The sequence below is a fragment of the Jatrophihabitans sp. genome (assembly GCF_035474675.1).
Lineage (GTDB): Bacteria > Actinomycetota > Actinomycetes > Mycobacteriales > Jatrophihabitantaceae > Jatrophihabitans_A.
Genome location: NZ_DATINC010000117.1, coordinates 1 through 43,394, shown reverse-complemented (window position 1 = coordinate 43,394; position 43,394 = coordinate 1). Strand labels below are relative to the sequence as shown.

The window sequence follows — 43,394 nt, the reverse complement described above, 5'->3', positions numbered from 1 at the left end:
GTGAGCTGCGGGTCGTCGGTCAGCACGGTGCCGCTGCCCACCACGATGGCGTCCACCACGTCGCGCAGCGCGTGCGCGTCGGCGCGCGAGTGCACGTTGCTGACCCAGCGCGAGGTGCCGTCCGCGGCGGCGCTGCGGCCGTCCAGGGTGCCGGCGAACTTCCAGGTGACGAACGGCCGGGCCTGCAGCACCGCGTGCCGCCAGGGCCCCAGCGCGCCGCGCAGCACCTCGGCCTGCTCGACGCCGGCCAGCACCCGCAGCCCGGCCTCGCGCAGCCGTTCGGCGCCGCCGGCCGCCACCGGGTTGGGGTCGTCGACGGCATAGACCACCCGGGCGATGCCGGCGGCGATCACCGCCTCGGTGCACGGGCCGGTGCGTCCGGTGTGGTTGCACGGCTCGAGCGTCACCACCAGGGTGCCGCCGCCCGCTCGCGGGCCGGCCTGCCGCAGCGCCATCACCTCGGCGTGCTCCTTGCCGGCCGGCTGGGTGGCGCCTTCGCCGGCGATCCGCCCGTCCGGGTCGAGCACCACCGCGCCGACCGCCGGGTTCGGGCTGGTCCGGCCGGCGACCCGGGCGGCGAGCTCGCCGGCCAGCCGCATCGCGGCGATCTCGGCGTCGGTGGGCTGGGCAGGAGTCATCGCCGGCCGGCCGCGTGCGCGCAGCGCGCCATGCCCGCCCGGGCCTGCTCGCGCAGCCGTTCCACCGCGGCGGCCGGGTCGTCGGCCCCGTACACGGCCGAGCCCGCGACGAAGACGTCCACGCCCGCCTCGGCGGCCTCGGTGATGGTGTCGGCGCTGATGCCGCCGTCGATCTCGATGAACAGCCGCAGGTGCCCGGAGTTGACGTGCCGGCGGGCGGTGCGCACCTTATCCAGCACCTCCGGAATGAACTCCTGGCCGCCGAAGCCCGGCTCCACCGACATCACCAGCAGGGTGTCGAACTCCTTGAGCACTTCCAGGTACGGCTCGAGCGGGGTGCCCGGCTTGACCGACAGGCCGGCCAGCGCGCCGGCGGACCGGATCGCCCGGGCGGTGCCCGCCAAGTCACGGGCCGCCTCGGCGTGGAAGGTGACGTTGGCCGCCCCCGCCTCGGCGTACCCGGGCGCCCACCGGTCCGGGTCCTCGATCATCAGGTGGCAGTCCAGTGGCAGCTCGGTGGCCCGCAGCAGGCTCCGCACGACCGGCAGGCCCAGCGTCAGGTTCGGGACGAAGTGGTTGTCCATCACGTCCACGTGCAGCCAGTCGGCCTGTGACACCGCCTCGGCCGCGGCACCCAGGTTGGCGAAGTCCGCCGAGAGGATGCTGGGCGCGATCATGGGTTCCGGGGCGGATGCAGGCACACCCGGAAGTCTAGGTGCCGCCGGGACTCCCCGGATCGACCCGCGTTGCCCAGAACGGGCCGGCGCCCGGTGCGGTACCGGCCGGGCGCCGCGGCAGGGGTCGGCGTACCCCGGCGCTGCGTAGGCTGGCGGCATGCCCACCGGCGCGGGAGACCCGGGCACCGGACCGGACCGGGCCGGCACCGCCGCGCGGCCGGTACACCTGGCCGCCCGCCTGGGATACGTCGCCCGCGGCCTGTTCTACGCGCTGCTGGCCTACCTGGTGGTGCGGATCGCGACGCTCCGCGGTGCCGCCGCCGAGCAGGCCCGCGACGCTGCGCTGGCCGGCTCCGGCAACGGCCGGGCGACGGGTGGCAGCGGCGGCCGGCAGGTCAACGCCGAGGGCGCGCTGTCGCTGATCTCACAGAGCCTGGCCGGCACCCTGCTGCTCTGGTGCGCCGCGGCGGGCTTCCTGACGCTGGCCGCGGTCCGGCTGACCGCCGCCTGGCGGGACCGCCGGCCGGACACCGCGCGGCGGCTGTCGGTCGCCGGCCAGGGGCTCTGCTACATCGCGGTCGGCCTGGTGCCGATCAACTACCTGCGCGGCAACCGGGCCGCGGGCTCGGAGTCCCAGCAGCACGACACCGCGGCCAGGCTGCTCGGCTTTCCCGGCGGCGGCGTGCTGGTGGTGCTCGCCGGGCTGGTCATGCTGGCGGTGTGCGGCTGGCAGCTGCGCGGCGTGCTGCGGCAGGACTTCACCGACGGCCTGGTGGACGACCTCCCGCAACCGCGGGCCCGCTGGATCCGGCTGGCCGGCAGCATCGGCATCGTGGCCCGGGCCGTGGTGTTCGGCCCGATCGGCATCTTCCTGATCGTCGCCGGGCTGACCTACGACCCGCGCCGGGCCCGCGGGCTGGACGGCGAGCTGTTGCTGCTGGCCGGCTCTGCCTGGGGGTCGGCGGTGCTGCTGCTGGTCGCGGCGGCGCTGGCGGTGTTCGCGCTGTACTCCCTCGTCGAGGCCCGCTATCGCGACATCACCCGCGGGGTGTGAGGGGTTTCCGCCGCTCTGCTGTGTGTGATATCTAGCGGTCGCCGGGACGACCGCTGGGTATTCCGCACCCGAAAGTGGGAGGGGCCCCGGATTCCTAGCGGCGGCGCAGCGCGGCGAAGAACATCGCGTCGGTGCCGTGCCGGTGCGGCCACAGCTGCACCATCGCCGAGTCGCCGAGATCAGGCACGCCGGCGAACGCCGGCCGGGCATCCACCAGTTCGGCCAGGCCGCCGGCCAGCACCCGCTCGACCTGCTGCCGGGTTTCGGCCAGGTGCGGCGAGCAGGTCACGTACGCCACCAGGCCGCCCGGACGGGCCAGCCGGAGCGCGGCGTCCAGCAGCTCGGCCTGCAGCGCGGTCAGCTCGTCGAGATCGGCGGGGCTGCGCCGCCAGCGGGCCTCCGGACGCCGGCGCAGCGCCCCCAGCCCGGTGCACGGGGCGTCCAGCAGCACCCGGTCGAAGCCCCGGTCGTCCGGCTGCCGGCTGCGGGAGTCGCCCACCACGATCTCGACGTCCCAGCCCTCGGTGGCCCGGGCCACCAGCTCGGCCCGGTGCGGGTGCAGCTCGTTGGCGGTCAGCCGGGCACCCCGGTCGGCCGCCAGGGCCGCCAGCAGCGCGGCCTTGCCGCCGGGCCCGGCGGCGAGGTCCAGCCACCGCTCGTCCGGACCGGCCAGCGGCAGCCCGGCCAGCGCCAGCGCGCACAGCTGGCTGCCCTCGTCCTGCACGCCGGCCCGCTGCTCCCGGACGGCGGCCAGCGCGCCCGGCTCGCCGCCCGAGCTCAGCCGTACCGCGTACGGCGAGTACGGCCCCGGTTCTCCGCCGGCCTCGGCAGCCAGCTCGGCCTGGCCGATCCGGCCGGGCCAGCCGACCAGGTGGGTCTCCGGACGCTCGTCGTCGGCCGCCAGGGCCGCCGGCAGCTCGCCGGGCAGCTCCTCAGCCGGCTGGCCGGACTCCGCGCGCTCGACCCGCAAGGCGTCGGCGAAGGCGGCCACGATCCAGCCCGGGTGGCTGTAGCGGATCGCCAGCGCGCCCAGCGGCGAGGCATCCCGGGCGATCTCGTCGCACCAGCCGGCGTAGTCGCGGGCGCTCACCTTGCGCAGCACCGCGTTGACGAAACCGCTGGCCCGGCCCTGGCCGGTGGCCCGGGCCAGGTCGACGGTGGTGGCGACCGCCGCGTGCGTCGGGATCCGGGTGCGCAGCAGCTGGTAGGCGCCCAGCCGCAGCAGGTTCAGCACGGGCATGTCGATGTCGGCGAGGTCGCGGCTGGCGCACCGGCGCAGCACCTCGTCCAGGGTGCCGGTGGCGCGCAGCGTGCCGTAGCCGAGCTCGGTGGCCAGGGCCGCGTCCCGGCCGGTCAACCCCGCCGCGGCCAGCTGCCGGGGCAGCACCAGGTTGGCGTAGGCGTCCTGCTCGCTGACCGCCTGCAGCACCGCGTAGGCCGCGGCACGTGGCTGGTCCAACGCAGCCGCCGCCCGCGGCTGGTCCGGCCCGGCCGGTCGGGACGCCGGCGGCCGGCGGTCCTGGCCGCGGCGGGCATCGGACCGGCTGCCCTGCCGGCGCTCCGGCTGGGCGCGGCCGGGCCGGGAGCGGCTGCCCTGCCGGCGGTCCTCGGAGAACTCAGCCAAGCCGCTCCCCTGACTCCAGCCGCAGGCCACGGGCCCAGTCGGCGGCCGGCATCGGTTTCTTGCCGGCCGGCTGCACACTGCCCAGCCGCACCGGCGTGGTCGCGGTGCCCACCAGCACCGCGTTCTTGCCGACCAGCAGCTCGCCGGCGGGCAGCCGGCCGTCGGGCGACCCGGCCTCGGCCGTCACTGGTCCGAGCTTGAGCCGGCCGTCCCGGAAGTCGGTCCAGGCCCCCGGGTCGGGGGTGCAGGCCCGGATGCGCCGGTCCACCGCCAGCGCCGGCTGGCCGAAGTCGATGCGGGCGTCGGAGACGGTCAGCTTGGGGGCATGCGAGATCCCGTCGGCCGGCTGCGGCTGCGGCTGCAGCGAGCCGTCGGCGATGCCGTCCAGGGTGGCCACCAGCAGCGGGGCGCCCGCCTCGGCCAGCCGGGCCAGCAGGGTGCCGCTGGTGTCGTCCGGACGAACCCGCTCGGTCAGCACTCCGAACACCGGGCCGTCGTCCAGGCCGGGCCTGATCCGGAAGGTGGTGGCGCCGGTGGTGTCGTCGCCGTGCAGCAGCGCGTGCTGCACCGGTGCCGCGCCGCGCCAGGCCGGCAGCAGCGAGAAGTGCAGGTTGACCCAGCCGTGCCGGGGCAGGCTGAGCGCCGGCTCGCGCAGCAGCGCGCCGTAGGCGACCACCGGCGCGCAGTCGACCTCGAGCTCGACCAGCCGCCGGACGAAGTCCGGATCGGACGGCCGGTCCGGGCTGAGTACCTCGACGCCGGCCGCTTCGGCGAGCTCCGCGACCGGGGACGGGGTGAGCCTGCGGCCGCGGCCGGCCGGGGCCTGCGGCCGGGTGAGCACCGCGACCACCTGGTGCGCCGGGTGCTGCAGCAGCGCGCGCAGCGACGGCACCGCCACGGCCGGGGTGCCGGCGAACAGCAACCTCACCGAGGCTGGCCGAACGCGCCGAGCCGCCCGGCGTGCGGGCTGACCTTGACCACCGGCGGGGTCAGGCCCGCCCACTGGGCATTGCGGATCTCGGCCATCGCGGCCCGGCGGGTCTCCGGGTCCAGCCGGTCGACGAACAGCACCCCGTCCAGGTGGTCGGTCTCGTGCTGGATGCAGCGGGACAGCCGGTCGGTGCCGACCACGGTGATCGGGTCGCCGTAGCTGTTCTGACCGTGCGCCACCACGTGCTGCAGCCGCCGGCAGTCCCAGCTGAGCCCGGGGATGGACAGGCACCCCTCCGGGCCGTCCTGGGTCTCCTCCGACGGGAAGTGCAGCACCGGGTTGATCAGGTGGCCCTGCTCCTCCTCCGACACCCGGTAGGTGAAGACCCTCAAGGACACGCCGATCTGCGGCGCGGCCAGGCCCGCACCCGGCGCGTCGTTCATGGTCTCGGTGAGGTCGGCGACCAGCCTGCGCAGCTCCTTGTCGAACACCGTCACCGGGTCCGCCGGGGTGCGCAGCACGGGGTCGCCGAACAGGCGGATCGGCTGAACGGTCACCTGTTCATTCTAGGGACGCCGAGAAAGGCCTCCGCACGCCGCGAAGGTGTGTACCCGAGCCGGTGCCGCCTCAGTGCACGGCGACCGCCTGCTCGGCACCCGCACCGGTGAGCGAGCGGACCTCCATCTCGGCTGCCTTCTCCGGCGTGGAGCTCTTCCGGCTGGTCAGCGTCCCGATGATCGCCAGCAGGAACGACAGCGGGATGGTGACGATGCCCGGGTTGTCGAGCCCGAACCAGTGGAAGTCGACCGACGGGTCGGTGATCATCGACGTGCTCTTGCCGGTGGCCGGGTTGGCGGGCTTGCCCGACACGACCGGCGAGAAGATGATCAGCACCAGGCACGAGATCAGGCCGCCGTAGATGCTGAACAGCGCGCCGCGGGTGTTGAACCGCCGCCAGAACAGCGAGAACAGGATGGTCGGCAGGTTGGCGCTGGCCGCGATCGCGAAGGCGAGCGCCACCAGGAACGCGATGTTCTGCCCGTTGGCCAGGATGCCGCCGACGATGGCGACGATGCCGATCACGACAGCCGTCACCCGCGCCACCCGGACCTCGCCCTCGCTGGTGACCTGCCCGCGCTTGAGCACGTTGTTGTAGACGTCATGCGCGAACGACGCGCTGGCCGTGATGGTCAGGCCGGCCACCACGGCGAGGATGGTCGCGAACGCGACGGCGGCGATGACGCCGAGCAGCACCGTCCCGCCGAGCTCGTAGGCGAGCAGCGGGGCCGCCGAGTTGGCCTTGCCGGGCGCGGCGGCGATCTCCTTCGGGCCGACCAGGGCGCCGGCGCCGAAGCCGAGGACGAGGGTGAACAGGTAGAAGATGCCGATCAGCCAGATCGCCCAGATCACCGAGCGGCGGGCCTCCCTGGCCGAGGGCACCGTGTAGAAGCGCATCAGGACGTGCGGCAGGCCCGCCGTCCCGAGCACCAGCGCGAGGGCGAGGGAGAGGAAGTCCAGCTTGGTCAGGCTGCTCTTGCCGTACTGCGCGCCGGGGTCGAGCAGCTTCGAGCCGCCGGTGCCCGCCTTGTCGACGGACGCGCCGAGCAGGTCGGAGACGTTGAAGCTGTACTTGCCGAGCACCCACACGACCATGACCGCGGCGCCGATGATGAGCAGCCCGGCCTTGATGATCTGCACCCAGGTGGTGCCGCGCATGCCGCCGATCAGGACGTAGGCGATCATCAGGACGCCGACGATCGCGATCACGAAGCCCTGGCCGGTCTTGGAGTCGACGCCGAGCAGCAGCGCGACCAGCCCACCCGCACCGGCCATCTGCGCCAGCAGGTAGAAGAACGTGACGATGAGCGTCGACAGGCCGGCCGCCGCCCGTACCGGCCGCTGCGCGAGCCGGAAGGACAGCACGTCGGCCATCGTGAACCGGCCGGTGTTGCGCAGCAGCTCGGCGACCAGCAGCAGGGCGACCAGCCAGGCGACCAGGAAGCCGATCGAGTAGAGGAACCCGTCGTAGCCGAAGAGCGCGATGGCCCCGGCGATGCCGAGGAAGCTGGCCGCCGACAGGTAGTCACCGGCCAGCGCGACGCCGTTCTGCGGCCCGGTGAAGTTGCGCCCGCCGGCGTAGAACTCGCTCGCACCGGCCTTGCGGCGCGAGACCCGCAGCACGATGACCAGCGTGACCAGGACGAAGCCGGCGAAGATCGCGATGTTTACGGCCGGCTCGCCGATGTCCTCGGCGGCCAGCAGCGCGGGGCTCATCGGGCGTCCTCGGTCGAGTGGACCTCGGTCAGGTGGACGCGGCGGGCGAGCTCGGCGGCGGCCGGGTCGAACGTACGGTCGGCCCACCGGGCGTACATGGTCGTGATGACGAAGGTCGACACGAACTGCAGCAGGCCGATGATCAGGCCGAGGTGGATGTTGCCGGCCACCTCGGTGCTCATGAAGTCCTTGGCGTAGTTGGAGAGCAGCACGTAGACCAGGTACCACGCCAGGAACAGTGCCGACATCGGGAAGACGAAGCGGCGGAAGGTCCGGCGCAGCGCCTCGAACTCGGGCGAGTCGGCTACCTCCAGATAACTGCCGGCGGGGTGCTCGACGCCGCTGGTCGGGGGAACGGGGTCGGGGCCGCGCGTGGACGTGGACATCGGTCTCCTTCGTGTCGCTCCGATGTGATCTGGATCATAGAAGACGACCATAGCGCCGCAAGCAAGCCGAGCCGGCCCCGAGTACGAGGTGTTCGCCGGCGGATCGGCTGCCCCGCCACGCCGCATTCCACGACCGGCAGGAAGTTGCCCGGGTCGTTCTGCGTTAGTTAGTCTGGCTAACGAATGAAAGGACGGCTCGTGTCACTCCCCGCCGCGCACGCCCGCCGGATCGCCCTCTCGGTCACCACCGTCGGGATCCTGGCCGCCACCCTGAACTCCTCCATCCTGCTGATCTCGTTGCCGGCCATCTTCTCCGGCCTCGGGCTGAACCCGCTGGCCCCGGCCAACATCTCCTACCTGCTGTGGATGCTGATGGGCTACCTGCTGGTGACCGCCGTGCTGGTGGTCACCTTCGGCCGGCTCGGCGACCAGTACGGCCGGGCCCGGCTGTTCAACCTCGGCTTCGCGATCTTCACCGTCGCCTCGGTGGCCTGTGCGCTGGTGCCCAACACCGGCTCGGCAGGTGCCCTGGAGCTGATCGCGCTGCGGGTCGTGCAGGGCATCGGCGGTGCCATGCTGACCGCCAACTCGACGGCCATCATCACCGACGCCTTTCCGCCGGACCGGCGCGGCTTCGCCCTCGGCGTCAACCAGGTGGCCGGCATCGGCGGCTCGTTCGCCGGCCTGGTGGTCGGCGGGCTGCTGTCGGAGTGGCACTGGCGCGCGGTGTTCTGGGTGAGCGTGCCGATCGGGGTGTGGGGCACCTGGATGGGCTACCGCACGCTGCGCGACAAGCCGCGGGACCGCCGGACGGCGGTGGCCATCGACTGGTGGGGCAACCTGACCTTCGGGATCGGGCTGATCGCCATCCTGGTCGCCATCACCTACGGCCTGCAGCCCTACGGCGGGCACACCATGGGCTGGACGTCGCCGAACGTGCTGTCCGGGCTGATCGGCGGCGTGGCGCTGCTGGTGGTGTTCTGCTTCGTCGAGATGCGGGTCGCCGACCCGATGATGGACCTCAGGCTGTTCCGGATCCGGGCGTTCGCGGCCGGCCAGACGGTGAACTTCCTGGCCTCGATGGCCCGCGGCGGCCTGCAGTTCATGCTGATCATCTGGTTGCAGGGAATCTGGCTGCCGCTGCACGGCTACGACTTCGCCAGCACCCCGCTGTGGGCCGGCATCTACATGCTGCCGCTGACCATCGGCTTCCTGGTGGCGGGACCGGCCTCCGGGGCGCTGTCCGACCGGTTCGGCGCGCGGGCCTTCGCCACCGGTGGCCTGCTGCTCACCGCGGCCACCTTCGGCGGCCTGATGGCGATCCCGGCCGACTTCAGCTACCCGGTGTTCGCAGCACTGCTGGCGCTCAACGGCATCGGCATGGGGCTGCTGGCGGCACCCAACTCGGCGGCCATCATGAACTCGGTGCCGGCCGCCGAGCGCGGCGCCGCCTCCGGGGTGCGGGCCACCGGCATGAACGCCGGCATGGTGCTGTCGATGGGCGGCTTCTTCACCCTGATGGCGGTAGGGCTGGCCAGCCGGCTGCCGGGCTCGCTGTACGACGGGCTGACCCGGCTGGGCGTCACCCCGGACGCCGCGCACACCATCTCCCAGACCCCGCCGGTCGGCACCCTGTTCGCCGCGTTCCTGGGCGACAACCCGATCCGGGCGCTGATGACCCAGGCCGCTCCCGACCAGCTGCTGCCCGGTTCCGGGGTGGACGTGGCGACCCTGACCGGCCAGTCGTTCTTCCCGCACCTGATCGCCGACCCGTTCCGGCACGGCCTGGCGATCGCATTCGGCGTCTCGATCGGGATGCTGCTGGTCGCGGCGGTGGCCTCGCTGCTGCGCGGCGAGCGGTACGTGCACGCCGAGGCACCGGCCGCGCATTCCGGCCCCGGCACCGAGCTGGCCCGGGAGGCGGCGGCGCTGGACGGCATTCCCGGACAGGACGTGGCGTTCTCCGACGCGCTGCAGCGGCCCGCCACCCAGGCCAGTTAGCCCCGGGGGGCCCGGCCGATGGAGCTCGGGAACGGCTTTTGGTCAGCGATTGTCATAAGGATCGGTTGTCATGGCGACCGATTCTTATGACGATTCGGGAGACTGACCGTGCTGTCAGACCCGGAGTCGGCCCAGGAACTCGATGACTTCCTGGATGGCGGTTTCCAGTTGGTCATGCGCGTCGCCACTGGGGTATTGCGTCGGCGCGACTGTCAGCACCGAGTGCGCGCCTTTCTTGAAAGGCGTCCCCGGACCCGACCGAATGACCCTCTTGGTGACGCCTGTGGTGCCTACCTGCTCCTGCAAGGAGGCGAGCCTGACGGCGGGACTCTTCTTGTCGGAGCTGAACCGGGCGACGTGGATCTCCACCTCCCCGGTCGACAACCGGGCATGCAAGGCCTCGACATCGCCAGGGCTCAGGCCGAGGTCGCGGGCACATCCGGCAGTCACCGCTACGGGCAGGCTCGGCTGGGACGCGACAGCCACCCGGGTCGGGCTTACCGCCGCCAGCGCAAGGGCGAACCCGCCGGTGGCGCACATGCCGATGACTCCGACGTGCGGATCGGCGACCGCGGCTGCGAGCTGCCGCAGCGGCGTCACCACCCGGCTGGTCCTACCCGTCGCGAAGAGGTTATCTCCCGCGAAATGCAACATGCGGCCGCGGCGGCCACCTGCCGGCTCCGGGTGTCGGCCGGCACGGCACCGAAGAGAACCGGCAGGTACACGGTGTGGCCCGCCGCGCGTATCCGGTCGGCAAACGCGATCACCTGGGGAGTGAGCCCTAGCAGTTCGTGGATCAGAATGACCGCGGGACCGCTTCCCTGCCGGTACACCGGCCACGGAAGTTCCACTCCGGGCGCTTGATAGCGGGTATACCCCTGAACCGTGTCAGGAACGTTCATTCCGGCCCACCGCCCCGTTGAGCGAAAAGAAGCAGAACAGTACTACCTCACCTCAGCCCGGAGATCGAATGCCGACGAGCATTGTGGTAGCTGCGTGCGCCGTACCCGCTCGGACCGCTCGCCGGCGGCACGCTCAGCTGAGGTCGCGGCGACGGAACACCGCCAGCGCCGCCCCGGTCACCACCGCCGCGAACAGCAGCATCACCACCGCGCCGTGCAGGTTGGAGATGTGGATCGGCCTGGGCGTGAAGTAGCCCTGCTGCGGATCGTAGGCGAGCTTGCCGTACACCGTGATGCCGTGCTCAGCGACCCAGGCCGCGATGTTGGTGGTGATCAGGTACGGCTGCAGGTTCGGGTTCAGTCCCCGGACGACGTTCTCCACCACCGCGAAGTAGACGAAGGCGACTCCCAGCGCCGCGGCCGAGTTGCGCATCAGGCTGGCCAGGCCGAAGCCGAGCAGGGCGGTGACCAGCGACAGCAGCGCCGCCCGCAGCTGGGCCTGCATCAGGTGCGTCCAGAAGTGCGCGGCCTTCGGGCCCAGCGTGGACACCGGCAGGCCCCGGTAGTGCAGCAGGAGCTTGCCAGTGCCGAGCCACACCGCCTGGGCGAGCAGCGCGAACGCCAGCACGCAGCCGAGCAGCACCACCAGCTTGGCGGCCATCACCCGCAGCCGGCGCGGTTCCCAGAACAGCCAGGCGACCAGGTTCTTGGTCGACCATTCCGCGCCGATGAAGGTGCCGGCCAGCAGGAAGGCGAGCATGGCGGTCGCCACCCCCACCGCCAGGGCGTAGTCGTCCAGCTGGCCCGGGCTCAGCGGGCGGTAGCGGAGGAACTGCTCGATCGGGAACTCCTCCGCGCTGGGCGGCGTGCCGCAGTCCACCGGCCCGGGCTCGGTGCTCGGGGCCTGCTGGCAGTCCTGTTCGATCGACCGGGTGATCTCGGCGATCACCTGGTCGCGTTGCACGGTGGCCTGGGCGAGGTCGTGGGCGCTGACCCGGTGGTGGTTGTGCCAGATCAGGGCGACCGTGATCAGGTAGCCGACCAGCGCGAGGGCCACCGTGACCCGGGTGAACCGGCGGGCCAGCAACCGGCGGGTCTCGGCGCGCAGCAGGCCTCCGAAAGTCGGCGCAGAGGTGTGCGGGCCGTCGACGGAGACCGGCGAGCCGGTGGTGGCGGTCATCGCGGCGGCCCGGCCGGCGCCGGCTGGCCGGCCTGCGGGGTTCGTACGTCTTGTGGCTGGTCGGCGTCGGCGGTCAGTTGCAGGAACACGCTCTCCAGGTCGGCCGAGATCGGGCTCAGCTCGGTGAGGTAGTGCCCGGCGTCGCTGAGCGCCCTGGTGACCGCGGCCGGGTCTGAGACCCCGCTGACCCGCCAGGCGTCCGGCAGCGCGCTGACCGTGAAGCCGGCCCGTTCCAGCACGGCCCGGCCGGCGGGCGGGTCGGCCAGCCGCACCCGGACGTCGCCGGTGGTGCCGGCGGCCAGCAGGGCCGCCACCGACCCGGACCGGATCACCCGGCCGCGGGACATGATGGCAACCCGGTCGCACACCTGCTGCACCTCGCTGAGCTGGTGGGAGGACAGCAGCACCGTCACGCCGCTGGCGCCGAGCCGGACGATGAGCTCGCGGACCTCCTTGATGCCGGCCGCGTCCAGGCCGTTGCCGGGTTCGTCCAGGATCAGCAGTTCCGGGTTCTTCAGCAGCGCGGCGGCGATGCCCAGGCGCTGCTTCATGCCGAGCGAGTAGCCCTTGACCCGGTCGCCGGCCCGGCCGGCCAGCCCGACGAAGTCCAGCAGCTCCTCCACCCGCCGGGACGGGATGGCGCTGGCGTCGGCGAGCAGGGCCAGGTTGCGCCGGCCGGTGAAGTTGGGGAAGAACAGCGGGGTCTCGACCAGGGCGCCGATCCGCCCGATCACCTGCGGCAGCCGGGCCGGCACCGGTTCGCCGAGCAGCCGCATGCTGCCCGCGTCGGCCCGGACCAGGCCCAGCAGCAGCCGGATGGTGGTGGTCTTGCCCGACCCGTTCGGGCCCAGGAAGCCGAACACGCCGCCGGCGTCGACGTCGAGGTCCAGGTCGCGGACGGCATGCTCGGGGGGTTTGCGCCAGCGGCGATAGGTCTTGTGCGCGCCGCGGATCTCGACGATCGGCATGAGTCACCCCCTGTGGAGGGGAACTATGCCTGAGCCGGGTGGGGTTCGGTGGGATCTTGCCAGGCGCTCAGTCGCTGCTCAGCACCGACATCACCAGCTCGTCGTGCCACCGGCCGTCCCAGCGCACCGCCTCGCGCAGCCGGCCCTCCAGCCGGAAGCCGCACTTCTCATAGACCCGGCGGGCCCGCGGGTTGTAGTCGAGCACGCCCAGGCTGATCCGGTGCAGGCCGAGGGTGTCGAGGGCGTAGGCCAGCACCAGCCGGGTGGTTTCGGTGCCGTACCCGTGGCCGTAGGCGTGCGGGCCGGCCAGCCAGATCCGGTAGTTGACCGAGGCGTTGTCCGGGTCGTAGTCGTTGAGCACCACCTCGCCCAGGAAGGCGCCGTCGGTGCCGCGCAGCACCGCCCAGTCGGCGCGGTCGTGCTGGTCCTTGCGGGTGCTCAGCCACTGTTCGATCTGGTCGCGTTCGAAGCTGGCGTGGCTGCCGGTGAGCCGGCTGAGCTCGGGATCGGCCAGGGCCGCCAGGTAGTCCTCGAGCACCGCCTCGGTCAGCGGTTCCAGCCGGACCAGCTCGCCGGTGAGGGTCGGTTGGTTGCGGAACAGGTCGCTACGCACGCCACCCATTCTGATGGACGACAGAGCGACCGTACGGGCTGGTGCGGCGGTGCTAAGCCGGTGGAACGGTGGATGCTGGCGCGGGCTGCTGGACGACAGGCGAACCATCCGCCGCTCCGGCCGCCAGTGGCGAGAGGATGAAGGAGAACCGGGCGGCCAGCCGGCCCCATTTCTGGAAGGCCGCCAGGTCCGGCAGCGTGACCGGTGCGCTCGCCTGCCGGAGCTTGGGCAGCACCTGTTCCCAGCGTCCCGGCTGCTCCCCCAGTTCGCCGAGGTCGTTGCACCAGCCGTTCGCCGGAGATGGTCGCGGAGCGAGGCCGTCGAGCAGCGACGACCAACTGATGCTCGACGGCCGATGGCAGATGCCTCCGGCGAATCCGGCGTCCGGAGGTGCGAAGAGCAGGTCGCCGACCAGCCGCGGCTCGGCGGTGAGCAGTCCGAGCAGCACGATGACGGCTTGGAACTCCCCCGGCGTCTGCTCGTCGCCGAGGAAGGCCGAAGCCGGACTCAGGTTGCCGCTGGCACGCAACGTTCGGTACAGGTTGAAGACCCGCTTGGCCTCCCGCGGGCTCTGCACTAGCGGCGCCAGCGCCTGCAGGTGGGTTATCTCCTGCGCCGACAGTGGGCGCGGTGCCAGCCGTTGGCCGCGGCTGATCTGGTCGACCGCCGAGCCCGCCTCGACCGGTACGTCAGCGGCTACCCCGATAGCAGCGGGGCTCTCAGGTACCGCAGTGGACGTCGCCAGCTCGTTCGGAGTTGTGGGCACAGTGGCCTTCGGCTGGGCGTCCTCGGTCGGCGCTGCGGCATCCGGCAGTGCGACGCCGTCCTCGCTCGGCGACTTGATCTCGCCCACTCCCCGTTGCGCCGATGTGGGGACCGAACCGGCCGACCATCCGCTGATCAGGGCGGCGAAGCTGTCCGTCGTCATGCCAGGAAGCACGAACGGAATGTTGAAGATCTTCTCCAGGTAGTTCAGCGCAGTGGCGTCCCAGCCGCTGGGTTGGCCGTCATCCGTTCGGTCCGCGGCTGCGGTGTCGAGGGCGAAGTTGTCCCGGTAGCGCTGTTCGAGCGAGTGCAGCAACCAGCGCGGATCGACGCCGACCACCACCACGAACAGGTCGAGCGCCAGCAGCAGGTGGACGGCCTGCAGCACCTCGACGACCTGGTCCGGCGAGCACCGGTCTAGGTCGTCGATGTAGAGCACGATCCGATCGATGGGCTGGTGGTTACCGTGCTCCTCGGGATGGTCTCGCCAGTCCTGCATCAGCTCGATCAGCTTCTCAAAGTCCCGCCGGATGATCGAGATCAGCCCCAGTTTGCCTCGGTAGTCCTGGCTGGCGGCCCGGTCGGCGACGAAACCGTAGAAGCGCCGGCCGGGAGCCAGGTCGGCCAACTGGCGTCCGATCTCACCTGCGCGCGCCTGCACCTCGGCCAGTTGGGTGGCGAGGATGTCGGCCTCGGCCTCGGCCTGGTTCAACGCGTCTACCTGGGTCTGCACCTTCTGGGTAACGAGGGCATCCTTCTTCTCCCTGGCTTCAGTGGCCACCTTGGCCAGCAGTTGCGCTCCGGAACTCACCCGGACCATGAAGGTCGTCAGCGCTATGAGCCCACCGGTCAGCCCCAACAACCCGGTGCCGATCAGCCAGTGGTGCACGGTGTCGGAGAACACCGTCGCGATCGTCAACGCCAGGACCGACACGATGGCGAAGGCCGCGAGTATGAAGCCCCGCCGACCGCTCGTCGCTCTGCGGAAGGTGTTCACGTCCTGGGCGACGCCACGGATCTGCCGGGCAAGCAACTCACCCTGCTCCACCTCGTCGTTGACGCCGAGTTGGGTCCAGGCCGTACTGAGCCGCTTGTTGAAGCTGTCCGATGCGGCGACCGAGCGCAGCAGTACCGTCACCGCTTCGCCCTGCTTTTCCCGGGCAGCGTCCAGCTGTGCTCGAAGATCCTTGGCCTGCTGTTGCGCGTTCTCGGTGGCCGCTTCCAGTTCGCGTTGCTGGCTCATGTTCTTGTGCAGGTCCAGCAGCAGTTGTTTACGCCGCTCCTCTGCCTCGGCGTTCTCCTCACCGTCCGGTGGGCGGGCCAGTTGCCGGAAGATCTCGTCGCCGAGGCTGGCCCACAGGTTGGTGTCAGCGTAATGCCAGGCGTTGAAGCCGATCTGCTCGATCCGTGCCAGGTAGCCCTCTTCGGTGCTGAGTTCGGAGATCTGCTGGCGCAATCGGCCCATGAAGAAGCTCTTGCCCGATCCCCACTCGCCGAACAGGCCGATCGACAATGGCAGCGGGGTGTCCTTGTTCGCGATGACGCTGGCGAGCATGCTGACGTAGGTGTTGATGCCGAGCAGGTCCCGGTCAGCCGAGATCTTCTCCTCCGGGTTCACCAGGTCGGTGGAGTAGCCGCCGGCAAGCACGGTGGCGGAGTACTCCTCTGACGCCGGCACATAATCAGCGGGTGATGCCGGAGCAGCACCTCCCAGGAGAATCTCGTCCCACGCCGACGGCGCTTCTGTAGGGACGACCTCGGCGATAGCTGCACGCAGGCACCTACGTAACCCCGCGTCGTCTACGCCGAGAGCTTCGAGAACAGGATCGACGATCGGCCGGGCCAGCACCGCGGCCGCGAGGAGGTGCCGTTGGTGGACATCCTGCTGGCCTATCGTTCGGGCTGCCAGTTGGGCGGCCAGTTCCACCAGCGGCAGTGCATCGGTTGGTTCGTGCGACCATTTTACCGGCGCTGGTGAGTCAATTCGGCTGAGCACGCTTCCAATCCCCGGGAAGGGCTCCGTCGCATCATGAACGAGCCGCGCGGTGGCTAGTTTGTCCAGAAGCGCCGTAGCCACGTCTGGCCGTCGGTGCTCGGCGGGGTATTTGAGCGCTACGTCGAGGAGTTCCTCACCGACCAGCCTGAAGTCGGATTCAGGATAGGGACGGAATTGCATCGGTACCGCCAGAGCATTAGCCAGCACAACGCCTGCGGTCCCAGACAGGAAGACATTCGGCAACGCAGCCGCCACGACAGCCGTCAACTGGGTTAGGGATGGCTCTAGGGACGGCGAGAATGATCGCCACGCATCGGCGATGGCTAGTCTGGCACTCGGTTCTCCGGCGATGAGCACAATTCGTTCGAGCCAGCGGACTTGGCCGGAGACAATGAGATGACGAACTTGCGGCACCGTAGCGGCGATCACCTCGCGTGCATCCAAGCCCAGCATGCCGGTGCCGGGCAGGATGGCCCCCACCCAGGGGGTGCTGTGCTGATCAGCCAGTAGAAAGGCATTCAGCAAGCCGGTGGCCGCCGCTTTGATGGTGGGTGGCGATGACGGCGACACAGTCATCTTGCCGCGAGCGTCGTGCGCCGTCGCAAGGATGACCGATTCCAGCTGGAGCGACGAGCTGGCTTTGAACCTGGCTGGTAGGTCCACCCACAGAGGACGTTCCGGCGTGATGGTGGAGAACGCGATGTCGCCGGGAAGGGCGGCAGGTAGTCGTTGGAACATGGCTTGACCCAGTCCACCAAACCCGTTCGGACCGACCGCCACCACCAGCGCATTGATGGCGAGAGTCCAGGGCTCCATCGATTCGACAAGTTGGACTGTGACGCCGTTGAGCACTTCTAGCGTGATAACCGGTGAGTCCGCCATGGTGCCCCGTTCGTCCTGCCACTGGTGGCTGGGATCATCCACCACCGCAAGCCGGTCGAAAAGAGGCTCAGCCGTCCGTCCCGTCAGGCCGGTTCGAAGCGGGGCGAGAGGGCGTAGCGCAGCAGCACCACGTCCCCGATCTGGCGGACCTCGGCCAGCGTCGCCCGCCGGTCGGGGTTCCACGGGAACTCCCCCGGGCCGACCAGCCGCCGGGCCGCGGGCTCCCCGACGAAGAACGGCGCGATGACCAGCTGCAGCTCGTCGGCGAGGTCGGCGGTCAGGAACTGGGTGAGCACCGTGCCGCCGCCCTCGACCATCAGCCGCTGCACGCCCCGGGCGCCCAGGTCCTCGCTCAGCCACCGCAGGTCCACCGGCTCGCCGGCGTCGATCACGGTCGCGACCGCCCCGAGCCGGCGGCGGGCCCGGGGAACCGCCGGGCTGGCGCAGTACACCAGCTTCTCCCCCGCCCCGCAGGTGAAGAAGTTGCAGCCGGCATCCAGCTCCGCCCCGCCGGTGACGGTCACCTTGACCGGGGACGGGCGCTGGCCGCGGGCGATCCGCTCGGCCTCCCGTTCCGGCGAGCGCACCAGCAGCCGCGGGTTGTCGTTGCGGATGGTGGCCGCCCCCACCAGCACCGCGTCGCAGGTCGCCCGGACGCCGTCCACCCGGTCGAAGTCGGCCGCGTTGGACAGCGCCAGCCTCGTTCTGGTGGCGCTGTCGAGGTAGCCGTCGAGAGAGACGCCGCAGCTCAGCAGGGTGTAGGGACGGTCAGCCACCTGCGGCGCCTCCCCGGGTGGCAGCGGCGCTTCTGCGGGCGGCGGTGCCGGTACCAGGGGCGGGAGTGTTGGCGCGGCGCGCGGGAGTGCCGGCGCGGCGCGCGGAGGCCCAGCCGGCGATCAGTACCAGCGCGCCGGGCAGGCTGGCGACCAGCACCAACACCCCGTACGCCACCGCGGTGGCCAGGCCCTGGGCCGCCCCCAGCCCGGCCGCCCCGAACAGCCAGGCGGTCACCCCTTCGCGCGGGCCCCAGCCGCCGATGTTGGCCGGCACCGCCATGCCGAGCAGGGCCAGCAACGCCAGCGGCAGCAACCGGTCCGGCGGCGCGGTGACGCCGGCGGCCCGGGCGGCGATCAAGAACGTCGCGGCATGGCCGGCCACCACCACGACCGAGGCAGCCACGATGCCGGGCCAGGCCCGCCGCGCGACCAGGCTGCGCAGGTCGGCGCCTACTGCCCGAGCCCATCGGGACCGCCTCCCGGACGGTCGCACCTTGCCGGCCAACACTGCCAGCAGCACGGCGGCGGCCAGGCCGGCCAGCACCGCCGGCATCGCCGCCCGTACCGGGGAAGGCAACGCCAGCAGCACCAGCACCGCCAACCCCGCCTGGACCAGCTGGCCGGCCAGCCGCTCCCAGCCCACCGCGCGCAGCCCGCGGCCCACGTCCCCGGCGCTGCGGCCGTGTGCCACGCCGCGGTGCAGGTCACCCAGCACGCCACCGGGGAGCGCGGTGTTCACGAACTGGGAGCGGTAGTACGCCGCCACCGCCGCCGGCAGCGGCACCGCGACGCCCAGCCCACGCGCCACCAGGCTCCACCGCCAGGCACAGCACACCGTGGTGACCACGGCGATGCCGGCCGCGGCCGCCACCGACCAGCCGTCCAGGGTGCGGACGCCGTCGGCGAACGGGCCGGTTCCCAGCGTCCGCACCAGGGCGATCAGGATCGCGGCACCGCCGGCCAGGCGCGCCCAGGCCCACCATGTCCGACCCATCCCGGTACCCCCTCGAGGGTGTTGTCCGGCCACGGTGGAACTGAGCTGGCCGGCCGGCAGTACCGCTTGACCAGGCATACGGACAGGATCGCCGCTTGGTTCAGCGCGGTCATCTGGCCCAGTGCGCTGTCGCGGTGCGGCGCACCGTTCCGATCCGGTGCCGAGGCCGGCCTCCTGGGTGGCCGTCACGCCGCCACCCGGGTGAGCACTCCGGCGAGCCGGTCGGCGGTCTGCGCCCAGCCGGCCAGCGAGCCGCGCCGCTGCCGGGCGGTGGCGCGGAGCCGGTCACGCAGCCCGGCGTCGCCGAGCCAGCTGCCCAGCGCGTCGGCCAGCGCCGCCGGGCGTTCGGGGGCCACCAGCAGGCCCGGGCGGCTACCGTCCGGGCCTGCCCCGAGCGCCTCGGCGACGCCGCCGACGTCCGGCGCGATCACTGGCAGTCCACGGGCCAGCGCCTCGGTTATCACCATGCCGTACGGCTCGCTGCGGGAGGCCAGCACCAGGACGTCGGCCGCGGCGTAGCAGGCGTCCAGGTCGGCTCCGGTGCGCGGGCCGGCCAGACACACCCGGTCGTCCAGGCCCCGGTCGCGAATCCGGTGGCGCAGGCCGGCGACGAAGTCCGGGTCCCGGGTCAGGCTGCCGACGCAGGTGCAGCGCACCGGCAGCTCGTCGAGCAGTGCCAGCGCGTCGACCAGCAGGTCGTGCCCCTTGACCGCGGACACCGTCGCGACGCAGAGCAGCTCGGCACCGGTTGCCGTGCCGGGTGCCAGGCCGGCGGCGGTCACCCCCGGTTCGGCGACGTGCACGGTGGCCGGGTCGAGCCGGTACCGCTCCAGCACCCGGCGCCGGGTCCAGCCGCTGGTGGTGACCACCGCGGCGGCGGCGGGCAGCACCGCCCGTTCGGCCGGGTCGCCGATCGGCATGTGCAGCAGCAGCACCAGCCGCAACCGCTCGGCGTGCGGCAGCAGCACGTCGGGGACGGTGCAGCCGACCAGGCCGTCCAGCAGCACCACCGAGCCGTTGGGGAGTCCGCCGAGCAGCTCTGCCAGGCGCGCCCTGGCCGCCCGGTCCGGCTGCGGCCAGGGCCCGGGCACCGGGTGCTCGACCACCGTCCAGCCGAGCGCGGCCAGCCCGTCGCAGACCTGCCGGTCGTAGCAGTTGCCGCCGCTCGGCTCGGCCGGGTCGTCGATGTCGTTGGGCAGCACCACGTGCACGGTGGTCATAGCGAGCGCTCGTAACTGGCCCAGGCGATATGCGACTCGTGCAGGGTCACGGCGATGCCGGTCAGCCCGCGCGCCTGCTCGCCGAGGGCGCCGGAGCCGATCCGGTCGGCCAGCCGGTCGGCGACCACTCGGGCCAGCGCCTCGGTGGAGGTGTTGACGCCGGTGAACTCCGGCAGCTCGTCGAGGTTGCGGTAGCTCAGCTCGCCGAGCACCGCGTGCAGCTGCTCGGCCGCCCGGCCGATGTCGACCACCAGGTTGTCGGCGTCCAGTTCCGGGCGGCGGAAGGTGGCGTCCACGACGTAGGTGGCACCGTGCAGCCGCTGCGCCGGGCCGAACACCTCGCCACGGAAGCTGTGGGCGATCATCATGTGGTCGCGGACGGTCACGCTGAACACGGGGCTCACCTCACCGGTCGTACGTCGTCGGGATAGCGGATGGTGTGGCACAGCGCGGGCAGCTCGCCGGACGCCAGCCGGGCCATCACCCCGGGCAGCTCGTCGAAGTCCGACTCGCCGGTCAGCAGCGCGTCGAAGGCCGGATCGCGCAGCAACTGCAAGGCGAGCGCCAGCCGGTCGGCCGCGCTACGCCGGCGCTGCGCCGGGGACACGGTGCCGACCTGACTGGCCCGGACGGCCAGCCGGCGGGAGTGGAACGCACCTCCCAGGGACAGCTCGACGGGGCGGTCGCCGTACCAGCTGAGCTCCAGGACGCTGCCGTCGGCAGCAAGCAGTTCCAGCGACCGCTGCAGCCCGGCCCCGGTCGCGCTGGCATGCACCACCAGGTCCCGGTCCCCTCTTGCCTGGTCCGGGTGCGCGAACCGGACGCCGAGCGCCGCGGCGGTGCGAGCCCGGGCCGGGTCGGTGTCGACGAGCTCGACGTCGGCGCCGGGAAACCGGCCGGCCAGCCGCGCGACGCAGCAGCCGACCATGCCGGCGCCGACCACGGTGATCCGGTCGCCCAGCAGCGGCGCGGCGTCCCACAGCGCGTTGACCGCGGTCTCGACGGTGCCGGCGAGCACCGCCCGGGCCGGTGGCACCCCATCGGGCACCGGGGTCACCGCCGCCGTCGGCACCACGTAGGCGCTCTGGTGCGGGTACAGGCAGAACACGGTCCGGCCGGCCAGCGCGGGCGGCCCCTGTGCCACGACACCGACGTTGAGGTAGCCGTACTTCACCGGGCCCGGGAAGTCGCCGTCCTGGAACGGCGCCCGCATCGCGGCGTACTGGCTGGCTGGCACCTCGCCACGGAACACCAGGGCCTCGGTGCCCCGGCTGATCCCGGAGTACCGGGTACGGACCAGCACCTCGTCCGGGCCGGGCGGGGGCAGCGGCACCGGGCGGATCTCGCCGGTCCCCGGTTCGCGCAGCCAGAACGCGCGGGCGGTCGCCGGGGGCTGGATGACGCTGCCGGCCGGCTCACCCATGCGCCAGTCACCCCCTTCGCCCTTGGAAAGATCGAACCGAACGATCGCAGATGCCGTATCCACCAGTGTTACCCCCTAGTACGGAGGCACCGTGTACCCGGTTCATGCCGGCCCGGCCATCGGGCTGTCGGCCCTGCTGGCGCTGCTCGCGGCGCTGGCCGCGACCACCGGCCTGGGCCCCGTCGGCTGGCTGGCGGGGGCCGGCTGCGCGGTGGCGGGTGGCGCGGTCCTGGTCCGGGCGATGGCCCGGCGCGGCATCGCCCGGTTCGGCCCGGCCGACCGGGTGACGCTGACCCGGGCCGTGCTGACCGGCGGGGTGGCTGCCCTGGTGGCCGACTCGGTGACCCACCCGGTGTCCGCTCCGGTCCTGGTGAGTTTGGCGGCCACGGCGCTGGTGCTGGACTGCATCGACGGCTGGCTGGCCCGCCGCACCGGAACCGCGTCGGAGTTCGGCGCCCGCTTCGACCTGGAGGTGGACGCGTTCCTGATCGGGGTGCTGAGCTGCTTCGTGGCGCGCTCGCTCGGCCCGGAGGTGCTGCTGATCGGGCTGGCCCGCTACGCCTTCGTCGCGGCCGGCTGGTGGCTGGCCTGGTTGCACGAGCCGGTGCCGCCGCGCTACTGGCGCAAGGTGGTGGCCGCGGTCCAGGGCGTGGTGCTGACCGTGGTGGCCTCCGGCATCCCACCGCGGCCGGTGAGCCTGGCTGCCGTCGCGGTCGCCCTGGCCCTGCTGGTCGAGTCGTTCGGTGGCGAGGCGTGGGAGAAGTGGCGGCGCCATTGCGAGCCGGTCGAGGTTCCAGCCGCTCCGCTGGACACCCCGGCCCGGGCGGCCTGACCCGGTGAGCACCGACCAGCTTTCCCCGCCCCGGTCCGGGCGGAGCTACCGGGCGCTTTCGGCGCGGCTGCTCACCGGCCTCGCCGGGCTGCTGGTGTGGCTGGCCCTGGTCCTGCCGGACCGGCCGGAGCAGTTGACGCCGCTGGCCTTCCTCCGGCTGCCGATCGAGGGACTGGCGCTGCTCGGGCTGGGCCTGGTGCTGCGGAGCCGGGCCCGGCAGCTGGCCGCGCTGCTCGCCGGCGTCGTGCTGGGCCTGCTGGTGCTGCTGAAGGCCCTCGACCTGGGCTTCGGCACGGCGCTGGACCGGCCGTTCAACCCGGTGGTCGACTGGGGTTACTTCGATTCCGCGGCAGGCCTGCTCGCCGACTCGGTCGGCCACCGCCAGGCGGTGCTGATCCTGCTCGCCCTCGGCGGGCTGGCGATCGCGGTGCTGGCCGGCGTGCCGCTGGCCATGCTGCGGCTGGCCCGGGTGGCCGATCGGCACCGGATCGGGACGGTCCGGGTCGGCGTGGTGCTGGGACTGGTGTGGCTGAACTGCGCGGCCCTCGGCGTGCAGTTCGTCGCCGGTTCGCCGGTCGCCTCCACCGATGCTGCCCGGCTGGCCTGGGACCGGGCCGACAAGGCCCGTACCGACCTGCGCGACGAGCGGGCGTTCGCCCGGGCGGCCAAGCTCGACCCGCTGCGCGACACCCCGGCGGAGAGGTTGCTGACCGGCCTGCGCGGCAAGGACGTGCTGATCGCCTTCGTGGAGAGCTACGGGCGGGTAGCGGTGCAGGACTCGGCCTTCTCCCCCGGCGTCGACGCGGTGCTGGACTCCGGCACCAGCCGGTTGCGCTCGGCCGGTTTCTGCTCGCGCAGCGCCTTCCTCACCTCGCCGACGTTCGGTGGGATCAGCTGGCTGGCGCATTCGACGCTGCAGTCCGGACTGTGGATCGACAACCAGCTGCGCTACGACCGGCTGATGGCCAGCGACCGCTCGACGCTGAGCGTGGCGTTTCAGCGGGCCGGGTGGCGGACGGTGTCCGACATACCTGCCAACGAGCGGAACTGGCCGGAAGGCACGTCGTTCTACCACTACGAGCAGCGCTACGACGGCACGAACACCGGCTACGCCGGCCCGAAGTTCGGCTACGCCACGATGCCCGACCAGTACACGCTGGCGGCATTGCAGCGCCGTGAGCTGGCACCGGCCGACCGCCGGCCGGTGATGGCCGAGATCGACCTGGTGTCCAGCCACACCCCATGGACACCGCTGCCCCGGATGGTCGACTGGAACGCGGTCGGCGACGGTTCGGTGTTCGACCCGATGCCTGCCGAAGGCCCGTCCGCCGGGCAGGTGTGGCCCAACCCGGCGCGGGTGCGGACCGCGTACGGCGCGTCCATCGAGTACTCGCTGAACGCGCTGGTGTCGTTCGTGCAGACCTACGGCGACGACAACCTGGTGCTGATCGTGCTGGGCGACCACCAGCCGGCCACCATCGTGTCCGGTTCCAACGCCGGCCGGGACGTGCCGATCTCGATCATCGCCCGGGACCCCGCGGTGCTGGACCGGATCTCGGGCTGGGGTTGGCAGGACGGCCTGCGGCCGCGGCCGGACGCGCCGGTGTGGCCGATGGACGCCTTCCGCGACCGGTTCCTGACCGCGTACGGGCCGCCACCGGAGAGCATGTCGACCAAGGCGGCCCGCACGTCCTGCGGCGGTTAGCCGGGCCGGGCCTACCGTAGGCCCATGCTGACCTTGGACGACGTCGCCCGGCTGGCCGTGCAGTTGCCGGAGGTGACCGAGGCGGACCGGCGCGGCAACCGGACCTGGTTCGTCGATGGCAAGGCATTCGCCTGGGAGCGGCCGTTCACCAAGGCCGACCTCAAGCGGTTCGGGAACGTGCCGCCACCGACTGGGGAGATCCTGGCGGTGAAGGTGGCCGACCTGCACGAGAAGGAGGCGGTGCTGGCGGCCGGCCGGCGGGGCGTGTTCACCATGGCCCATTTCGACGGCTTCCCGGCGGTGCTCGTCCAACTGGAGGAGGTGGAGACCAGCACGCTGGGAGAGGCGATCGTGGACGGCTGGCTGGCCTGCGCGCCGCCGAAGCTGGCCCGGCAGTACCTGACCCGGACGCAAGCCCCGGGCTGAGCGATCGCGACCCGCCGCGCCGGTGCCGGCCGGCCGCGGCCGGAGTGGGTGCAGGATGGCCGGGTGAGCACTGACGACATCCGCGACGGCGTGCAGCTGACCAACCTCGACCAGCCGTTGTTCGACGGTGCCGGCGCCAGCAAACGCCAGTTCGTGGACTACCTGGACGCGGTGGCCGACCGGATGCTGCCGGGCCTGGTGGACCGGCCGCTGTCGGTGGTGCGGATCCGGCCGGGGCAGGAGGCGTTCATGCAGAAGAACGTGCCGAAGTACACCCCGGACTGGATCCGGACGGTGCCGGTGTGGGCGGAGGCATCCCGGCGGGAGATCCACTACGCGCTGTGCAACGACCGCCCCACCCTGATCTGGTTCGCCAACCAGCGGGCGGTGGAGTACCACCCGACGCTGTACCGGGTCGACCAGCCGGACCGGCCGACGCACCTGGTGCTCGACATCGACCCACCCGAGGGCGAGACCTTCACGGTGGCGTTGCAGGCCGCGCTGCTGGTACGGCAGGCGCTGGCCGAGCTGTCGATGACGGCCGCGCTCAAGACCAGCGGCGCGAAGGGCGTTCACGTGATCGTGCCGCTGACCGGCGCGACGACGGAGGAAGTGGCTGCCGCGACCCGGGCGCTGGCGGTACGGGCCGAGCGGCTGGACCCGGACCTGGCGACCACGGCGTTCGTCCGGGAGGAGCGGGAAGGCAAGGTGTTCCTCGATTCGACTCGGGCCGGTGGCGCGACGGTGGTGGCGGCGTACAGCCCGCGGCTGCGGCCGGGCGTGCCGGTGTCGTTCCCGCTGGACTGGGACGACCTGGACGGGGTGCAGCCGGGCAACTTCACGGTGCACACCGTGCTGGAGCTGATGGGCTCGGCTGATCCGTGGGCGGAGCGGCTGCCCGCCCCGCAGTCGCTGAACCCGGTGCTGGTCGAAGAGGGCCGGCAGATCCCGATCGCCCGGGTGGCCGCCATGCACGCGGGCAAGCGACGGCGCGCCCAGGCCCGGCGGGAGTCGGCCGAGGCCGAAGCCGCCGGGACCATCGACCCGTCGCCGGAAGCGCCTGCCTGATCGCCGCGCGGCCGGATCCGCTACGGCCGCGGTGGCAGCTCCTGCAGGATCCAGCCGTTGCCGTCCGGGTCGGAGAACGTCACGAACTTGCCCCAGGGTTGGTCGTCCACCTCGCTGGCCTGCACGCCGTGCTCGACCAGGTGCCGGCGGGCTGCCGCCGCGTCGGGCACTACCACCTGCACACCCTGCTGGGTGCCCGGTGTCATCTGGGTGATGCCGGTACCGAACGCGATGGAGCAGGCCGAGCCGGGCGGGGTCAGCTGGACGAAGCGCAGCTGGGAGTTGACGGTCTGGTCGTGGTCGGCGTGGAAGCCGACCTGGTCGACGTAGAACGCCTTCGCGCGGTCCACGTCGGCCACCGGGATGAATATGAGCTCGATCTTCCAGTCCATGCAGAGAAACCTAGGCCAGCGGTCTGACAAAACCAGCGGTCTGACAAAACCAGGGGTCTGATGAAGCCAGCGGCCTGACAAGACCAGGGGCCTGGCAAATCCGCTGGACCACCGCACGGCGAATTGCCGGCTGGCCGTCCGGCAACGAAGATGTGCCGGTGACTCGGATCGGGTGGGCGCTGGCGCTGCTGCTTGCCGTCGGCGGCGCCGGGTGCTCGGCGCACCCCGCGACCGAGCGCGCGGCAGCGGTGGCTCCGACGACCTCGCCGGCACCCACCTCCATAGCACCCGCCACCACAGCACCGACAACGGCGAGCAGCTCACCGCGGCCCCGCCCCAGCTCCTCGGCCCCGCGGCCCCGGACCAGCGCACGGTCGGTGACCCCGCCGCCCCGCACCAGTTCCTCGGCCCCGCGGCCCTCGGGATCGCGCAGCACAGCCCACGCCGCACCACCGGCCCCGACCGCACGCTCCGTCGGCCTGGTCGACATTCGGACGGTGGTGCCGGACGCGATCGTCGACCTGCGCTACGCGACCAGTAACAACTTCACCGGCGAGCGGCTGTACCCGGTGGGAGCCCGGTGCCTGGTGCACGAGACGATGGCGCCGGGTCTGCGGGTGGCCGCCGACCGGCTGCGGCGGGACGGCTACCTGCTGGTGTTCTGGGACTGCTACCGGCCGCACCCGGTGCAGGTGCGGATGTTCGAGATCGTGCCGGATCCGAACTGGGTGGCCCGACCCGGGCCGCTGGCCCGCAGCCACGAGGCAGGCCGCTCGGTGGACGTCACGCTGGCCTATGCCGACACAGGCCGATCCTGCGACGCAGCGCAACGGGTGCACGGTCACTGCCGGCTCACCATGGGCACCGGCTTCGACGACTTCACCGCCAAGGCCTACGCCTACGCCACGTCCGGCGTCAGTTCGGCGGCGCAGGCGAACCGGGCCCGGCTGCGGTCGGCGATGAACGCCGGCGGAATCACCGTGTACTCCGGCGAGTGGTGGCACTTCGACGGTCCCGGGGCGAAGGTCGGACGCCCGCACCTCAACGTCCCGCTCGGCTAAAGCCGTCCCCGCCGGCCGCTGAAACCGCTTCGCAACCTTCGGCCCGGCGCCACCGCAGTATCGTGGCTACAGGTCGCTGAGACAGCGATGCCCATGTGCAAAGCCGGTGATAACCATGGGACGACACCGAAACTCATCCGATAACGACGGCCTGATCCCGATCGGCCGGCTCCGGGGCACCCTGTTGCGGATCTGGGGTCCGGCCGACTCGTGGGACAACCCGCTGGCCGGGACGAGATACGACCCGTCCCGGCAGGTCCAGCGCCAGCACGACAGCCTGGAGTACCGGCGCCAGCGGTGGGATCAGCGCAAGCAGCGATGGGACCAGCGGTTGCACGGATCGCCGGTCGCCGACCGCCCGCCGGCCCCGCAACATCCCGACGAGTGAACCTGGCCAGCCGGCACTAGCCGCGTCAGGCGGAGGTGGCCGCGCCCGGAGCGGGTTGCATGGCTTTGGTCCAGGCGTTGTTCTCGTTGGCGGTGATCGTCCGGACGACGTCGGCGAGCCGGTCGCGGCGAGTGGCCGGGTCGGCGTAGGGGTCGACGCGCGCGGTGTAGAGGAAAGCCTGTTGCCGCAGCGCCTCGGCGGTGGTGCGGTAGGAGATCCAGTTGGCGTGCATCTGGAACACCTGCTGGAGGCCCTCGGCGGCCACGATCCCCGCGGCAAGGCTTGCGGTCAGCCCGGCCGGCGCGCTGATCGCGGCGAGCACCGTCACCGCACCGCCCAGCACCAACGCCACGATCTTGAGCACGAGATAGCCACGGCGATGCCCGGTGGCTGCCCGGTTGTACCAGCGGAACTGGGCCACCAGCTGCTGCCACAGCAGGTCATGGCGTTCGGCGGCCTCGAGCGGGACGGGCAGGTCACCGGTCATCTTCTGCCAGCCCAGCCCCAGCTCTGTCTCCGCGGAGCGGCCGGCGGGCTGGGTGCGAGTGCCGGGGCGAGCAGAGCCGGACTCGGAACCGGTAGTCATGTGCCAAGACTGGCACGTCCGGTGCCGGAATTCGGGTGATCGGTGTTGCCGGTCAGAACAGTTCCAGCGGATCCAGCACCACCCGGACCGGTCCGCCGGACTTGCGGGCCGACCGCACCGCCGCCGCCGCGTGCAGCGACTCGGCCAGCGACACCCCGTCCGGCCGGGGCACCCGCAGCAGGCTGCGGATCTGCTCGGTCGGCTGGGCACCGCGGGTCGGCGGCACCGGGACCGAACCCAGTTCTTCGGCCGAGGACGGCAGCTGGCTCAACGACAGCAACTCGGCCACGTCGGCCGGGGCACCCACCAGCGCCGCCATCCGGCCGATCGGCGGGAAGTGCAGCTCACGCCGGTCGGCCAGCTCCCGCTCGGCATGCCCGCCCGGATCCCAGCGCAGCAGCGCCTGCACCACCGGCAGCGAGGCATCCGCGCCCACGATCACGGTGCCGTCGCCGCGCACCAGCGCCGCCGCGTTCGCCCACCGCCGCAGGGTCTCCTCCGCGGCCCGCAGGTCCGGCCGGGACAGCAACGCCCAGCCGTCCAGCAGCAGCGCCGCGCCGTACCCGTCCGGCGCCACCGGCTCGGCGCCGGGAGTGGCCACCACCAGCGCCGGGCCGGCCGGGATGTCGGAAAGCACCGCATCTCCCGCGCTGACCCGCAGCACCACTCCGGGAAACGCCCGGCCCAGCTCCTCGGCGGTACGCGACGAGCCCACCACCATGGCGCGCAGCCGGGTGCCGCTGCACCGCGCGCACTGCCAGTCCACCGCCGGCCGGCCGCACCACCGGCAGGACGGCGTGCCGTCCCGGGCGGTCGCCGCCAGCGGTCCAGAACAGTGCCGGCACCGGGCCGGCGTCCGGTCCCGGGCACAGGCCAGCGCCGGCGCGTAGCCGCGGCGGGGCACCTGCACCAGCACCGGCTGGCCGGCCGCCAGCGCCGCCCGGGCGGTCCGGAACGCCAGCGCCGGCAGCCGGGCCGACCGGGCCACCGGATCGCGTTCCAGCTCCACGTCGTCGCCGAGCGCCACGATCCGCGGGGTGGCTGCCCGCAGCACCGCCCGGTCGGCCACGATCGGCTGCGCCCAGCCCGACTCGACCAGCAACGCCGCCTCAGCGGTCCGCCCGAACCCGCCGACCAGCAGCGCCGCGCCGGTCATCGACGCCCGCAGCACCGCGACGTCGCGGGCATGCGGGTACGGCGCCCGCGGTTCGGCGTGCAGGTCGTCGCCGTCGTCCCACAGCACCACCAGCCCCAGGTCGGCCACCGGTGCGAACACCGCCGACCGGGTGCCGACCACCGCGCGCACCGTGCCGCGCCGCACCGAGAGCCACCGCCGGTACCGGGCCTCCGGCCCCAGGTCCGCGCTCAGCACCACGTGCGCGCCCTTGCCCAGCGCCGCCTGCAGGGCACGGTCCACCCGGGCGGCGTCCCGGACGTCCGGCACCACCACCAGCGCCCCGCGACCACCGGCCAGGGTGGCCTGCACCGCCTCGGCGATCCGGGCCGGCCAGTCCTCCCCCGGCATCGCGTTCCACACCGCCCGCACCCCGCGGCCGGCCTGCAACGCCGCCAGGTAGCCGGCACCGGCCCGGTAGCGGGCCCAGCCGGCGGGATCCGGAGCACCCGGCAGGCCGGCCGCCTCGGCCGGCACCGCAGACTCCGCCCGGGCATGCCGGGCCGGCACCCCGAGCCGCAGCACGTCGGCGAAGGTGCCGGCCCACCGGTCGGCCACTGCCCGGAACAGCGCGGTCGTCTCCTCCGTCAGCACCGGCTCGTCGCCGAGCCCCCGCTCCAGGTAGGACAGCCGCCCGTCGTGCTCGCTGGCCGCCAGCCGGTGCAGCACCCAGGCGTCGACCAGCCGGCCGGCGAACCGGACCCGCACCCGGGAGCCCGGCCGCACCATCTCGTCCAGCTCGGCCGGCACCAGGTAGTCGAACGGCCGGTCCAGGTGCGGCAGCGGCGAGTCCACCGCCACCCTGGCCACCGGCAGCGTCCCGGCCGGCTGCCGCTCCCGCGGCCCGCGGGCCCGGCGGACCGCCGTCCGGGCAGTGGCCAGCCCGGGCAGGCTCGGCTCGTCGGCGACGGTCACGGCTCAATGCCTACCAGCAGCCCCTGACGGTTCCGTCCGGTACCCGAGGCAGCCGGCTGGGAGGAGTGGGTATCCCGCATCGCGGCCTGCCTGCCCGCTCCGCGCCGGATCGCGCTCCACCCGCGCCGCCGCTGGAACGGCAGTTCGAACAGCTCGGCGAACAGCCGGGCGAACAGCACGGTCACCGGCAGGACCACCGCACCCAGCACCAGGAACATCGGCCCGCCCTGGGGCACCCGTCCCGCCAGCAGCCCGTAGTAGACGGCGATGACGATCGGCGCGTGGGTGAGGTAGAGGCTGTAGGAGAACGAGCCGACGAGGCGCAGCGGACCCGCCTCGAGCAGGCGCACCAGCCGCTCCGGTCGGCCGGTGGCCACCGCGGCGAGCAGGCAGCCGATCGCCGGGCCGAAGGCCAAGTCGACCCAGAAGAGGTTGTCGACCGTCCAGACCGGGCCCCGCCAGGCGACCAGCGCGACCGCGGGAGTGGCCAGGACGAGTGCGTGCCGGTGCCATGGCTGGGCCCACCGGCTCTCGGTAGCGCCGAGAATGCCGGCGGTCGCCACCCCGATCGCGAACAGCACGGCCAGGTCCGGCGTGTACTGCCGCACCAGCCCGGCCGCGGCCTGGTTCTGAGCCGCGCCGAGCACGCCGAGGGTCAGTACCGGGATCGCGACGAGCGCCAGCATCGCGAAGGCGTTGAGCCGGCGCACCAGGAGGATCAGCAGCGGGAGGACGACATAGAGCTGGGCCTCGATGGCGATGGACCAGAACGCCCGGTTCGGGCTCGGCACCGCGAAGACGTCCTGCACCAGCAGGCCGTTGACGACGACGGACTTCGCGGTCGGCACCGGCCAGCCGGGCTGGGCCAGTACGAACCAGGTCATTGCCAGGCTGAACCCGAGCGCTGCCCAGTACGGCGGCAGGATTCGCCAGGCCCGGCGGCGCGCGAACCGCCCGACGCCGTCCAGACGCCAGCCAGCGCTCGCCGGTGCCAACGACAGCGAGAATCCGGACAGCACGATGAAGACGACGACGGCGAATCGCCCGTAGCGGAATCCGGCAGCCCAGAACGGCGCGTCGTCAGCCGGATAACCCGGAAACGCCCGCAGGAAGATGTGGTTCGCGACCACGTACAGCGCGGCCAGCCCGCGCAGGCCATCCAGCCCGGCCAGCCGCTCTCGGGGAACAGCCACCCCCGCTGCCATCGACCGAGCGTATCGACCGATCGCCCGGTGCGGGGGCGTCCTCGGCCGAACCGCTTCCCGGCTGCCGGTCGAAAGCGATAATGGCGGGATGTTCATCAGCGCCGTTCCCGAAGACGCCGCGACCGGCGCGGTGGCCGACTACTACCGGCAGCAGACCTCGGCATGGGGATTCCTCCCCAACTACGCGGCCGCCTTCTCCACCCGGCCGGACGTCGCGGCGGCCTGGAACGCGCTCAACGGCGCGATCCGCGAGGGAATGGACCGCCGCCGGTTCGAGATCGCCACCATTGCCGCGGCCCGCGCGCTGCGTTCCACCTACTGCACCGCCGCGCATTCGAAGTTCCTGCGCGACGTCTGCGGCGACGAGCAGACCGTGGGCCTGCTCGCGGCCGACCCGTCCGGTACGACGCTCGACGACCAGGATCGCGCGGTGTACGAGTTCGCCGGCAAGGTGGCGGCGGACGCGAGCTCGGTGACCCAGTCCGACGTCGACCGGCTGCGGGCGACCGGCCTGTCCGACGCCGAGATCGCCGACATCGTGTTCGCGGCCGCCGCCCGGTCGTTCTTCACCCGCGTGCTGGACGGGCTCGGTGCCCGGCTCGACCACCAGACCGCCGCGAGCTTCGCGCCGGAGCTGCTCAGCACGATGATCGTCGGCCGCCCTCCCGAGGGAGCCGAACCCGGTGCCGCAACCCGGCCGGGCTCAGAACCGGAACCGGGTCAGGCCTCCCGGCTCGGCCGATAGCGCCACCGTCGCCGAGCGTGGCTCGATCCGGTAGACGTTCCACGGCGGCGGCCCCTGAGCCGGTGCGTTGAACGGAGCGGTGATCCCCGAGCCGCTCGCGTCGGGCTCCACCGGCCAGCCGGTGTCCGCCCAGGCCCTGGTGACGCGGGTGATGGCAGCGAGGTCGGTCACCCGGGTCGCCTCGCCCTCGAACACCACGTCGGCATCGCGGATCGACAGCGCGACCGAACACCGGCCATCGCGCGCCACGTTGCGCTGCTTGCGAGTACCGGTGCCGGTCTGGAACCAGAACGTGCCGTCCAGCCACACCGCGCCGACGGCGGTCACATGCGGGCTGCCGTCGGAGTTTACGGTGACCAGCCAGGTGGTGCGTGAGTTCAGCGCGTCCGGAGCCGGTGCCGAGCCCGCCTCCAGCTTGTCGACGACACCTGCCCAGTCCACCGGTGGCAAGCCATCGGCCTCACCGAGATTGATGATGTCCATCGTCAGAAAGTACGACGGGAACGAATCGAAGCCAACACCCGTCCGGCTCCCGAGAAACCCCCGGACAGCACGACGCGGGCCGTACCCGAAGGCGCGGCCCGCGTTGCAGCAGGAACCCGGATCAGCCCTGGGCGAGCTTGGCCAGCGCCTCGGCCCGGTCGGTGCGCTCCCAGGTGAAGTCGGCGTCCTCGCGGCCGAAGTGGCCGTACGCGGCGGTCTTCTGGTAGATCGGCCGCTTGAGGTCCAGGTCGCGGATGATCGCGGCCGGCCGCAGGTCGAAGGTCTCGTTGATGGCGTCGACGATCTTGGCCACCGGCACCGTCTCGGTGCCGAAGGTCTCGACGAACAGGCCCACCGGCTCGGCCTTGCCGATCGCGTAGGCGACCTGCACCTCGATCCGGCTGGCGAGCTTGGCGGCCACCACGTTCTTGGCCACCCAGCGCAGCGCGTAGGCCGCCGACCGGTCCACCTTCGACGGGTCCTTGCCGGAGAACGCGCCGCCGCCGTGCCGGGCCATGCCGCCGTAGGTGTCGACGATGATCTTGCGTCCGGTCAGGCCGGCGTCGCCCATCGGGCCGCCGGTGACGAACCGGCCGGTCGGGTTGACCAGCACCCGGTAGTCGGAGGTGTCGATCTTGCCCGCCAGCCGCTCGAGCACCGGCTTGATCACGTGCTCCTCGATGTCGGGCTTGAGCAGGGTGTCGAGGTCGATGTCGTCGGCGTGCTGGCTGGAGACCACCACGGTGTCGAGCCGGGCGGCCTTGTCGTCGATGTACTCGATGGTGACCTGGGTCTTGCCGTCCGGGCGCAGGTAGGGCACCGTGCCGTTCTTGCGCACCTCGGTCAGCCGCTCCGACAGCCGGTGCGCCAGCCAGATCGGCAGCGGCATCAGCTCGGGGGTGTCGTCGCAGGCGTAGCCGAACATCAGGCCCTGGTCGCCGGCGCCCTGCGCGGCGATCTCGTCCTCGGAACCCTCCACCCGCGCCTCGTAGGCGGAGTCGACGCCCTGGGCGATGTCGGCCGACTGGGCACCGATCGACACGCTCACGCCGCAGGACTCGCCATCGAAGCCCTTGCGGGAGGAGTCGTAGCCGATGCCGAGGATCGTCTTGCGGACGATCGACGGGATGTCGGCGTAGGCCTGGGTGGTGACCTCACCGGCGATGTGCACCTGGCCGGTGGTGATCAGCGTCTCGACCGCCACCCGGCTGGCCGGGTCCTGGCTGAGCAGTGCGTCCAGGATTCCATCGGAGATCTGGTCGGCGATCTTGTCCGGGTGTCCTTCGGTGACGGACTCCGAGGTGAAGAGGCGGCGACGGCTCACAAATTGCTCCTAGTGGTGTTGATGGCGGGACGAAGTCTACCCAGGCAGCAGTGCGGCAACCGCATCGCAGACGGCGGCGGCCAGCACGGCCTTGGGGCCGAGCGGGATGTCGATCTCGGTTCCGGTGGCGGTCAGGATCACCGCGGCATTGTCCTCGCGGCCGAACGCCCGGCCTTCGGACACCGCGTTGACCACCAGCAGGTCGCAGCCCTTGCGGGCCAGCTTCGCCCGGCCGTGCGCCAGCACGTCGGCGTGCCGGTCGCCGGTCTCGGCCGCGAAGCCGACGATCACCGCCGTGCCGAGCCGGCCGGCGGACCGGGCCTGGACCAGTTCGGCCAGCACGTCCGGGTTGCCGGTCAGCTCGATCGAGCCCGGCGCCGCGTCGGTCTTCTTGATCTTGACGTCGGACGGCGCGGCCGGACGGAAGTCGGCCACCGCGGCGGCCATCACCACCACGTCGGCGTCCTTGGCGGCGGCGTGGGTGGCGGTGCGCAGCTCCTCGGCGCTGGTCACCCGGACCAGCTCGCTGCCGGCCGGGGCGGGCAGCTCGACGTTGGCGGCCACCAGGGTGACCTGGGCACCCCGGGCGGCGGCGACGGTGGCCAGCTCGAAGCCCTGCCGGCCCGAGGACCGGTTGCCGAGGAAGCGCACCGGGTCCAGCGCCTCGCGGGTGCCGCCGGCGGTGATCAGCACCCGGCGGCCGACCAGGTCGGCGGGCAGCGCGTCCGGCCGGCGCAGCAGCAGCTCGGCCAGCCGGGCGATCTCGGCGGGTTCGGGCAGCCGTCCCTGGCCGGTGTCGGTGCCGGTGAGCCGGCCATAGGCGGGTTCCAGCACCACCGCGCCGCGGCTACGCAGCGTCGCCACGTTGGCGATGGTCGCCGGGTGCTGCCACATCTCGGTGTGCATCGCCGGGGCGAACAGCACCGGGCAGCGGGCGGTCAGCAGGGTGTTGGTGAGCAGGTCGTCGGCCATGCCGTGCGCGGCCCTGGCCAGCAGGTCCGCGGTGGCCGGTGCCACCACCACCAGTTGGGCCTGCCGGCCCAGCCGGACGTGCGGCACCTGCTCGGCGGCGGTCCAGACGTCGGTGGCCACCGGGTTGTGCGACAGCGCCGCCCAGGTCGGCTCGCCGACGAAGCGCAGCGCCGCCTCGGTGGGCACCACGGTCACGTCGTGGCCGGCCTCGGTCAGCCGGCGCAGCAGCTCGGCCGCCTTGTAGGCAGCGATCCCGCCGGAGACGCCGAGCACCACCCGGCGCGGGGCGGCCACCGGGTCGGCGGAGGCCGCACCCTCGGAGGTCGGGTCAGCCACCGAGCGCGCCATCGACGTTGCGGGAGGCCTAGGCCTCGGCCGGCTTGAACTCGATCAGGTCGGAGTTGATCTCGCGCAGCGCGATGGACAGCGCCTTCTCCTGCGGAGCGGTCTCGACCATCGGGCCGACGTACTCCAGCAGGCCCTCGCCGAGCTGGCTGTAGTAGGCGTTGATCTGGCGGGCGCGCTTGGCGGCCACGATGACCAGGGCGTACTTCGAGCCGGTGCGGTCGAGCAGCTCGTCGATGGGCGGGTTGGTGATGCCTTCGGGTGCCGGCACAGGTGCGGTCACGCTAGCCTCTGATTTCTTCTCGGAATCCCCCTGCGCCGCCCGGACACGATGGATTCCAGCGGGTCTGGCCTTCGCAGAGGTCTGGCTTGCACAGACGGCGCCTGAAGCGCCACGCGCAATTGGCCCATCCTACCAAGCCGGTGGCACTGCCCCGGCCGGTGCGCAAGGGCACGGCCTGCTCCCTGTGGGCAACGTCACGGGTATCGTCGCCGCGACCGGTTAGGGTTTTCTCGATGCTGACCCGGGTCGTCCCGGTGTGAATCGTCCGTGCGGGCGCGCGCTGCCCGACCGGTACCCCGAGCGAAAGGCACATGCTGGATGAGCACCCTGCGGATCGCGGTGGTGAAAGAGACGGCCGGATCCGAACGCCGGGTCGCCCTCGACCCGGACGGAGCGAAGCGGCTGCAGGCGCTCGGGGCGCAGGTACTGGTCGAGACCGGCGCCGGTTCGGCCGCCTGGTTCGACGACGAGGCCTACGCCGCGGCCGGCGCCCAGCTGCTGCCGCGGGCCGAGCTGCTGGCCGAGGCCGACCTGGTGCTGTCGGTCGGACCACCCGCCGACGACGTGCTCGCTGCGCTGCGGTCCGGGCAGAGCTACCTGGGCCTGCTGGCGCCGCTGACCAACCCCGAGCTGGTCCGCACCCTGACCGAGCGCGGCGTCACCGCGATCAGCCTGGACGGCCTGCCGCGCACCCTGACCCGGGCCCAGTCGATGGACGCGCTCAGCTCGCAGGCCAGCGTCGCCGGCTACAAGGCGGTGCTGGTGGCCGCCGAGCACTACGACCGCTTCTTCCCGATGCTGATGACCGCGGCCGGCACCTCCAAGCCCGCCGCGGTGCTGGTGCTGGGCGCCGGGGTCGCCGGGTTGCAGGCGATCGGCACCGCCCGGCGGCTGGGCGCGGTGGTCAGCGGCTACGACGTGCGCCCGGCCGCCCGCGAGGAGGTCAAGTCCCTGGGCGCGAAGTTCATCGAGCTGCAGGCCGGCATCACGGCGGCCGGCGAGGGCGGCTACGCCCGCGAGCTGACCGCCGAGGAACGGCAGGCCCAGCAGGCCGAGCTCGCCGACCACATCGCCCGGCACGACATCGTGATCACCACCGCCCAGGTGCCCGGCCGCACGCCGCCGCTGCTGGTCACCGCCGCGACGGTGGCCCGGATGCGGCCGGGCTCGGTGCTGGTGGACCTGGCCGCCAGCCGGCTCGGCGGCAACGTCGAGGGCTCGGTGCCGGGCGAGACGGTGCTGACCGACAACGGGGTCCGGGTGGTGGGTGCTGCGAACCTGCCGTCCCGGATGGCCACCAGCGCCTCGCAGGCGCTGTCGCGCAACATGTCCGCGCTGGTGGCGCACCTGGTGCGCGACGGCGAACTGGTGATCGACCTCGACGACGAGATCCAGCGCGGCGTGGTGATCAGCCACCGCGGCGAGGTGGTCTCACCCGGGGTAGCCGCGGTGGTGACGGCGGCGGCGCCGGCCGGATCCGCTGAATCTGCTGAGTCCAAGGAAGGGCAGTTGTCATGACCCAGGGATTCGTCGGCAACCTGACGATCTTCGTGCTGGCCCTGCTGGTCGGCTTCGAGGTGATCAGCAAGGTGCCAGCGACGCTGCACACCCCGCTGATGTCGGGCGCCAACTCCATCCACGGCGTGGTGCTGGTCGGCGTGGTGGTGCTGTCCTCGTTCGTCGACGGGCCGTTCGGCTACGTGCTGACCTTCGTGGCGGCGGCGTTCGGCGCGGCGAACGTGGTGGGCGGCTACGCGGTCACCGACCGGATGCTGCAGATGTTCCGCAAACGCCCGGTCCCCGCAAGCGCCCCCAAGGCCGTCGAAGGTGACACCGCATGAGCGAGCATCGCAGCGAGGTACGAGCGAGGAGCGGAGCGAAAGCTGCGATGAGCGCTTGCGCGAAGAGCGGTGACACCGCATGAGCGTCGACAACGGCGTCCGGCTGGCCTCGCTGTTCGGGGCGGTGTGCTTCGTGCTCGGCCTGCACCTGATGAACTCCCCCGCCACCGCCCGGCGCGGCAACCAGCTGTCGGCGTTCGGCATGCTGGTCGCGATCATCGCGGTGCTGGTCTCGGTCACCGACGCCGGCACCATGAACGCCACCCGCTGGCTGGTGCTGGTCTGCGGCGCCCTGATCGGCTCCGGTGCCGGGCTCTACTCCGCGCGCGCGGTCGCGATGACCCAGATGCCGCAGCTGGTCAGCCTGTTCAACGCCGTCGGCGGCGGCGCGGCGGCGCTGATCGCGCTGGCCGACTACCAGCACGACAGCCACGTCTCGGCAGGCATCGCGACCGCCGGCGTGCTGGACGTGCTGATCGGCGGCGTGACCTTCTCCGGCTCCCTGGTCGCCGCGGCGAAGCTGCAGGGCTACTGGAGCCAGCCGGTCAACTTTCCCGGCTCGCGGCTGGTGTCGGCGGTGCTGGCGCTGGTCGCGGTGGTGGGCGGCATCGCGGTGATCGCCGGGGCGCACAGCCCCTGGCTGCTGGGCCTGGTGCTGATCGCCGCGCTGGGGCTGGGCATCGGCATGGTGCTGCCGATCGGCGGCGCGGACATGCCGGTGGTGATCTCGCTGCTCAACGCCTTCACCGGCACCGCGGTGGCGATGGCCGGCTTCGTGCTGGAGAACGCCACCCTGACCATCGCCGGTGCCCTGGTGGGCGCGTCCGGCGGCATCCTGACCAAGCTGATGGCCGACGCGATGAACCGGTCGGTGCTCAACATCATGGCCGGCGGGTTCGGCACCGGGGCGGCCGGCGTGGACGTCGGACCGGGCAGCGGCGGCACCGTCAAGTCGATCGCCATCGACGACGCCGCGCTGCAACTGGCCTATGCCAGCAAGGTGATCGTGGTGCCGGGCTACGGCTTGGCCGCCGCGCAGGCCCAGCACGAGGTGCGCGAGCTCGGCGAGCTGCTGGAGGGCCGCGGCATCGAGGTGTCCTACGCCATCCACCCGGTGGCCGGCCGGATGCCGGGCCACATGAACGTGCTGCTGGCCGAGGCGAACGTGCCCTATGACCAGCTGCGCGAGATGGAGGACGTCAACCCCGAGTTCGACCGGACCGACGTGGCGCTGATCATCGGTGCCAACGACGTCACCAACCCGGCCGCCCGCCGGCCCGGCAACGCGGTGTCTGGCATGCCGATCCTGGACGTCGACCACGCCCGCAGCATCATCGTGATCAAGCGCTCGATGGCGTCCGGGTACGCCGGCATCGACAACGAGCTCTACGGCGACCCCAAGACCAGCATGCTGTTCAGCGATGCCAAGAAGGGACTCGCCTCGTTGGTGGCCGCCACCAAGATGGTCGACTGACCGGCTCGGCTCCGCGGCGGCACCGGGGGTTCAGCGGCCGGTCAGCCCACCGGGGCGCTGAGCAGTGACACCACCTCGGCGGCGGCCCGTTCCACGTCGTCGTTGACCACCACGACGTCGAACTCCTGGTGCGCCTGCAGCTCGTAGTGGGCTCGGTCCAGCCGGGCCTCGATCATGTCTTGGGTCTCGGTGCCCCGGCCGGTCAGCCGGTCCCGCAGCTCGCTCTCCGAGGGCGGGGCCAGGAACACGAACTGGGCGTCCGGCATCCGCTGGCGCACCTGCCGGGCCCCTTGCAGCTCGATCTCGAGCAGGGTGGGCCGGCCGGCGGCCAGGTGCTGCTCGACCGGCCGGCGCGGGGTGCCGTACCGGTTGCCGGCGAAGGTTGCGTACTCCAGCAGCCGGTCGGCGGCGATCAGCTCGTCGAACTGCGCCTCGCTGACGAAGTGGTACTGCACCCCGTCCACCTCACCCGGCCGCGGCTGGCGGGTGGTGCACGAGACCGACACCCAGACGTGCGGGAACAGCCGCCGGACCGCGGCCACCACGGTTCCCTTGCCGACCCCGGACGGTCCGGACAGGACCGTCAGGCGGGCAGGCGAGCCCCCCACATCAGACAGCAAGGCGTCCCCGTCAGGTCCGGTCATGACCGCGATTGTGCCGCCTGGGAGATTCGTTGCAGTAACGCGGCGCGCTGATGCGGCCCCAAACCGCGGATTCGCCGCGACTCGGCGATCTTCAGCTCGCGCAGCAGCGCCGCCGCCCGCACCTTGCCGTAGCCCGGCAGCGCGTCCAGCAGGGCCGGCACCCGCATCGAGGCCAGCTGCTCGTCGGTGCGGGCCTGGTCGAGCAGCTCGGCAAGGCTGATCCGGCCGGCCTTCAGGTCGGCCCGGGCGTGCGCCCGGGCGGTGCGGCCGGCAATCGCCACGACCAGCGCGCCGGCCCGCTGTTCCGCGCTCAGCCGAGGAACCTCAGGCATGCCGGCAACGCTACGCCCCGCGTCGCCGGCCTGCTGCCCGGTAACCGATATCCGCCCAGCCGCCGTCCTGGCGCACGGCCGACGGCTTAGCCGGAAAGCCCGCTCAGCCGCGCAGGAAAAGGAAATCCTCGATCGCCCGCTCGGCCGCCGCCCGCAACGCCGGCAACGACGGGCCGGCCCGCAGCACCTCCCGGGACACGCTGGGCAGCACCGCGCCCAGGTGGCCGCCGAAGATCCGCCGGACGTCGGCCGCGGTGCCGCCCTGCGCGCCGATGCCCGGCACCAGGTACGGCCCGTTCAGGCCGCCCAGCTGTGCCACCGACTCGCCGATGGTCGCCCCCACCACCACGCCGTAGGACCCCAGAGGCTCGGCCCCGGCGTTGCGCGCGGCCAGTTCGTCGATCACCGACTGGGCCACCGTCCGGCCGTCGGCCAGCCGGGCGTGCTGCACCTGCGGGCCCTCCTTGTTCGAGGTCAGGGCGAGCACGAACACCCCGGCGCCGTACCGCTCGGCCAGCTCGAAGGCCGGTTCCAGCGAGCCGACCCCGAGGTACGGGCTGACGGTGATCGCATCCACCGCGAGCTCCGAGGACGGGTCCAGGTAGGCCTCGCCGTAGGCGGCCATGGTGGAGCCGATGTCACCGCGCTTGACGTCGGCCAGCACCAGCGCACCGGCCGCCCGGGCCGCGGCAACGGTCCGTTCCAGCACCGCGATGCCCCGCGAGCCGAACCGTTCGAAGAACGCCGACTGCGGCTTGATGACCGGCACCAGATCGGCGAAGGCCTCCACGCAGCCCAGCGCGAACCGCTCCAGCGAGGCCAGGTCGTCGGCCAGCCCCCACTCGTGCAGCAGCTGGGAGTGCGGGTCGATGCCCAGGCACAGCGCTCCCCGTCGCTCCAGCGCGGTGCACAGCCGCTGCCCGAAGCCGGCCGGCTCGGCGGCCAGGTGCGGCTCCGGAACGAAGCCCGAGCCGGTCACGCCGGCACCGTCTCGCTCGGCCGGCCCAGCAGCGCGGCCCGCTGCTCGGGGCTCTTGTGCGCGAAGCCGATCGCGTCGGCCACCGATCTGAAGCCGCGGGCGTCCAGCTCGGCATCCAGCTCGCGCAGGATGCGCACCGGCGCGCTGGGGTCGTGGAACACCGCGGTGCCGACCGACACCGCCGAGGCACCGGCCAGCAGGAAGCGCAGCGCGTCCTGGCCGGTCAGAATCCCGCCCATGCCGAGCAGCGGCAGGTGCGGCACCGACTGGTGCACCTGCCACACGCAGCGCAGCGCCACCGGGCGCACCGCCGGCCCGGACAGCCCGCCGGTCACCCCGGCCAGCGCCGGCTGCAGGGTGTCCAGGTCGATCTCCAGGCCGAGCAGGGTGTTGATCAGCGAGATGCCGTCCGCGCCGGCGTCGGTGACCGCCCGGGCGATCACCCCGATGTCGGTCACGTCCGGCGAGAGCTTGGCGAACACCGGGACGTTCGGGTGCGCCGCCCGCCGGACCGCCGAGATCACCCGGCCGGCCGCGATCGGATCACAGGCGAACACCTGGCCGCGGCTCTCCACGTTCGGGCAGGAGATGTTGACCTCGATCAGGTCCACCGGGTGGTTGAACAGCCGCTTGGCCAGCGCCACGTACTCGTCGGTGTGCCCGCCGGCGATGGAGACCACCGCCCGCGCGCCGGTCTTCTTCAGCCAGGGCAGGTCGTGCGCCAGGAACGAGTCGATCCCCGGCCCCTGCAGCCCGATCGAGTTCAGCATCCCGCTCGGCGTCTCGGCCATCCGCGGCGTCGCCCGTCCGGACCGGGCCCGCAGCATGATCGACTTGGTGACCACCCCGCCGATCTCGGCCAGATCGAAGAACTGGCTCAGCTCCTTGCCGGCCGCCGCGCACCCGGACGCGGTCAGCACCGGGTTCGGCAGCCGCAGCCGGCCCAGCGAGGTCGAAAGGTCAGCCATCTAACGCCCTATCCCGTCAGCTCCGTGCAGGTCGGCCGGCAGCGTGCCGACGTCGGCCCAGCGCACCCGGCCGGCCTCGAAGACCGGTCCCTCCACGCACGAGCGGACGAACCGGGAGACCCCGTCGCCGCCCCGGACCGGCAGCACGCAGGTCATGCACACCCCGATCCCGCAGGCCATCGCCTCCTCGACCGCGACCTGCGCCGGGATGGCGTGTGCCCGGGCCACCTCGCCGACCGCGGCCAGCATGCCCATCGGGCCGCAGGCGTAGACGATCTCGGCACCCAGCCGCTCGATCGCCGACGGCAGCGGGTCGACCACCCGGCCCAGCTGGCCGGCCGAGCCGTCGTCGGTGGTCACGGTGACCTTGCCGATCAGCCGCTTGGCCTGCAGCTCGCCGAACAGCCGGTCCGCCCGGGCGGCCCCCACGATCATCTCGACCTCGCTGCCCAGCGCGAGCAGCCGCTCGGCCAGCGGCAGCAGCGGCGCGGTGCCGTAGCCGCCGCCGACCAGGACGGCCGGCACCGGCTCCCGCGGGATCGGGAACGGCACCCCGAGCGGGCCGACCAGGTCCAGCCGGGTGCCGGCCCGCTGGCTGGTCAGCCACTCGGTGCCGGGGCCGTGCACGGCGACCACGAACTGGATGGTGCCCGCGAACTCGCCTCCCGGCTTCACCCCGTACAGCGCGAACGAGCGGCGCAGCAGCATCGAGGTGCGCGGCCCGCCAACGGCTACCGCGACGAACTGGCCGGGCTGGAAGGCTCGGGCCACCCCCGGCGCGATCACGGTGAACTGCAGGTAGCTGCCGACCCGGGTGATGTCGAAGATCTCCCCGGTCTCCTGCACCGGCCCGGTTCCGGCTCCGCTCTCGGTCTCGACGCTCACTCGGTGCTCCACGCTCATCGATCGCTCTTTCCGCTTGCCGGCCTCACTCGCCGATGCCGTCCCGCCAGTTGGCCAGCGCGCGGTGGTGCGACTGCAACGAGGCCACCGAGACATCGTCGCGGATCAACTCCTCGATGCCCTGCACCGCCGCGGCCACCGCCTGGACGGTGGTCAGGCACGGGATGCCGACCTGCACGGCGGCCGTCCGGATCTCGTAGCCGTCGATCCGCGGGCCGGAGTTGCCAGGCGAGCCGAACGGGGTGTTGAGCACCAGGTTGACGTTGCCGGCCAGGATCTCCTCGACGATGTTGCCGGCTCCCTCGGAGTACTTGCCGACCACCTCGGCCGGCACCCCGTTGCGGCGCAGCACCTGCGCGGTGCCGGTGGTCGCCAGCACCCGGAAGCCCAGGTCGTGCAGCCGGCGCACCGGGAAGATCGCCGCGCGCTTGTCCCGGTTGGCGATCGAGACGAACACCGTGCCCTTGGTCGGCAGCGAGCCGTAGGCCGCCGCCTGGGACTTGGCGAACGCCGAGCCGAAGATGGCGTCCAGCCCCATCACCTCACCGGTGGACTTCATCTCCGGGCCGAGGATCGAGTCGACCAGGTCACCGCCCGGTGAGCGGAACCGGTGGAAGGGCAGCACCGCCTCCTTCACCGCGATCGGCGCGTCCGGCGGCAGCTCGCCGCCGTCGCCGTGCCGGGGCAGCATGCCCTCCGCACGCAGCTCGGCGATGCCGGTGCCGGCGGCGATCCGGGCGGCCGCCTTGGCCAGCGGCACCGCGGTCGCCTTGGACACGAACGGCACCGTCCGGCTGGCCCGCGGGTTGGCCTCCAGCACGTAGAGCACGTCGCCGGAGAAGGCGTACTGCACGTTGAGCAGTCCCCGGACGCCCACCTCGCGGGCGATCTGGAAGGTGGCGGCGCGGACCCGGTCGATGGTCCGGCCGTCCAGGGTGATCGGCGGCAGCGAGCAGGCCGAGTCGCCGGAGTGGATGCCGGCCTCCTCGATGTGCTCCATCACCCCGCCCAGGTAGAGCTCGGTGCCGTCGTAGAGGGCGTCGAC

The 43,394-nt window shown here is 72.5% G+C and carries 42 protein-coding genes and 1 pseudogene; 12 read left to right on the top strand and 31 right to left on the bottom strand.

The features are described from left to right. Together ribD and rpe are read right to left on the bottom strand one after the other, a co-directional pair. Positions 1–638 (bottom strand): bifunctional diaminohydroxyphosphoribosylaminopyrimidine deaminase/5-amino-6-(5-phosphoribosylamino)uracil reductase RibD (gene ribD / locus VLJ82_RS14145; protein WP_408664002.1); only part of this gene is annotated, 638 nt, incomplete at its 3' end. After that, complete coding sequence (gene rpe, locus VLJ82_RS14140) at positions 635–1,315, bottom strand: ribulose-phosphate 3-epimerase (RefSeq protein WP_408664005.1); 681 nt, start codon at positions 1,313–1,315, stop codon at positions 635–637. The genes ribD and rpe, both read right to left, overlap by 4 nt. Positions 1,316–1,472: 157 nt before the next feature. On the opposite strand from rpe, the gene VLJ82_RS14135 reads away from it, so the two are divergent. Continuing rightward, positions 1,473–2,369: a DUF1206 domain-containing protein gene (locus VLJ82_RS14135; protein ID WP_408664001.1), complete on the top strand. Its 897-nt coding sequence runs from the start codon at positions 1,473–1,475 to the stop codon at positions 2,367–2,369. A gap of 94 nt (positions 2,370–2,463) precedes the next feature. Here the strand turns inward: VLJ82_RS14135 and VLJ82_RS14130 are convergent, their stop codons facing one another. The 5 genes from VLJ82_RS14130 to VLJ82_RS14110 form a co-directional block, all read right to left on the bottom strand. After that, positions 2,464–3,993: an RsmB/NOP family class I SAM-dependent RNA methyltransferase gene (locus tag VLJ82_RS14130; RefSeq protein WP_408664000.1), complete on the bottom strand. Its 1,530-nt coding sequence runs from the start codon at positions 3,991–3,993 to the stop codon at positions 2,464–2,466. After that, entirely contained in the window at positions 3,986–4,921 is a 936-nt protein-coding gene (gene fmt, locus VLJ82_RS14125; protein ID WP_408663999.1) for a methionyl-tRNA formyltransferase, read from the bottom strand. Before fmt ends, VLJ82_RS14130 begins: the two co-directional genes overlap by 8 nt. Beyond that, complete coding sequence (def, locus tag VLJ82_RS14120) at positions 4,918–5,481, bottom strand: peptide deformylase (protein ID WP_408663998.1); 564 nt, start codon at positions 5,479–5,481, stop codon at positions 4,918–4,920. Before def ends, fmt begins: the two co-directional genes overlap by 4 nt. A 70-nt stretch (positions 5,482–5,551) precedes the next feature. After that, complete coding sequence (locus VLJ82_RS14115; RefSeq protein ID WP_408663997.1) at positions 5,552–7,198, bottom strand: solute symporter family protein; 1,647 nt, start codon at positions 7,196–7,198, stop codon at positions 5,552–5,554. Next, a complete protein-coding gene (locus tag VLJ82_RS14110) occupies positions 7,195–7,584 on the bottom strand; it encodes a DUF485 domain-containing protein (RefSeq protein WP_408663996.1) in 390 nt (129 codons plus the stop codon). The genes VLJ82_RS14115 and VLJ82_RS14110 overlap by 4 nt, the downstream gene beginning before the upstream one ends. A gap of 183 nt (positions 7,585–7,767) precedes the next feature. On the opposite strand from VLJ82_RS14110, the gene VLJ82_RS14105 reads away from it, so the two are divergent. After that, entirely contained in the window at positions 7,768–9,585 is a 1,818-nt protein-coding gene (locus VLJ82_RS14105) for an MFS transporter (RefSeq protein WP_408663995.1), read from the top strand. Positions 9,586–9,699: 114 nt separating this feature from the next. Here the strand turns inward: VLJ82_RS14105 and VLJ82_RS14100 are convergent, their stop codons facing one another. The 10 genes from VLJ82_RS14100 to VLJ82_RS14055 all read right to left on the bottom strand — a co-directional run bounded on the left by VLJ82_RS14100 (position 9,700) and on the right by VLJ82_RS14055 (position 21,304). Further along, on the bottom strand, positions 9,700–10,188 hold the full coding sequence (locus VLJ82_RS14100; RefSeq protein WP_408663994.1) for a hypothetical protein: 489 nt from the start codon (positions 10,186–10,188) through the stop codon (positions 9,700–9,702). Positions 10,189–10,620: 432 nt separating this feature from the next. Next, positions 10,621–11,667 (bottom strand): ABC transporter permease subunit, encoded by a 1,047-nt coding sequence (locus VLJ82_RS14095; protein WP_408663993.1) that lies wholly within the window; start codon positions 11,665–11,667, stop codon positions 10,621–10,623. Continuing rightward, positions 11,664–12,635, bottom strand: coding sequence for an ABC transporter ATP-binding protein (locus VLJ82_RS14090; protein WP_408663992.1), 972 nt, complete (start codon positions 12,633–12,635; stop codon positions 11,664–11,666). Before VLJ82_RS14090 ends, VLJ82_RS14095 begins: the two co-directional genes overlap by 4 nt. A 67-nt stretch (positions 12,636–12,702) precedes the next feature. Then, positions 12,703–13,257 (bottom strand): GNAT family N-acetyltransferase, encoded by a 555-nt coding sequence (locus tag VLJ82_RS14085; RefSeq protein ID WP_408663991.1) that lies wholly within the window; start codon positions 13,255–13,257, stop codon positions 12,703–12,705. Positions 13,258–13,300: 43 nt separating this feature from the next. After that, positions 13,301–16,933 carry a P-loop NTPase fold protein gene (locus VLJ82_RS14080; RefSeq protein ID WP_408663990.1) on the bottom strand — a complete coding sequence of 1,211 codons (3,633 nt, stop codon included), beginning with the start codon at positions 16,931–16,933 and terminating at the stop codon, positions 13,301–13,303. 41 nt (positions 16,934–16,974) lie between these two features. Next, the gene (locus VLJ82_RS14075) at positions 16,975–17,667 is read right to left on the bottom strand and encodes a RibD family protein (protein ID WP_408663989.1); all 693 of its coding nucleotides are present in this window, start codon (positions 17,665–17,667) and stop codon (positions 16,975–16,977) included. Next, entirely contained in the window at positions 17,660–18,661 is a 1,002-nt protein-coding gene (locus VLJ82_RS14070; RefSeq protein ID WP_408663988.1) for a lysylphosphatidylglycerol synthase domain-containing protein, read from the bottom strand. The genes VLJ82_RS14075 and VLJ82_RS14070 overlap by 8 nt, the downstream gene beginning before the upstream one ends. 185 nt (positions 18,662–18,846) lie before the next feature. Further along, complete coding sequence (locus VLJ82_RS14065) at positions 18,847–19,881, bottom strand: glycosyltransferase family 4 protein (RefSeq protein WP_408663987.1); 1,035 nt, start codon at positions 19,879–19,881, stop codon at positions 18,847–18,849. Next, positions 19,878–20,276, bottom strand: a complete 399-nt coding sequence (locus VLJ82_RS14060) for a 6-pyruvoyl trahydropterin synthase family protein (protein WP_408664004.1) — start codon at positions 20,274–20,276, stop codon at positions 19,878–19,880. Before VLJ82_RS14060 ends, VLJ82_RS14065 begins: the two co-directional genes overlap by 4 nt. Positions 20,277–20,281: 5 nt before the next feature. Next, positions 20,282–21,304 (bottom strand): zinc-dependent alcohol dehydrogenase, encoded by a 1,023-nt coding sequence (locus VLJ82_RS14055; protein WP_408663986.1) that lies wholly within the window; start codon positions 21,302–21,304, stop codon positions 20,282–20,284. A 91-nt stretch (positions 21,305–21,395) separates the two neighbouring features. On the opposite strand from VLJ82_RS14055, the gene VLJ82_RS14050 reads away from it, so the two are divergent. From VLJ82_RS14050 to ligD, 4 genes are all read left to right on the top strand, one after another. Continuing rightward, the gene (locus VLJ82_RS14050; RefSeq protein ID WP_408663985.1) at positions 21,396–22,136 is read left to right on the top strand and encodes a CDP-alcohol phosphatidyltransferase family protein; all 741 of its coding nucleotides are present in this window, start codon (positions 21,396–21,398) and stop codon (positions 22,134–22,136) included. A gap of 4 nt (positions 22,137–22,140) precedes the next feature. After that, positions 22,141–23,841 (top strand): sulfatase, encoded by a 1,701-nt coding sequence (locus VLJ82_RS14045; RefSeq protein ID WP_408663984.1) that lies wholly within the window; start codon positions 22,141–22,143, stop codon positions 23,839–23,841. 24 nt (positions 23,842–23,865) lie between these two features. Further along, on the top strand, positions 23,866–24,267 hold the full coding sequence (locus tag VLJ82_RS14040) for an MmcQ/YjbR family DNA-binding protein (protein ID WP_408663983.1): 402 nt from the start codon (positions 23,866–23,868) through the stop codon (positions 24,265–24,267). 63 nt (positions 24,268–24,330) lie between these two features. Continuing rightward, positions 24,331–25,335: a non-homologous end-joining DNA ligase gene (gene ligD / locus VLJ82_RS14035; protein ID WP_408663982.1), complete on the top strand. Its 1,005-nt coding sequence runs from the start codon at positions 24,331–24,333 to the stop codon at positions 25,333–25,335. Between the two features lie 20 nt (positions 25,336–25,355). Here ligD and VLJ82_RS14030 read toward each other — a convergent pair whose 3' ends face one another. Further along, the gene (locus VLJ82_RS14030) at positions 25,356–25,727 is read right to left on the bottom strand and encodes a VOC family protein (protein ID WP_408663981.1); all 372 of its coding nucleotides are present in this window, start codon (positions 25,725–25,727) and stop codon (positions 25,356–25,358) included. 377 nt (positions 25,728–26,104) lie between these two features. Between VLJ82_RS14030 and VLJ82_RS14025 the strand changes: the two genes are divergently transcribed. Next, on the top strand, positions 26,105–26,788 hold the full coding sequence (locus VLJ82_RS14025) for a M15 family metallopeptidase (protein WP_408664003.1): 684 nt from the start codon (positions 26,105–26,107) through the stop codon (positions 26,786–26,788). A 115-nt stretch (positions 26,789–26,903) separates the two neighbouring features. Further along, complete coding sequence (locus VLJ82_RS14020) at positions 26,904–27,176, top strand: hypothetical protein (protein ID WP_408663980.1); 273 nt, start codon at positions 26,904–26,906, stop codon at positions 27,174–27,176. A gap of 25 nt (positions 27,177–27,201) precedes the next feature. Here VLJ82_RS14020 and VLJ82_RS14015 read toward each other — a convergent pair whose 3' ends face one another. Genes VLJ82_RS14015 through VLJ82_RS14005 form a run of 3 tightly spaced genes read right to left on the bottom strand, consistent with a single transcriptional unit; the run spans position 27,202 to position 31,056 of the window. Further along, positions 27,202–27,762: a DUF4231 domain-containing protein gene (locus VLJ82_RS14015; protein ID WP_408663979.1), complete on the bottom strand. Its 561-nt coding sequence runs from the start codon at positions 27,760–27,762 to the stop codon at positions 27,202–27,204. A gap of 52 nt (positions 27,763–27,814) precedes the next feature. Further along, positions 27,815–29,851 carry a primosomal protein N' gene (locus VLJ82_RS14010; protein WP_408663978.1) on the bottom strand — a complete coding sequence of 679 codons (2,037 nt, stop codon included), beginning with the start codon at positions 29,849–29,851 and terminating at the stop codon, positions 27,815–27,817. Next, positions 29,848–31,056, bottom strand: a complete 1,209-nt coding sequence (locus VLJ82_RS14005; protein ID WP_408663977.1) for an acyltransferase family protein — start codon at positions 31,054–31,056, stop codon at positions 29,848–29,850. Before VLJ82_RS14005 ends, VLJ82_RS14010 begins: the two co-directional genes overlap by 4 nt. A gap of 88 nt (positions 31,057–31,144) precedes the next feature. On the opposite strand from VLJ82_RS14005, the gene VLJ82_RS14000 reads away from it, so the two are divergent. After that, entirely contained in the window at positions 31,145–31,801 is a 657-nt protein-coding gene (locus tag VLJ82_RS14000; RefSeq protein WP_408663976.1) for a carboxymuconolactone decarboxylase family protein, read from the top strand. Here the strand turns inward: VLJ82_RS14000 and VLJ82_RS13995 are convergent. The 4 genes from VLJ82_RS13995 to rpoZ all read right to left on the bottom strand — a co-directional run bounded on the left by VLJ82_RS13995 (position 31,760) and on the right by rpoZ (position 35,208). Further along, positions 31,760–32,284 (bottom strand): pyridoxamine 5'-phosphate oxidase family protein, encoded by a 525-nt coding sequence (locus VLJ82_RS13995; protein ID WP_408663975.1) that lies wholly within the window; start codon positions 32,282–32,284, stop codon positions 31,760–31,762. The two genes, VLJ82_RS14000 and VLJ82_RS13995, sit on opposite strands and share 42 nt — an antisense overlap. Positions 32,285–32,405: 121 nt before the next feature. After that, positions 32,406–33,608, bottom strand: a complete 1,203-nt coding sequence (metK, locus tag VLJ82_RS13990; protein WP_408663974.1) for a methionine adenosyltransferase — start codon at positions 33,606–33,608, stop codon at positions 32,406–32,408. A 36-nt stretch (positions 33,609–33,644) separates the two neighbouring features. Next, the gene (gene coaBC, locus VLJ82_RS13985) at positions 33,645–34,916 is read right to left on the bottom strand and encodes a bifunctional phosphopantothenoylcysteine decarboxylase/phosphopantothenate--cysteine ligase CoaBC (protein ID WP_408663973.1); all 1,272 of its coding nucleotides are present in this window, start codon (positions 34,914–34,916) and stop codon (positions 33,645–33,647) included. 28 nt (positions 34,917–34,944) lie between these two features. After that, positions 34,945–35,208, bottom strand: coding sequence for a DNA-directed RNA polymerase subunit omega (rpoZ, locus tag VLJ82_RS13980; protein ID WP_408663972.1), 264 nt, complete (start codon positions 35,206–35,208; stop codon positions 34,945–34,947). Positions 35,209–35,526: 318 nt separating this feature from the next. Between rpoZ and VLJ82_RS13975 the strand changes: the two genes are divergently transcribed. The 3 genes from VLJ82_RS13975 to VLJ82_RS13965 all read left to right on the top strand — a co-directional run bounded on the left by VLJ82_RS13975 (position 35,527) and on the right by VLJ82_RS13965 (position 38,523). Continuing rightward, complete coding sequence (locus tag VLJ82_RS13975) at positions 35,527–36,726, top strand: Re/Si-specific NAD(P)(+) transhydrogenase subunit alpha (protein WP_408663971.1); 1,200 nt, start codon at positions 35,527–35,529, stop codon at positions 36,724–36,726. Then, a complete protein-coding gene (locus VLJ82_RS13970) occupies positions 36,723–37,049 on the top strand; it encodes an NAD(P) transhydrogenase subunit alpha (RefSeq protein WP_408663970.1) in 327 nt (108 codons plus the stop codon). The genes VLJ82_RS13975 and VLJ82_RS13970 overlap by 4 nt, the downstream gene beginning before the upstream one ends. Positions 37,050–37,128: 79 nt before the next feature. After that, the gene (locus VLJ82_RS13965) at positions 37,129–38,523 is read left to right on the top strand and encodes an NAD(P)(+) transhydrogenase (Re/Si-specific) subunit beta (RefSeq protein ID WP_408663969.1); all 1,395 of its coding nucleotides are present in this window, start codon (positions 37,129–37,131) and stop codon (positions 38,521–38,523) included. 41 nt (positions 38,524–38,564) lie between these two features. Here VLJ82_RS13965 and gmk read toward each other — a convergent pair whose 3' ends face one another. From gmk to carB, 6 genes and pseudogenes are all read right to left on the bottom strand, one after another. Then, a complete protein-coding gene (gene gmk, locus VLJ82_RS13960) occupies positions 38,565–39,167 on the bottom strand; it encodes a guanylate kinase (protein ID WP_408663968.1) in 603 nt (200 codons plus the stop codon). Beyond that, complete coding sequence (mihF, locus tag VLJ82_RS13955; protein WP_408663967.1) at positions 39,164–39,499, bottom strand: integration host factor, actinobacterial type; 336 nt, start codon at positions 39,497–39,499, stop codon at positions 39,164–39,166. The genes gmk and mihF overlap by 4 nt, the downstream gene beginning before the upstream one ends. 103 nt (positions 39,500–39,602) lie before the next feature. After that, positions 39,603–40,478 (bottom strand): orotidine-5'-phosphate decarboxylase, encoded by an 876-nt coding sequence (pyrF, locus tag VLJ82_RS13950; RefSeq protein WP_408663966.1) that lies wholly within the window; start codon positions 40,476–40,478, stop codon positions 39,603–39,605. Continuing rightward, entirely contained in the window at positions 40,475–41,446 is a 972-nt protein-coding gene (locus VLJ82_RS13945; RefSeq protein ID WP_408663965.1) for a dihydroorotate dehydrogenase, read from the bottom strand. The genes pyrF and VLJ82_RS13945 overlap by 4 nt, the downstream gene beginning before the upstream one ends. Further along, a complete protein-coding gene (locus tag VLJ82_RS13940; RefSeq protein WP_408663964.1) occupies positions 41,447–42,349 on the bottom strand; it encodes a dihydroorotate dehydrogenase electron transfer subunit in 903 nt (300 codons plus the stop codon). A 25-nt stretch (positions 42,350–42,374) separates the two neighbouring features. Continuing rightward, positions 42,375–43,394 (bottom strand): annotated as a pseudogene (carB, locus tag VLJ82_RS13935) (carbamoyl phosphate synthase large subunit); the annotation flags it as partial.

What these genes read in the sequence shown, in the direction of transcription:
- VLJ82_RS14115 (WP_408663997.1), bottom strand. Translation starts at nt 7,198, where the DNA reads ATGAGCCCCGCGCTGCTGGCCGCCGAGGACATCGGCGAGCCGGCCGTA.
- gmk (WP_408663968.1), bottom strand. Translation starts at nt 39,167, where the DNA reads ATGACCGGACCTGACGGGGACGCCTTGCTGTCTGATGTGGGGGGCTCG.
- VLJ82_RS14015 (WP_408663979.1), bottom strand. Translation starts at nt 27,762, where the DNA reads ATGACTACCGGTTCCGAGTCCGGCTCTGCTCGCCCCGGCACTCGCACC.
- VLJ82_RS14070 (WP_408663988.1), bottom strand. Translation starts at nt 18,661, where the DNA reads ATGGGTCGGACATGGTGGGCCTGGGCGCGCCTGGCCGGCGGTGCCGCG.
- VLJ82_RS14040 (WP_408663983.1), top strand. Translation starts at nt 23,866, where the DNA reads ATGCTGACCTTGGACGACGTCGCCCGGCTGGCCGTGCAGTTGCCGGAG.
- mihF (WP_408663967.1), bottom strand. Translation starts at nt 39,499, where the DNA reads ATGCCTGAGGTTCCTCGGCTGAGCGCGGAACAGCGGGCCGGCGCGCTG.
- VLJ82_RS14085 (WP_408663991.1), bottom strand. Translation starts at nt 13,257, where the DNA reads ATGGGTGGCGTGCGTAGCGACCTGTTCCGCAACCAACCGACCCTCACC.
- rpe (WP_408664005.1), bottom strand. Translation starts at nt 1,315, where the DNA reads ATGATCGCGCCCAGCATCCTCTCGGCGGACTTCGCCAACCTGGGTGCC.
- VLJ82_RS14005 (WP_408663977.1), bottom strand. Translation starts at nt 31,056, where the DNA reads ATGGCAGCGGGGGTGGCTGTTCCCCGAGAGCGGCTGGCCGGGCTGGAT.
- VLJ82_RS14030 (WP_408663981.1), bottom strand. Translation starts at nt 25,727, where the DNA reads ATGGACTGGAAGATCGAGCTCATATTCATCCCGGTGGCCGACGTGGAC.
- VLJ82_RS14055 (WP_408663986.1), bottom strand. Translation starts at nt 21,304, where the DNA reads ATGGGTGAGCCGGCCGGCAGCGTCATCCAGCCCCCGGCGACCGCCCGC.
- VLJ82_RS14095 (WP_408663993.1), bottom strand. Translation starts at nt 11,667, where the DNA reads ATGACCGCCACCACCGGCTCGCCGGTCTCCGTCGACGGCCCGCACACC.
- VLJ82_RS13945 (WP_408663965.1), bottom strand. Translation starts at nt 41,446, where the DNA reads ATGGCTGACCTTTCGACCTCGCTGGGCCGGCTGCGGCTGCCGAACCCG.
- VLJ82_RS14000 (WP_408663976.1), top strand. Translation starts at nt 31,145, where the DNA reads ATGTTCATCAGCGCCGTTCCCGAAGACGCCGCGACCGGCGCGGTGGCC.
- VLJ82_RS14105 (WP_408663995.1), top strand. Translation starts at nt 7,768, where the DNA reads ATGAAAGGACGGCTCGTGTCACTCCCCGCCGCGCACGCCCGCCGGATC.
- VLJ82_RS13975 (WP_408663971.1), top strand. Translation starts at nt 35,527, where the DNA reads ATGAGCACCCTGCGGATCGCGGTGGTGAAAGAGACGGCCGGATCCGAA.
- VLJ82_RS14135 (WP_408664001.1), top strand. Translation starts at nt 1,473, where the DNA reads ATGCCCACCGGCGCGGGAGACCCGGGCACCGGACCGGACCGGGCCGGC.
- VLJ82_RS13995 (WP_408663975.1), bottom strand. Translation starts at nt 32,284, where the DNA reads ATGGACATCATCAATCTCGGTGAGGCCGATGGCTTGCCACCGGTGGAC.
- VLJ82_RS14090 (WP_408663992.1), bottom strand. Translation starts at nt 12,635, where the DNA reads ATGCCGATCGTCGAGATCCGCGGCGCGCACAAGACCTATCGCCGCTGG.
- VLJ82_RS13940 (WP_408663964.1), bottom strand. Translation starts at nt 42,349, where the DNA reads ATGAGCGTGGAGCACCGAGTGAGCGTCGAGACCGAGAGCGGAGCCGGA.
- VLJ82_RS14065 (WP_408663987.1), bottom strand. Translation starts at nt 19,881, where the DNA reads ATGACCACCGTGCACGTGGTGCTGCCCAACGACATCGACGACCCGGCC.
- VLJ82_RS14020 (WP_408663980.1), top strand. Translation starts at nt 26,904, where the DNA reads ATGGGACGACACCGAAACTCATCCGATAACGACGGCCTGATCCCGATC.
- VLJ82_RS13965 (WP_408663969.1), top strand. Translation starts at nt 37,129, where the DNA reads ATGAGCGTCGACAACGGCGTCCGGCTGGCCTCGCTGTTCGGGGCGGTG.
- VLJ82_RS13970 (WP_408663970.1), top strand. Translation starts at nt 36,723, where the DNA reads ATGACCCAGGGATTCGTCGGCAACCTGACGATCTTCGTGCTGGCCCTG.
- VLJ82_RS14110 (WP_408663996.1), bottom strand. Translation starts at nt 7,584, where the DNA reads ATGTCCACGTCCACGCGCGGCCCCGACCCCGTTCCCCCGACCAGCGGC.